The 50177-nt window shown below is 65.9% G+C and carries 46 protein-coding genes and 5 tRNA genes; 18 read left to right on the top strand and 33 right to left on the bottom strand.

Features of this window, described 5'->3' with window-relative positions; genetic code table 11:
• Positions 1-313: 313 nt before the first annotated feature.
• Positions 314-390: transfer RNA gene (locus QMX82_RS14370), tRNA-Asp, on the bottom strand.
• Between the two features lie 13 nt (positions 391-403).
• Positions 404-479: transfer RNA gene (locus QMX82_RS14375), tRNA-Val, on the bottom strand.
• Between the two features lie 211 nt (positions 480-690).
• Here QMX82_RS14375 and rdgC point away from each other — a divergent pair.
• A complete protein-coding gene (rdgC, locus tag QMX82_RS14380; protein WP_158893974.1) occupies positions 691-1611 on the top strand; it encodes a recombination-associated protein RdgC in 921 nt (306 codons plus the stop codon).
• 60 nt (positions 1612-1671) lie between these two features.
• A complete protein-coding gene (locus QMX82_RS14385; RefSeq protein WP_282284689.1) occupies positions 1672-2613 on the top strand; it encodes a bile acid:sodium symporter family protein in 942 nt (313 codons plus the stop codon).
• Here the strand turns inward: QMX82_RS14385 and QMX82_RS14390 are convergent.
• Positions 2563-5019, bottom strand: coding sequence for a putative bifunctional diguanylate cyclase/phosphodiesterase (locus tag QMX82_RS14390; RefSeq protein WP_282284691.1), 2457 nt, complete (start codon positions 5017-5019; stop codon positions 2563-2565). The two genes, QMX82_RS14385 and QMX82_RS14390, sit on opposite strands and share 51 nt — an antisense overlap.
• A gap of 185 nt (positions 5020-5204) precedes the next feature.
• Complete coding sequence (locus QMX82_RS14395) at positions 5205-5771, bottom strand: GNAT family N-acetyltransferase (RefSeq protein WP_027596845.1); 567 nt, start codon at positions 5769-5771, stop codon at positions 5205-5207.
• Between the two features lie 157 nt (positions 5772-5928).
• On the opposite strand from QMX82_RS14395, the gene QMX82_RS14400 reads away from it, so the two are divergent.
• The 4 genes from QMX82_RS14400 (at position 5929) to QMX82_RS14415 (ending at position 11674) form a co-directional block, all read left to right on the top strand.
• Entirely contained in the window at positions 5929-9399 is a 3471-nt protein-coding gene (locus tag QMX82_RS14400; RefSeq protein ID WP_282284728.1) for a hybrid sensor histidine kinase/response regulator, read from the top strand.
• A gap of 567 nt (positions 9400-9966) precedes the next feature.
• Positions 9967-10845, top strand: a complete 879-nt coding sequence (rfbD, locus tag QMX82_RS14405; RefSeq protein WP_208694675.1) for a dTDP-4-dehydrorhamnose reductase — start codon at positions 9967-9969, stop codon at positions 10843-10845.
• A 97-nt stretch (positions 10846-10942) separates the two neighbouring features.
• Positions 10943-11224, top strand: a complete 282-nt coding sequence (locus QMX82_RS14410) for a DUF3509 domain-containing protein (RefSeq protein WP_064306571.1) — start codon at positions 10943-10945, stop codon at positions 11222-11224.
• Between the two features lie 15 nt (positions 11225-11239).
• The gene (locus QMX82_RS14415; RefSeq protein ID WP_282284732.1) at positions 11240-11674 is read left to right on the top strand and encodes a hypothetical protein; all 435 of its coding nucleotides are present in this window, start codon (positions 11240-11242) and stop codon (positions 11672-11674) included.
• 143 nt (positions 11675-11817) lie between these two features.
• Here QMX82_RS14415 and QMX82_RS14420 read toward each other — a convergent pair whose 3' ends face one another.
• Positions 11818-12105 (bottom strand): DUF3509 domain-containing protein, encoded by a 288-nt coding sequence (locus QMX82_RS14420; RefSeq protein WP_007159080.1) that lies wholly within the window; start codon positions 12103-12105, stop codon positions 11818-11820.
• Positions 12106-12455: 350 nt separating this feature from the next.
• Here QMX82_RS14420 and QMX82_RS14425 point away from each other — a divergent pair, with 350 nt between their 5' ends.
• The 6 genes from QMX82_RS14425 (at position 12456) to QMX82_RS14450 (ending at position 18934) form a co-directional block, all read left to right on the top strand.
• Entirely contained in the window at positions 12456-12851 is a 396-nt protein-coding gene (locus QMX82_RS14425) for a DUF883 family protein (protein ID WP_282284733.1), read from the top strand.
• A 15-nt stretch (positions 12852-12866) separates the two neighbouring features.
• Positions 12867-13259, top strand: coding sequence for a phage holin family protein (locus QMX82_RS14430; RefSeq protein WP_133859534.1), 393 nt, complete (start codon positions 12867-12869; stop codon positions 13257-13259).
• Positions 13256-13597 carry a hypothetical protein gene (locus tag QMX82_RS14435; protein ID WP_282284734.1) on the top strand — a complete coding sequence of 114 codons (342 nt, stop codon included), beginning with the start codon at positions 13256-13258 and terminating at the stop codon, positions 13595-13597. Before QMX82_RS14430 ends, QMX82_RS14435 begins: the two co-directional genes overlap by 4 nt.
• A gap of 99 nt (positions 13598-13696) precedes the next feature.
• Positions 13697-14875: an EAL domain-containing protein gene (locus tag QMX82_RS14440; protein ID WP_282284735.1), complete on the top strand. Its 1179-nt coding sequence runs from the start codon at positions 13697-13699 to the stop codon at positions 14873-14875.
• Between the two features lie 94 nt (positions 14876-14969).
• Positions 14970-16301 (top strand): deoxyguanosinetriphosphate triphosphohydrolase, encoded by a 1332-nt coding sequence (locus tag QMX82_RS14445; RefSeq protein ID WP_282284737.1) that lies wholly within the window; start codon positions 14970-14972, stop codon positions 16299-16301.
• 11 nt (positions 16302-16312) lie between these two features.
• Complete coding sequence (locus QMX82_RS14450) at positions 16313-18934, top strand: ligase-associated DNA damage response DEXH box helicase (protein WP_282284738.1); 2622 nt, start codon at positions 16313-16315, stop codon at positions 18932-18934.
• Here QMX82_RS14450 and QMX82_RS14455 read toward each other — a convergent pair.
• Together QMX82_RS14455 and QMX82_RS14460 are read right to left on the bottom strand one after the other, a co-directional pair.
• A complete protein-coding gene (locus QMX82_RS14455; protein ID WP_133859538.1) occupies positions 18888-19739 on the bottom strand; it encodes a CvfB family protein in 852 nt (283 codons plus the stop codon). The genes QMX82_RS14450 and QMX82_RS14455 overlap by 47 nt on opposite strands.
• A gap of 340 nt (positions 19740-20079) precedes the next feature.
• Positions 20080-20349, bottom strand: coding sequence for a hypothetical protein (locus tag QMX82_RS14460; protein ID WP_261793991.1), 270 nt, complete (start codon positions 20347-20349; stop codon positions 20080-20082).
• A 699-nt stretch (positions 20350-21048) separates the two neighbouring features.
• On the opposite strand from QMX82_RS14460, the gene QMX82_RS14465 reads away from it, so the two are divergent.
• The 4 genes from QMX82_RS14465 to dacB all read left to right on the top strand — a co-directional run bounded on the left by QMX82_RS14465 (position 21049) and on the right by dacB (position 23829).
• A complete protein-coding gene (locus QMX82_RS14465; protein WP_007159089.1) occupies positions 21049-21258 on the top strand; it encodes a cold-shock protein in 210 nt (69 codons plus the stop codon).
• A 106-nt stretch (positions 21259-21364) separates the two neighbouring features.
• The gene (locus tag QMX82_RS14470) at positions 21365-22021 is read left to right on the top strand and encodes a hypothetical protein (RefSeq protein ID WP_282284756.1); all 657 of its coding nucleotides are present in this window, start codon (positions 21365-21367) and stop codon (positions 22019-22021) included.
• Positions 22022-22047: 26 nt separating this feature from the next.
• On the top strand, positions 22048-22197 hold the full coding sequence (locus QMX82_RS14475; RefSeq protein WP_017639713.1) for a hypothetical protein: 150 nt from the start codon (positions 22048-22050) through the stop codon (positions 22195-22197).
• Between the two features lie 168 nt (positions 22198-22365).
• Positions 22366-23829 (top strand): D-alanyl-D-alanine carboxypeptidase/D-alanyl-D-alanine endopeptidase, encoded by a 1464-nt coding sequence (gene dacB, locus QMX82_RS14480; protein WP_007159092.1) that lies wholly within the window; start codon positions 22366-22368, stop codon positions 23827-23829.
• Positions 23830-23986: 157 nt separating this feature from the next.
• Here dacB and QMX82_RS14485 read toward each other — a convergent pair whose 3' ends face one another.
• The 25 genes from QMX82_RS14485 to QMX82_RS14605 all read right to left on the bottom strand — a co-directional run bounded on the left by QMX82_RS14485 (position 23987) and on the right by QMX82_RS14605 (position 47413).
• Entirely contained in the window at positions 23987-24145 is a 159-nt protein-coding gene (locus QMX82_RS14485) for a DUF3309 family protein (RefSeq protein WP_007159093.1), read from the bottom strand.
• A 205-nt stretch (positions 24146-24350) separates the two neighbouring features.
• Entirely contained in the window at positions 24351-26006 is a 1656-nt protein-coding gene (locus QMX82_RS14490; RefSeq protein ID WP_208694667.1) for a cation acetate symporter, read from the bottom strand.
• Complete coding sequence (locus QMX82_RS14495) at positions 26003-26314, bottom strand: DUF485 domain-containing protein (protein ID WP_208694666.1); 312 nt, start codon at positions 26312-26314, stop codon at positions 26003-26005. The genes QMX82_RS14490 and QMX82_RS14495 overlap by 4 nt, the downstream gene beginning before the upstream one ends.
• Positions 26315-26410: 96 nt before the next feature.
• The gene (locus QMX82_RS14500) at positions 26411-27313 is read right to left on the bottom strand and encodes an efflux RND transporter periplasmic adaptor subunit (RefSeq protein WP_282284765.1); all 903 of its coding nucleotides are present in this window, start codon (positions 27311-27313) and stop codon (positions 26411-26413) included.
• A gap of 28 nt (positions 27314-27341) precedes the next feature.
• Positions 27342-27545, bottom strand: coding sequence for a DUF1656 domain-containing protein (locus QMX82_RS14505; protein ID WP_208694664.1), 204 nt, complete (start codon positions 27543-27545; stop codon positions 27342-27344).
• A complete protein-coding gene (locus QMX82_RS14510) occupies positions 27532-29535 on the bottom strand; it encodes an FUSC family protein (protein WP_282284768.1) in 2004 nt (667 codons plus the stop codon). The genes QMX82_RS14505 and QMX82_RS14510 overlap by 14 nt, the downstream gene beginning before the upstream one ends.
• Before the next feature lie 153 nt (positions 29536-29688).
• The gene (locus QMX82_RS14515) at positions 29689-30687 is read right to left on the bottom strand and encodes a tRNA dihydrouridine synthase (protein WP_187978883.1); all 999 of its coding nucleotides are present in this window, start codon (positions 30685-30687) and stop codon (positions 29689-29691) included.
• A gap of 2 nt (positions 30688-30689) precedes the next feature.
• Positions 30690-31130: an acyl-CoA thioesterase gene (locus QMX82_RS14520; RefSeq protein WP_208694661.1), complete on the bottom strand. Its 441-nt coding sequence runs from the start codon at positions 31128-31130 to the stop codon at positions 30690-30692.
• Between the two features lie 142 nt (positions 31131-31272).
• Positions 31273-31349 (bottom strand) — tRNA-Arg (locus QMX82_RS14525).
• Between the two features lie 60 nt (positions 31350-31409).
• Positions 31410-31486 (bottom strand) — tRNA-Arg (locus QMX82_RS14530).
• Positions 31487-31592: 106 nt separating this feature from the next.
• Positions 31593-31683: transfer RNA gene (locus QMX82_RS14535), tRNA-Ser, on the bottom strand.
• 61 nt (positions 31684-31744) lie between these two features.
• A complete protein-coding gene (csrA, locus tag QMX82_RS14540) occupies positions 31745-31930 on the bottom strand; it encodes a carbon storage regulator CsrA (protein WP_007159101.1) in 186 nt (61 codons plus the stop codon).
• Between the two features lie 156 nt (positions 31931-32086).
• Positions 32087-33322 (bottom strand): aspartate kinase, encoded by a 1236-nt coding sequence (locus QMX82_RS14545; protein ID WP_208694660.1) that lies wholly within the window; start codon positions 33320-33322, stop codon positions 32087-32089.
• Positions 33323-33548: 226 nt separating this feature from the next.
• Complete coding sequence (gene alaS / locus QMX82_RS14550; protein ID WP_282284781.1) at positions 33549-36173, bottom strand: alanine--tRNA ligase; 2625 nt, start codon at positions 36171-36173, stop codon at positions 33549-33551.
• Positions 36174-36358: 185 nt separating this feature from the next.
• Complete coding sequence (ltaE, locus tag QMX82_RS14555) at positions 36359-37357, bottom strand: low-specificity L-threonine aldolase (RefSeq protein WP_282284782.1); 999 nt, start codon at positions 37355-37357, stop codon at positions 36359-36361.
• 11 nt (positions 37358-37368) lie between these two features.
• On the bottom strand, positions 37369-38376 hold the full coding sequence (gene astE / locus QMX82_RS14560; protein ID WP_208694657.1) for a succinylglutamate desuccinylase: 1008 nt from the start codon (positions 38374-38376) through the stop codon (positions 37369-37371).
• Between the two features lie 200 nt (positions 38377-38576).
• Positions 38577-38873: a GTPase gene (locus tag QMX82_RS14565; protein ID WP_133859552.1), complete on the bottom strand. Its 297-nt coding sequence runs from the start codon at positions 38871-38873 to the stop codon at positions 38577-38579.
• A gap of 14 nt (positions 38874-38887) precedes the next feature.
• Positions 38888-40249 carry an N-succinylarginine dihydrolase gene (astB, locus tag QMX82_RS14570; protein ID WP_282284788.1) on the bottom strand — a complete coding sequence of 454 codons (1362 nt, stop codon included), beginning with the start codon at positions 40247-40249 and terminating at the stop codon, positions 38888-38890.
• Positions 40246-41709: a succinylglutamate-semialdehyde dehydrogenase gene (gene astD, locus QMX82_RS14575; protein WP_282284790.1), complete on the bottom strand. Its 1464-nt coding sequence runs from the start codon at positions 41707-41709 to the stop codon at positions 40246-40248. Before astD ends, astB begins: the two co-directional genes overlap by 4 nt.
• A gap of 9 nt (positions 41710-41718) precedes the next feature.
• Positions 41719-42726 (bottom strand): arginine N-succinyltransferase, encoded by a 1008-nt coding sequence (gene astA / locus QMX82_RS14580; protein WP_187978876.1) that lies wholly within the window; start codon positions 42724-42726, stop codon positions 41719-41721.
• 26 nt (positions 42727-42752) lie between these two features.
• A complete protein-coding gene (gene aruF, locus QMX82_RS14585; RefSeq protein ID WP_187978875.1) occupies positions 42753-43772 on the bottom strand; it encodes an arginine/ornithine succinyltransferase subunit alpha in 1020 nt (339 codons plus the stop codon).
• A gap of 62 nt (positions 43773-43834) precedes the next feature.
• Positions 43835-45055: an aspartate aminotransferase family protein gene (locus tag QMX82_RS14590; RefSeq protein WP_187978874.1), complete on the bottom strand. Its 1221-nt coding sequence runs from the start codon at positions 45053-45055 to the stop codon at positions 43835-43837.
• A 186-nt stretch (positions 45056-45241) separates the two neighbouring features.
• Positions 45242-45706: a hypothetical protein gene (locus QMX82_RS14595; protein ID WP_133859558.1), complete on the bottom strand. Its 465-nt coding sequence runs from the start codon at positions 45704-45706 to the stop codon at positions 45242-45244.
• Between the two features lie 133 nt (positions 45707-45839).
• Positions 45840-46487 (bottom strand): pyridoxamine 5'-phosphate oxidase, encoded by a 648-nt coding sequence (gene pdxH, locus QMX82_RS14600; RefSeq protein ID WP_282284796.1) that lies wholly within the window; start codon positions 46485-46487, stop codon positions 45840-45842.
• Between the two features lie 80 nt (positions 46488-46567).
• On the bottom strand, positions 46568-47413 hold the full coding sequence (locus tag QMX82_RS14605; RefSeq protein WP_282284798.1) for an OmpA family protein: 846 nt from the start codon (positions 47411-47413) through the stop codon (positions 46568-46570).
• 279 nt (positions 47414-47692) lie between these two features.
• Here QMX82_RS14605 and QMX82_RS14610 point away from each other — a divergent pair, with 279 nt between their 5' ends.
• Both QMX82_RS14610 and QMX82_RS14615 read left to right on the top strand, forming a co-directional pair.
• The gene (locus QMX82_RS14610; RefSeq protein WP_282284800.1) at positions 47693-48112 is read left to right on the top strand and encodes a hypothetical protein; all 420 of its coding nucleotides are present in this window, start codon (positions 47693-47695) and stop codon (positions 48110-48112) included.
• 224 nt (positions 48113-48336) lie between these two features.
• Positions 48337-48930, top strand: coding sequence for an NYN domain-containing protein (locus QMX82_RS14615; protein WP_133859562.1), 594 nt, complete (start codon positions 48337-48339; stop codon positions 48928-48930).
• A gap of 9 nt (positions 48931-48939) precedes the next feature.
• On the opposite strand, the gene QMX82_RS14620 is transcribed toward QMX82_RS14615, so the two are convergent.
• Complete coding sequence (locus QMX82_RS14620; RefSeq protein ID WP_282284806.1) at positions 48940-50085, bottom strand: serine hydrolase domain-containing protein; 1146 nt, start codon at positions 50083-50085, stop codon at positions 48940-48942.
• Positions 50086-50177: the final 92 nt, after the last annotated feature.

Raw genomic sequence — 50177 nt, forward strand, 5'->3', positions numbered from 1 at the left:
GGCCGCTCCTACGGAGGTCTCCGTGCCTGTAGGAGCGGCCCATGGCCGCGATCAGAGCTCTATCATGGGAGCGTCCGCATCGGCGGACCGCCGCGACCACGAGCAACACGTAGCCAGGTAGCGTGGAAAACCGCGCAGCGTCTTCCACACGCGGCTGCTCAAGCCGAGGTACAAACACCCTCGCCCTGGCAATTTACCTAAAGAGGGAAAACCCTGAGAAAGCCCGACCAGAAAAATCTCGCCCAAACGAAAAAGCGGCCACTAGGGCCGCTCTTCGATGGCTGCTGGTGTTCAGAACCAGACAACCTTTAAATGGCGCAGCGGACGGGACTCGAACCCGCGACCCCCGGCGTGACAGGCCGGTATTCTAACCGACTGAACTACCGCTGCGCATTACCTCGAGTGGTGGGTGATGACGGGATCGAACCGCCGACCCTCTGCTTGTAAGGCAGATGCTCTCCCAGCTGAGCTAATCACCCGTTTGCTCTCGAAGTGGGGCGCATTCTACGGAGGGGTTCCCGACCTGGCAACCCCTTTTTGAAAAAAAATTTCCCAGCACTTCCAAAGGCTTAGCGCCGCCCTCCGGCGCAACCGGAGAAAGCACGCATTCCCGACGACCACCGCGATCCGGGGTTGGCCTCCGGGGCGGGCGACGCGGATAATGCGCGCTTCGTTTTTGGGAGTGACACCATGTGGTTCCGTAATCTGCTCGTCTACCGTCTCACCCAGGAAGTCGCCTTCGAGACCGAAGCCCTCGAAGCCGCCCTCGCCGCCAAGCCCGCCCGCCCCTGTGCCAGCCAGGAGTTGTCCACCTACGGATTCGTCGCGCCCTTCGGCAAGGGCCCGGACCTGCCGCTGGTCCACGAAAGCCAGGGCTTCTTCCTGATCGCCGCGCGCAAGGAAGAGCGCATCCTGCCCAGCAGCGTGGTCAAGGAGGCCGTGCAGGAGAAGGTCGACGAGATCGAAAGCCAGCAGATGCGCAAGGTCTACAAGAAGGAGAAGGAGCAGATCAAGGACGAGATCGTCCAGGCCTTCCTGCCGCGCGCCTTCATCCGTCGCCAGACCACCTATGCCGCCATCGATCCCAAGCAGGGCTGGATCCTGGTCGATGCCTCCAGCGCCAAGCGCGCCGAGGACCTGCTCTCCACCCTGCGCGATGCCCTGGGCTCGCTGCCGGTCCGGCCGCTGGGCGTCAAGCAGGCGCCGATGGCCACCTTCACCGACTGGGTCAAGGCCGGTGACGCCACCCATGGCCTCTACATCCTCGACGAGTGCGAATTGCGGGATGCCGGCGAAGACGGCGGCGTGGTGCGCTGCAAGGGTCAGGACCTGACCAGCGAAGAGATCCAGAATCACCTGGGCGCCGGCAAGCTGGTCACCAAGCTGGCGCTGGCCTGGCAGGACAAGCTCGCCCTGCTGCTGGACGACAAGGTCACCATCAAGCGGCTGAAGTTCGAGGACCTGCTGCAGGACCAGGCCGAACAGGATGGCGGCGAAGACGCCCTCGGCCAGCAGGACGCCAGCTTCGTGCTGATGATGATGACCCTGGCGGAATTCCTGCCTCAGCTGATCGAGGCCCTGGGGGGTGAAGAATTGCCCCAGGGGCTCTAAGCTCATCTCAAGGCCGGCGCAGACCGGCCTTTTTTCTGCCCTCTTGAAAAGGAGTTTGCCATGCGTGCCCTGGCCGTCTTCAGCCGCTTCGTCGGCAATACCTTCGCCTTCTGGGTGCTGCTCGCCGCCCTGCTGGCGTTCTTCGCCCCCGCGGTGTTCAAGCCGCTGAGCGTGGCCATCGTGCCGCTGCTGGGGGTGATCATGTTCGGCATGGGCCTGACGCTCAAGGTCGAGGACTTCGCCGCGGTCGGCCGTCATCCCTGGCGGGTGCTGCTGGGCGTGGTAGCCCACTTCGTCATCATGCCGGGGGTGGCCTGGACGCTCTGCCAGCTGTTCCACCTGCCGCCGGAAATCGCCGTCGGCGTCATCCTGGTCGGCTGCTGCCCCAGCGGCACGGCGTCCAACGTCATGACCTGGCTGGCCAAGGGCGACCTGGCCCTGTCGGTGGCGATCGCCGCGGTGACCACCCTGCTCGCGCCCTTGCTGACCCCGGCGCTGATCTGGCTGCTGGCTTCCACCTGGCTGCCGATCTCCTTTGGCGGCCTGTTCTGGTCGATCCTGCAGGTGGTGCTGCTGCCCATCGCCCTGGGTCTGGTCGCCCAGCGCCTGCTCGGCCAGCGCGTCGGCGCCCTGGTCGAGGTGCTGCCGCTGGCCTCGGTGGTGAGCATCGTGGTGATCGTCGCCGCGGTGGTGGCCGCCAGCCAGGCACGCATCGCCGAATCCGGGCTGCTGATCATGGCGGTGGTGATCCTGCACAACGGCTTCGGCTTCCTGCTCGGCTATCTCACCGGCAAGTTCTGCAAGCTGCCGGTGGCCCAGCGCAAGTCCCTGGCACTGGAAGTCGGCATGCAGAATTCCGGGCTCGGCGCCGCCCTGGCCACGGCGCATTTCTCGCCGCTGGCCGCGGTCCCCAGCGCCCTGTTCAGCGTCTGGCACAACATCTCCGGGGCGCTACTGGCGACCCTCTTCCGCCGTTTCAAGGACGACGACGCACGCCCCTGAGGCTTCGCACCACACCTGCCGGACCAGCGCCTGGCAGGTGGCTTCGGTAAAGGGCTGCGGCCGGGCGATGCCGTAGCCCTGGGCATAGTCGACCCCCAGGGCGGCCAGCGCCGCCACCACCGCCTGATTCTCGGCGAATTCGGCGATGGTCTTCTTGCCGGTGAGATGGCCGAGCCGGTTGATCGCCTCGACCATGGCGCTGTCCACGGCGTCCTCCAGGAGGTGGCGGACAAAGCTGCCGTCGATCTTCAGGTAGTCCACCGGCAGGTGCTTGAGATAGGTGAAGGACGACATCCCGGCGCCGAAGTCGTCCAGGGAGAATCTCACCCCCAGGCCGCGCAACTCGTCCATGAACAGCCGCGCCGCATCCAGATTGGCCACGGCGCTGGTCTCGGTGATCTCGAAGCAGATCCGCGCCGGCGCGATCCGCCAGCGCTGCAGTTGCTGCCTGACGAAATCCGCCAGACCCGCCTCGCCCAGGGAATGCCCGGACAGGTTGATGGCCAGGGTGTCGAGCAACCCGCCGGGCAGCTCGGCGAAACGGGCCAGGGCCGCGGCGATCACCCAGCGGTCCAGGTCCGGCATCAGCCCATAGCGCTCGGCGGCCGGAATGAAGGCGCCCGGCGCGATCAGCCGCTCGCCTTCTTCCAGCCGCATCAGCACCTCCACGTGGCGATCCGTGGCGGTCTCCTGGCCCAGCCCCAGGATCGGCTGGACGTACAGGCGGAAGCTGTCCTCGGCCAGCGCCCGGTGCAGGCGCTGCACCCAGGCCATCTCGCCATGGCGCTGGTCCAGCTCCACGTCGCCCGGAGCGAAGACCTGGATACGATTGCGGCCCTTGTCCTTGGCCGCGTAGCAGGCCAGGTCCGCCAGGCGCAGCGCCTCCTCGGGCGCCAGGGCCTGGCCACCCAGGTGCACCACGCCGATGCTCAGACCGACCCGAAAGCCCTGCCCGGCCGCTTCGAACTGCAGGGTACCCACGCAGCAGCGCAGCCGCTCGGCGACCGCCTCGGCCTGGGCGGTCGTACGGTTTTCCAGCAGCACGCCGAATTCGTCGCCACCCAGGCGCGCCAGGCAGTCGTCCTCGCCCAGCTGCTGGCCGAGCAACTCGCACAGCTGGCGCAGCAGGCGATCGCCATGGAAATGGCCGGAGGTGTCGTTGACGATCTTGAACTGATCCAGATCGATGAACAGCAGCGAGGCACAGGCCAGGTCCGCGCGGGCCAGCAGGCGCTCCAGACGGGTCTCGAATTCGCGGCGATTGAGCAGCCCGGTGAGGGCATCGTGACTGGCCTGCCAGGCCAGATCATGCAGGAAGGCGCGCTCGCGGGTCTGGTCGTGCATCACCAGCACCACCCCGGTGCCGGATTCGTCCCGCGGCAACGTGGTCACCGTCAGGGCCACCGGCACCCGGGTGCCGTCGACACGCGCCAGCTGGTGTGCCAGGGGCTCGTCGCCCGCCAGCCAGTCCTGGCTGCGCAGGCGCTCGGTCAGCGGTCGGGTCGACGCCGGCTGCCCCTCGGTCTGGATGTCGAACAGGTGGGTGACGGGCGTACCCGCGGCCAGCCCCGGCCGCGCCAGCAGCCGCTCCGCCGCCGGGTTGTGATAGAGCAGCTGCCCCTGAGCATTCAGCGCCAGTACCGCATCGCCGAGGGAAGCCAGGATGACCTGGATATGTTCCTTCTCGGCCTGCAGCGCCTGCTCGGAGCGCCAGCGCTGCTGCACCAGGCTGTGCATGCGCCAGAGTGCCAGGAGCACCAGTAGGGCGCCGACCAGGACGTTGGCGATGAACAGCGCCTCGACCAACTGGCGCGAAGCCATACCCAGGCGCTCGGAGAAGGCCACCGTTTCCGGAATCATCCGGTCGTGCAGATCCAGCAGCTGGCGTTTCAGCGGAATCAGCGCCGGCCCCGGCCCCTGCAGCCTGATCAACTCGAAGCCGGTGCGCGCCAGGGCCTGGAATTCGTCCATGTAGGGATCGGTGATCTGCCAGCGGGCGATCACGCCTTCGAAGGGCTCTATATGCCGCGCCAGGCGAAACAGCGTGATGAGGCCCGCGATGTCGTCGGCGTCGTTGCCCGCCAGGCGCAGCAGCCGCGCCGCCTCGGCAGGATTGCCATCGGTATCCAGCTCCTGCCGCGCCGCCCGATCGAGATCGTTGACGCTGATGGACGCCAGATAATCCCGGTAGGACTCCGGTCGCCCCTCATCCAGATAGGCGCCGAGCGACAGCATGGCGTTGCCGAGACTCTTGCTCCACAGGCTTTCCGCGGACACGTAGGCACGCACCGTCGACAGCAGTTGCAGGCTGACGATGGCGACCAGGGCCTGGCAGGACAGGATGATGACGAAGGGCCAGACGACCCGCAGCGTACGCAGCGCAGAGGAAGGCGACAGTGAAGACATACAGCGATCCGCAAAAGGAGACAGGCGAATTCTTGCCATTGAGCAGGCATGTCGGCCGTTTCGCGGAAAACTGTTGGCATGGAAAACTGCTACGCTGGATTACCGGCGCCAAACAAGCGACATAGACAGGCTCCGGCCGCACCGCTGCCGGAACCTGCCGACGAACGGTAACCCGGCGGCCGTGACTAGTTGAAGGACGCCTCCAGCCGCGCCTTCACCTCGGGCCATTCGCGATCGGTGATGCTGTACATCACGGTGTCGTCGAGCCGGCCATCCGCCAGCCGCCGGTGATGACGCAGCAGCCCTTCGCGAACCGCGCCCAGCTTCTCGATAGCGGCCTGGGATCTGAGATTGGTCGCGGCGGTCTTGAGCTGCACGCGCACCAGCTGCCAGTGCTCGAAGGCATGGCGCAGCATCAGGTACTTGATATTGCCGTTGAGCCCGCTGCCATGCTGCTCGCTGTCGAGCCAGGTCCAGCCGATCTCGGCGGCGGGGAGCGCCGGCAGGAAGTCGGCGAAGCGGGTGGTGCCCACCAGCCGGTCGGCGATGCGCACGGCGAAGGGCAAGGCGCGCCCCTCGCGCTGCTCGGCCAGCGCCTGGCGATACCAGTCCGGGCGCAGGGGGCCGCTCAGGTAGTGCAGCGCTTCGCGATTGCGCTCGGCCAGGCTGACCAGCTCCAGCACGTCACCTTCCGCCAGGGGGTCCAGGCGCAGCGCACCACGTTGCAGGGAAATGGGCTGCGCTTGGAACATGACGGTCTCTCTCGCTTGAATCAGCCCGCAAACCTAACAGGGCCAGCCGTCCGGCTCAACCCACGGCGTCCCTCCACGTGCCGGAACTGACGTCTGGCGGCCCAAGGTGCGACACTTTGTCCGGGCGCGATGGGCGCCTGGAATGTCTGGAGTCGCCATGTCCCTGCCCAGCGGGCTGATCATCACCGTTACCCTTGGCTATCTGGCCCTGCTGTTCGCCATCGCCTTCTATGGCGATCGCCGGCCACCGCTCAGGCCGCGCCTGCGGGCCTGGGTCTACAGCCTGTCGCTGGCCGTCTACTGCACCAGCTGGACCTTCTTCGGCGCGGTCGGCCAGGCCGCCGATCAGCTTTGGTCCTTTCTGCCCATCTACCTGGGTCCCATCCTTTTCCTGCTGCTGGCGCCGCAGCTGGTGAAGAAGATGGTGCTGATCAGCAAGAAGGAAAACATCACCTCCATCGCCGACTTCATCGCCTCCCGCTACGGCAAGTCCCAGACCCTGGCCATCGTCGTCGCGCTGATCTGCCTGGTCGGCGTCCTGCCTTACCTGGCGCTGCAGCTCAAGGGCATCGTCATCGGCGTCAACCTGCTGACCGGCATCAATGCCGAGTCCCTGAGCACCCGCGCCCAGGACACCGCGCTGTTCGTCTCCCTGGTGCTGGCGGTCTTCGCCATTCTCTTCGGCACCCGCAACCTGGACGTCACCGAGCACCATCGCGGCATGATGCTGGCGATCGCCTTCGAATCCCTGGTCAAGCTCGCCGCCTTCATCGCCGTCGGCCTCTGGGTCACCTATGACCTGCACGACGGCTTCGCCGACCTGCTCGCCCGTTCGCAGCAGGCGCCGCAACTGCAGGACTACTGGCGCGAGACGCTGGACTGGCCAGGCCTGCTGATCCAGACCGGCGTGGCCTTCATCGCCGTGATGTGCCTGCCACGCCAGTTCCATGTCACGGTGGTGGAAAACACCGATACCCGGGACGTCAACCTGGCGCGCTGGGTATTTCCGCTCTATCTGGCGCTGGCCGCCCTGTTCGTCATCCCCATCGCCCTGGCCGGTCAGCTGCACCTGCCCGGCGGCGTACTGCCCGACTCCTTCGTCATCAGCCTGCCGCTGGCCCAGGAGCGTCCCTGGCTGGCCTTGCTGGCCTTCCTGGGCGGCGCCTCGGCCGCCACCGGCATGGTGATCGTCGCCTGCGTGGCCCTCTCCACCATGATCTCCAACGACATCGTCCTGCCCTGGCTGCTCAAGCGCCGTGGCCAGGTCGAGAGTCCCCATGCGGTGTTCAGCCACTGGATGCTCACGGTGCGCCGCGCCAGCATCGTGGTCATCCTGGTCCTGGCCTATTGCAGCTATCGGCTGCTGGGCTCGAATGCCAGCCTGGCCACCATCGGCCAGATCGCCTTCGCCGCCATCGCCCAGCTCGGACCGGCCATGGTCGGGGCGCTGTTCTGGAAGGCCGCCAATCGGCGGGGTGTCTTTGCCGGCCTCACCGCCGGGGCACTGCTCTGGGGCTACCTGATGGTGCTGCCGGTGGTGGCCACCAGTCTGCAGTGGCCGTTGCACGCCTTTCCCGGCCTCGCCTGGTTCGAACAGCCCGCGGGGGAGCGGACGCTGCAACCGACCACTGTCGGCGCCCTGGTCTCCCTGGCCGGCAACTTTCTACTATTCGCCCTGGTGTCGCTGCTTTCGCGCACCCGGGTGTCGGAGTACTGGCAAGCCGGGCGCTTCATCGCCCAGTACGCCCTGCCCCGACCGCGCAATCGCGCCCTGCTGGCGGTCAAGCTGGAGGACCTGCGGCTGCTCGCCGCCCGCTTCGTCGGCGACGAGCGCGCCCGCCTGAGCTTCAGCCGCTTCGCCGAGCAGAGCGGCCTGACCTATCACCCCGCGATGAATGCCAACAGCGAATGGATCGCCCAGACCGAACGGCTGCTGGCCGGGGTGATCGGCGCCTCCTCGGCACGCGCCGTGGTCAAGGCCGCCATCGAAGGCCGCGACATGCAGGTCGACGACGTGGTGCGCATCGCCGACGAGGCCTCGGAGGTACTGGAATTCAATCGGGCGCTCTTGCAGGGCGCCATCGAGAACATCTCCCAGGGCCTCAGCGTGGTCGACCAGTCGCTGCGCCTGGTGGCCTGGAACCAGCGCTATCTGGAGTTGTTCGACTATCCCGACGGCATGATCCAGGTCGGCCGGCCCATTGCCGAGATCATCCGCTACAACGCCCTGCGCGGCCTCTGCGGACCGGGCGATCCCGACGAGCACGTGGCCCGGCGGGTGGAGCGGATGCGCCAGGGCATCCCCCACACCTCGGAACGGACCTTTCCCAATGGCCGGGTGATCGAGCTGATCGGCAGCCCCATGCCCGGGCGCGGCTTCGTGATGAGCTTTACCGACATCACCGCCTTCCGCGAGGCCGAGCGCGCCCTGCGTGAAGCCAACGAAGGCCTGGAGCAGCGCGTCGAGGAACGTACCCGCGAACTGTCCCAGCTCAACCAGGCGCTGGAGGAAGCCAAGGCTCATGCGGAAGCGGCCAACCAGTCGAAGAGCCGCTTTCTCACCGCGGTCAGCCACGACCTCATGCAGCCGCTGAGCGCCGCCCGCCTGTTCACCGCCGCCCTCGCCCACCAGGACGGCCTGGCCCAGGAGGCCCAGGAACTGGTGCGCAACATGGACAGCGCCCTGAGATCCAGCGAAGACCTCATCGCCGATCTGCTGGACATCTCGCGACTGGAGAACGGCCGCATCCTGGCCACGCCGGCGCCCTTCTCCCTGGCCACCCTGTTCGAGGCCCTGGGCGTCGAATTCAGGGCCCTGGCGCAGAATCAGGGCACCAGCCTGCGCATCCGCAGCAGTCGCCTGGCGGTCAACAGCGACAGCAAGTTGCTGCGGCGGGTGCTGCAGAATTTCCTCACCAATGCCCTGAGATACGCCCATGGCCGGGTGCTGCTCGGGGTACGCCGCCAGGGCCAGAGCGTGAGCCTGGAGGTCTGGGACAGTGGCCCCGGCATCCCGGCGGACAAGCTGGAACTGATCTTCGAGGAATTCAAGCGCCTGGACAGCCATCAGACCCGCGCGGAAAAGGGCCTGGGCCTGGGCCTGGCGATCGCCGACCGCCTGTGCCGGGTACTGGGTCACGAACTCTCGGTACGTTCCTGGCCGGGTCATGGCAGTGTCTTCAGCGTCAAGGTGCCCCTGGCACCCGCCCTCGCCCTCCAGGCTGCGGCCGCCAGCGAAGCCGCCCAGCCGCTGGCCGGCGATCCGGTGCTGTGCATCGACAACGAGGACAGCATCCTGCTCGGGTTGCGCAGCCTGCTGGGCCGCTGGGGCTGCCAGGTCTGGACCGCACGCAGTCGCGAGGAATGTGCCGCCCTGCTCGCCCAGGGCGTGGTGCCGCGACTGCTCATCGTCGACTATCACCTGAGCGATGCCGACACCGGCCCGGATGTCGCCGAATGGATTCGCCAGGCCTTGGGACAGGACATCCCCGGTATCGTCATCAGTGCCGATGGCCGTCCGGAATGTCTGGAGCGGGTGCGTCAGGCGCGGCTGAATTTCCTGCCCAAACCGGTCAAACCAGCCTCGCTCCGCGCCTTGCTGAGTCGGCAACTGGCCCTCTCCGGTTGAGCGAATGCATAGGAGGCAGGTCGCAACGCCGAGCGGCCTTTCGTTCAGCGTCGATTAAGGTTGCCGCAGGCCGGAGAGACGGAACAATCCACAGCTTCTGTTGATAACTTTGTTGAAAACATGGTGGAAAAGAACCCAGAGCCTTGCTCTGCGGGCCCCCCAAACAAGTTGGTCATTTTTTAATCACTTTAATAAGTTCAACAGAATCAACAACTTAGTTCAAAAGCAGGATTTTCGGCAGGGAAAACCACGGTCCAGACAGGGCTTGACAAGCGCTAGCACAGCTTGTGCACAACTTTGGATAAAAATGACCAACGGATAACCGCGAGCTTTCGCACAATTGTCAAGTATTCGTGAAACAAATTTTTTCGAGGCGTCCGGGTGGGCGGCCCTGGAGGCGGGCCGCAGGCTAGAGCCGACAGCTGCGGCTGTAGGCAGGCTAAAGGCTAGCCTTGTCCTCTGCCGGTCATCGGGTAGACTGCCTGCTTTTGCTCAGGGCTGTCGTGGCGACGCCCAACCTGTCAATCAGGCATGGACGCGCCAGCCCTTCTGGAATAGCTCAGTCACATGAACGTCTTCATCGCGGGCCAACACGGCCAACTTTCTCAGGCGCTGCAACAACTGCTGGCCGCCAAGGCCCGGGTAACCGTCATCGGCCGGGCCCAGGTGGATTTCACCCAGCTGGAGGCGCTTCATGAACGCGTCCTGGCCGCGAAGCCCGACGTCATCATCAATGCCGCCGCCTACACCGCCGTGGATGCCGCCGAGAGCGATCCTCAGACCGCCACCCTGATCAACGAGCGGGTGCCCGAGGTCTTCGCCCGGGCCGCCCAGCAGCTGGGCGTCCCCCTGGTCCACTACTCCACCGACTACGTCTTCGACGGCAGCAAGGACGGTCGTTACCGGGAAGAGGATCCGACCTGCCCGCTCAATGTCTATGGCCGGACCAAGCTGGCCGGCGAGAACGCCGTGCGTGAACACGCCGAGCGCCACCTCATCCTGCGCACCAGCTGGGTTTATTCCTGGCAGGGCAACAACTTCCTGCGCACCATGGTGCGGCTGCTCAGCGAGCGCGACGAATTGAACATCGTCGACGACCAGATCGGCGCGCCCACCTGGACCCGCACCATCGCCGCCGCCACCGATCGCCTGCTCGCCCACAGCGACCGGGACGAACTCTGGGGCACCTATCACCTGACGGCCAACGGCACCACCTCCTGGTTCGGATTCGCCGAGCAGATCGCCCAGCGCCTGCGCGCGACCGGCCAGCTGAAGGCCCGCCTCAATCCAATCCCCAGCAGCTCCTATCCCACTCCGGCCCATCGCCCCATCAATTCCCGGCTGGCCACCGAAAAGCTGGCAGCGGTGCTGGGCGAGCCGCTACCCGACTGGCAAGCGGCTTTCGCCCAGTGCTGGAGCGAGCGCGAACTTCAGGTGAGCGGCTGAAACGGGCCGTCGGTCATACTTCTGGGATCTGCTCCAGAACTACCCCAGCCCCTTGAAGTCAATGGCACTGACCCCGCTCATGCCAGTCAGGTACGTCATGGACAACCCTTTCCAACTCATCGCCGCGGCTTTCGAGCATGACTTCCGGGTCAATTTTCGCATCGAGCGCCTCGACGGCAGCGTCAGCCTGACGCTGTCCGACGACAGTGGCGTCAAGGTCAAGCGGTTGATCAGCAAGCAGCAATTGCATGACCATACCCGCCTCGCGCGACTGATCGACAGCATCCGGCTGGGTATCGCCATCGACGAAGGTCATGGCGTCACGGCCTTGCTGGCCGGCGGCAGTGGCACCGTGAATCGTCTGACCGTCGCGAACTGAGCAGGAAGCAGCACTATGCACACCATGGAAGGCATCAGCAGCGGCCTGGCACAGGGCCCGAGCCCGGTCACCTTGCTCGACGGCCTGGAGACGGCGGAACCGCTGCATACCCCGCCCGTCTCGCTGTACCAGCTCACCTGCGCCCGTCTCGACGAGCAGCTGGCGCCGCTCAAGGTCTGGCCAACGCTGCCGGATCGTACCGGGCGCTTTTCCTTTACCTTGCTGGACCGCTGCGGACGCATCCTCTACCGCTCGCCGACCTTGCGTCAGGCGCTGTATCGGGAAGATGAACTGCTCAATGGTGTGATCGCCAGTGCGCGGCTGGCTGCCGTGCAGGTCGGACAGGGCTTTCCGTCCTGGGGTGTAGTGGACGTCGCCTGCCCCATGTATGAGCTGCCTGCCACTCAGCTGCCCTGTGCGGGATGCCGGCTGCTGAAATGCAAGAGCTGAGAGAAGCGTTGCGGCTAAAACTCCAACGCTAACTGCTTGTTTAGTATCTTTTTTAGCATCTTTGAATCTTCAACGTCCGAGACCAACGAATGCCAGGGCATCCGTACTGCAAGTCTCGCGCTGAAGCTTTCTGAGCCGAGTCGTTACTCGGAATATCTCAGCATATTGGCGCCCGTGGCCCGCAGCACCGCCATGGATTGCGGCGCCAGTGCGCCGGCCCGCAGCGATACGTCCTTGCGAACCTCGTCGATTACCGTCTTCAGCAGCTGGCTCTCGCCCAGTTGCCGGGCGCTGACCACCCGGTTCACCCGCGCATCGTCACACTGCTGATCCTGCACCGTCAGCACAATACTGCCATCAGGGCGAGGCGCCGTGACCGAGCATTTATAAGTACTGAAAGCGGCAGTCAGTCTATCTATGGCGTTTTCCATTCTTCCCCCTCTTATTTGTCTAGAAGTGCATGGACGATCAAATACGACGCAACTGACAGTGATAGAAACAGCAAAGTTCTTGCGCTCTACTTGAATAAGACCCGCAATGGCGCTAGTGCCCGATTTTGTGAGCCAGCTCTTCTAATTGGGTTTTGCTGCGGAACTTTCAGCGCAGCAAAATCGATAAGGTATGACCATTCGTCCGCCTTGCCGATCGTTGGGCTTCTTGCCTCCCGAACTTATAAAGGCGCCGGCAGAGCGCCATGGCGGCCCGGACCGGTGGAACCTTTGCTTCCGGCGCTCACTCGAAAGGGCTGAAACGGATACCCATCGCCTACCAGGAGCGCCCCATGAACGACAAAACCTCTCCCGTGATCAAAGACGAGCTTGCCGCTGACATCGATGAGCAGGCACACAAGCAGAACGCTGACCGGGTCCGTCGTCATCTGGGCGAAGCCGAGCAGGCACTGACCGACGAATTCCACACCCTGCTGGCAGACGCCGAGCAGCTGCTCAAGCACACCGCCAGCATGGCTGGTGAGCAGGCAGACGAATTGCGCGCCAAGCTGAGCTCCAGCCTGGAGCGCTCCCGTGATGTGCTCAAGACCAAGCAGGACGATCTCTATCGCCAGGGCGTCGCGGCCAAGGAAACCACCGAGGAATACGTGGTCGACAATCCCTTCAAGGCCCTCGGCATCGCTGCTGGCGTCGGTTTCCTGATCGGCCTGCTGGCCTCGCGCCGCTAAGCCTGGGGGACTGCCATGGACACCTCCTCTCCTCCACGGGAGCTGCCTGACGAGGCGCCCAAGCCATCGGTCAAGCGCCTCGCCGGCGCAGTGGTCGGCCTGCTGCAGAGTCACCTGGAACTGCTGGGCATCGAGGTTCAGGAAGAGAAGGTCCGCACCTTCCAGCTGTTTCTCTTTACCGGCCTGAGCCTGATCTTCGGCTTGCTGGTACTGGTCGGCGTCTCGGCAGCGGTCATCATCGCCTTCTGGGATACCTACCGCATGGCCGCAACGCTGGGCCTGTGCGCCTTCTATGCCGTGGCCCTGGTGATCTGCATCCTGCGGGCCCTGAGCCTGGTCAAGGGCGCGGCGCCCTTCCATGCCACCCTGGAAGAACTCAACCGCAACCGGGAGCGCCTACTGCCATGAACCAGCCGCTTACCTCTGCCACCAGCCAGGCGAAGCGCAAGGAACTGGTCCGGCTGCGCATGGAGATGTATCGCCAGCAGCTGATCTACAACGCCCAGCCGCTGCACAACCCCATCAGTCTCATCGGTGACCTGGTGCGGCCGAATCGGGACAGGGTGGCCAGCTCGGCGAAGAAGCCGCTGATGTTGGGCGCCACGGTGTTCCTGTCGCTGTTCGGCAAACGCCTGGGCGCGGTGGGTCGGCTGGCCCGTATTGGCCTGGCGCTCTACCCGATCGTCAACCGCCTGCAGAATCGCCATCGCGAGCAGACTGAGCAGCCGCTGCCACCCCCTCACTAGCGGTGCAACGAAGAACGGCTCCCTCGGGAGCCGTTCTGTCATCTGGCACCCTTATCGCATGGCTAAGCCGAACACTCTGCCCACGATAAGGATAGCCCCGTGTTTTCTGGCCAGCCCACTGCCTTCTTCCAACCCTTCATCGACACCGCGACCGGGTGCATCGCCGGCGTCGAAGCCCTGGGCCGTCTGCGTCAGGCCGATGGCCGCAACGCCTCCGTCGGGCCCCTGTTCGCCGATCCGGAGACCCCAACCGCGGAACTGCTGCAGCTCGACCGCACCCTCAGGGACGAGGCGCTGCGGCGCTTCGCCGGCGCGCCGGCTGACTGGTTTCTCAGCCTCAACCTCTCGCCACGCTGGATCAGCCAACTGGACGAAGGCGTCGAACTGCCCAGTCTGGCGCAGCTGCAGCGCTCCGGTATCGACCCGGCGCGGATCGTCTACGAGATCACCGAGGCGGCCGGCGATCTGCCAAGCCTGACCCAGGCCGTCGCCCGCTACCGCGAACTCGGCATTCGCATCGCCATCGACGATTTCGGTTCCGGCTATTCGCAACTGGATCGGGTGCTGGATCTGCAGCCGGATATCCTCAAGCTGGACATGCGGCTGTTCCAGGCCGCCGCGCGAGGTGGCCCCCGGGGCGACGCGGTCAAGGCGCTGGCGCAGATGGCCGAAAAGACCGGGTGCTGGCTGATCGCCGAGGGCGTCGAAACCGAGACCGAACTCGACTTCGCCCTGGAATGCGGCGCTCGCTACGTGCAGGGCTTTCTCTTCGCCGAAGCCACCGCCGAACTGGGCGCGAGCGACAGCCATCAGCAACGCTTCGCTGCCCTGCGCAGCCGCTTCGTCGATGGCAAGCTGGCCCAGCAGACCCGATTGCTGGAACTGCGCCAGCAACTGGCCGAGTTCGTCACCCGGCTCAGGCCCTGGGCGGAACATGGCGGCCCCCTGAGTGCCCTGCCCGATCCCCAGGCCTTTCCCGGGCTGCTGCGTATCTACCAGTGCGATCGTAGCGGTACCCAGATCACCCCGAACCTGGAATGGAACGGCATGTTCTGGCGCGAGAATCGTCGCTACCTCAATCACAACTGGTCCTGGCGACCCTATTTCTATGCCCTGCTGGCCGAAGGCTGGAATGAGCGCCGCCTGGCGCTTTCGACGGTCTATCGCGATGCCACCACCAACCAGTATTGCCTGACCGCCAGCCAGTTCCTGGAAAGCGGTCAGCGCCTGCTGCTGATCGACCTGGACGCCAGTCAATTGCCGGGCTTTGCCAAGTAAGCGGTGATGATCGTATGTTGCCGAGGTCAGAACGCAGAAGCGCCGCACGGCAACCGTCGGCGCTCCCCTTATCGATGATAGCTCGAGGACGGCCTTGGACTGGCAGACACTTCTTATCCGCGAACGGCTGGGCAAACCCCTGCACAGCCCGGATGAATTGGGGCGCAGCCCCTTTCACAAGGACCACGATCGCATCATCTTTTCCGGCGCCTTCCGCCGGCTGGGGCGCAAGACCCAGGTTCACTCCGTCACCAGCAACGATCACATCCACACCCGCCTGACCCACAGCCTGGAAGTCAGCTGCGTCGGGCGCTCGCTGGGCATGCGCGTGGGCGAGAGCTTGAGGGGGGCACTGCCCGACTGGTGCGATCCGAGCGATCTCGGCATGGTGGTGCAATCGGCCTGCCTCGCCCACGACATCGGCAATCCCCCCTTCGGCCATTCCGGCGAAGACGCCATCCGCTACTGGTTCACCCAGGCCGCCGGCCGCGGCTGGCTGGACGACATGAGCGAGGCGGAGCGCCAGGACTTCCTGCATTTCGAAGGCAACGCCCAAGGCTTCCGGGTGCTGACCCAGCTCGAATACCACCAGTTCGACGGCGGCACCCGCCTGACCTACGCCACCCTCGGCACCTACCTCAAGTATCCCTGGACCTCGCGCTATGCCGCGGCGCCCGGGTACAAGAAGCACAAGTTCGGCTGCTACCAGAGCGAACTGCCGCTGCTGGAGCAGATCGCCGAGAAACTCGAACTGCCGCTGCTGGGCCCGGAGCGTTGGGCACGGCATCCCCTGGTCTACCTCATGGAAGCCGCCGACGACATCTGCTACGGGCTGATCGATCTGGAAGACGGCCTGGAGATGGAGCTGCTGGACTATGCCGAGGTCGAGGCGCTGCTGCTGGGCCTGGTTGGCGACGACCTGCCGGAAACCTATCGGCAACTCGGCCCCAAGGATTCGCGGCGGCGCAAGCTGGCCATTCTGCGCGGCAAGGCCATCGAACACCTGACCAACGCCACCGCCCGCGCCTTCGTCGACCAGCAGGACGCCCTGCTCGCCGGCACCCTGGGCGATGACCTGGTCGAGCACATGGCCGGCCCGGCCAAGCTCTGCGTGCAGCGCGCCAAGGCGCTGGCGCGGGAGAAGATCTTCCACGACAAGCGCAAGACCCTGCACGAGATCGGCGCCTACACCACCTTGGAGATCCTGCTCAACGCCTTCTGTGGCGCCGCCCTGGAGCAGCACCGAGGGCGCGAGCCGTCATTCAAGAGCCGCCGCATCCTCGACCTGCTGGGCAACAGCGCGCCCGATCCTTCCTGGACCCTGCACCAGGCCTTCATGCGGGTGATCGACTTCATCGCCGGCATGACCGACAGCTACGCCACCGCCATGGCGGCCGAGATGACCGGGCGTTCCAACCCGGTCTAAGGAGCGCCGCGATGGCCACCGCACCCCGCACGCGCAAGGGCCCTGGCAGTCGCTGGCTGGCCGCCCAGGGCTGGAAGGCCTTTCCCTTCCAGCGCGAGGTGGCCAAGGCCATCGCCGCCGGCGAATCCGGCCTGCTGCACGCCACCACCGGCTCCGGCAAGACCTATGCGGTCTGGCTGGCCGCCCTGGATGCCTTCGTCGCGCCCAGGCCGATCACCGCCAAGGGCCTGCCCAGCAAGCGCAAACAGGCACCACCGCCGCTCACCGTGCTCTGGCTGACGCCCATGCGCGCCCTGGCGGCGGATACTCTGCGCGCCTTGGAGCGGCCGTTGCTCGACGAAGAACTGGAATGGACCCTGGGCCTGCGCACCGGTGATACCGGCAGCAGCGAGCGCGCCCGGCAGAATCGCCGCCTGCCGACAGCCCTGGTCACCACCCCCGAAAGTCTGTCGCTGCTGCTGTCCCGCGAGGACGCCGGGGAAGCCCTGGGCCAGGTTCGCCTGGTGGTCATCGATGAATGGCACGAATTGCTCGGCAACAAGCGCGGCACCCAGACGCAACTCGCCCTGGCCCGCCTGCGGCGCTGGAATCCCGGGCTGCAGACCTGGGGCCTGTCGGCCACCCTCGGCAATCAGGCCCATGCTCTGGATGTGCTGCTGGCCGGCGCCCCGGGCCAGCTCGTCCAGGGTCGTCAGGACAAGCGCCTGCAGGTGGACACCCTGCTGCCCGAAGGCGGCGTCGAGCGCTTCGCCTGGGCCGGGCACCTGGGCATGCGGCTGCTGCAGCAGGTGATCCGCGAACTGGAAGACAGCCCCACCACCCTGGTCTTCACCAACACCCGCGCCCAGACCGAACTCTGGTATCAGGCGCTGCTGCAGGCGCGCCCGGACTGGGCCGGCCTGATCGCCCTGCACCATGGCTCCATCGAGAAGCAGGCCCGCGAGTGGGTGGAGGCCGGTCTCAAGAATGGTCAGCTCAAGGCGGTGATCTGCACCTCCAGCCTCGATCTCGGCGTGGACTTCCTGCCGGTGGAGCGGGTGCTGCAGATCGGCTCGCCCAAGAGCATCGCCCGCCTGCTGCAACGCGCCGGCCGCAGTGGTCACGCACCGGGCCGCGCCTCGCGGGCGACCCTGGTGCCCACCTACAGCCTCGACCTGCTGGATGCGGCGGCCACCCGTCGTGCCATCACCGCGGGCGAGATCGAGGCACGCACCGCCCCGGTCAAGCCCCTGGACGTTTTGGTGCAGCATCTGGTGACCGTCGCCCTGGGCGGCGGCTTCGAACCGGACGACCTGCTACCGGAGATCCGCAGCGCCTGGGCCTATCGCCAGCTCAGCGAAGGCGAATGGATCTGGGCGCTGGCCTTCGTTCGCAACGGGGGCGCCTCGCTGTCGGCCTATCCGGACTATCGCCGTGCCGAGCCCGATGCCGAAGGCATCTGGCGGGTGCCCGACAAGCAGCTGGCCAAGCGGCATCGGCTGGGCATCGGCACCATCGTCAGCGAGACCAGCCTCAATGTGCAATTCTGGTCGAAGGGCGGCGGCGGCAATCGCCTGGGCAATATCGAGGAAGGCTTCATCGCCCGGCTGCGACCTGGCGACCACTTTCTCTTCGCCGGTCGCACCCTGGAACTGGTGCGGGTGGAAAACATGACGGTGTACGTGCGCCGTGCCAGCGGGCGCAAGGCCGCCATCCCGCGCTGGAGCGGCAGTCGCATGCCGCTCTCGGATACCCTCGCCCAGCACGTGCTGGCTTTGCTCGAAGACGCCGAGGTCCAGCGTTACGAAAGCCCGGAAATGCGCCTGCTGCAACCGCTGCTGGATATACAGCGGCAGTGGTCGGCGCTGCCCAGCGCCCATTACCTGCTCGCCGAGACCCTGGAATCCCGCGAAGGCTCGCACCTGTTCCTCTATCCCTTCGCCGGCCGCCATGCCCATCTGGGGCTGGCCAGCCTGCTGGCCTGGCGCCTGGCGCAGCGGCGCCCCTGCACCTTTTCCATCGCCGTCAACGACTATGGCCTGGAACTGGTCTCGCCGGTCAGCCTGGACTGGCAGGACCTGCTCGATGCCAGCCTTTTCACCACCGACAATCTGGTCAGCGACACCCTCGCCAGTCTCAACGCCGCCGAGCTCGCCCAGCGTCGCTTTCGCGAGATCGCCCGCATTTCGGGGCTGATCTTTTCCGGCTATCCGGGGGCGCACAAGAGCAACCGCCAGCTGCAGGCCAGCAGCAGCCTCTTCTATCAGGTCTTTCGCCAGTACGACCCGGACAACCTGCTGCTCGGCCAGGCCCAGACCGAAGTCCTGCGCCAGGAACTCGATGCCGATCGCCTGCAGCAGACCCTGACCCGGACTGGCGCCCTGCCCCTGCGCCTGGTGAACCTGGACCATCCCTCGCCCTTCGCGCTGCCCCTCATGGTCGAGCGGTTGCGCGAGAGTCTGAGTTCGGAAAAGCTGGCCGACCGCATCACCCGCCTGGTCGGCGATCTGGAACGCGAGGCCGGGCCCGACGAGCGAGCACGCGCCTTCGATCCCGAATCCCTGGTGCAACCCAGTCATGACAGCGATCTGACGCCGCGCCGTGGCGCTACTGCGCGGCGTCCTCGCGTACAGAAATCCGGTCGTCCTCGATAACGATCCGGCCCTGGCGATAGAGATGGCCGATGGCCTTCTTGAAGTTGCCCTTGCTGACGCCGAACAGCTGGTGGATCAGGGCTGGCGGACTGCTGTCGCTGAGCTCCAGCACCCCGCCGCGCGCCTTGGCCAGGGCGATGATCTGCTCGGCGAGATCGGCGCCCGCGGCGGCTCCCTGAGCCTGCAGGGTCAGGCTGATCTTGCCGTCGGCCCGTATCTCGCGAATGAAGCCGCGCTCGCGCTGACCCAGGCGCAACGGCTTGAAGGCCTCGTTGCGATGCACCAGGCCCCAGTGCTTGTTGTCGACGATCACCTTGTAGCCGAGGTCGGTCTGCTCGACCACCAGCAGCGGCACCGGCTGGCCGACCTTGTAGCGCGGCGGGTCGCGGTCCAGATAGCGATCCAGGCGTGCGGTGGCGACGATCCGCCGGGTGCGGGCGTCCAGATGCACGTGCACCACGCAATGGTCGCCCACCTGCAGCGGACGCTTCTCTTCCGAGTGCGGCAGCAGCAGGTCCTTGGGCAGGCCCCAGTCGAGGAAGATTCCCACCCGACCGACCTCCACCACCCGCAGACTGGCGAAGCCGCCGACCTGCACCTTCGGCTTCTCGGTGGTGGCGATCAGGCGGTCTTCGCTGTCCAGATAGAGGAAGACATTGAGCCAGTCGCCTTCGGCGCAGGGTTCGTCCCGCGGCGCATAGCGACGTGGCAGCAGCACCTCGCCATCGTTGCCGGCATCCAGGAACAGACCAATGGGGGTGTTGCGCAAAATCTGCAAGCTGTTGAAGCGACCCAGCAAGGCCATGAACGGAGACTCCTGTAGAAAGCGGTCCATTTTACCGCGATCAGCAAAGCCACGGCTCGACCGCTGGCCCACATCATCGAAAAGGTCGCTCGGCGTCACGCGCAGCGCTGAGGGCGGCACGGCAGTGCTGGGTGACGAATCTCGGCCCGACCTGGCTCGATCCCTGCACCGCGCGGCGCTATGAGGTGCCGAAGACACGCTTGCAGGGCCGCAGCATCCTGTCATAGCGGATGGCGGCCGCTGACGGCGTGGAACCATCGCCTGAAGGGAAGCGGCCCACATTCATTCGGGCGTGAGGTGTGCGCCTACCGCTTCGGATCGAACCCCGTGACCGCCTGACTCAGGCGGTCAGGCAGTCAGCTGCGAGTGGAATCTCTATGAAGAGACCGACCGTATCTGCCTCGACGCGCATCGCCGCGACGACCGTATTCAACAGGAACGGATTGGTAGCCTGCTCGTTGGTCACTATGCGCTGGGTCAGCTTGATCGCCTGCTGCGCGTGGTAAACCGCTATCAGTATCTCATCGAGGTTCAGGCGACGAAGCTCGACGCGGTATCCGGCGAGGCCATGGCCCAGTGCGCGTCCTGCGCTTTCCAGTCCGTTCTTCACAGTAGATCCTTGGACCCTTGCGGTCCGGGGTAATGATTCGAACGAAATAATAGCACCTAGCCAGCATCCGAATTGAGCAGGTCATCACCGTTTCGACACCACTGGCCTACGAGTCCCGCCACGCCAGGCTAAGCCCTCGCCCGCAACGGCTGGGCATGGCTCAGGCCGGCCACGGAATAGCTCTGCCTGGACGCCAACTGGCGACATCTCGCCGCGCAGGACCAGGGTGCCGACCTGCAACGACGTTCAAAGGAGCCTGCAGGGGGCGCATAGGCTCCTGAAAAACCTGCAGAACCATCAGGTGCGCAATACGGCTTGCCGAACTCGACGTACTGCCCAGCGTCTCGCTCCCCGGTACCCTCCGTTCAGGAAACGATTCAGCACGGATCGCTGCTCGCAGTCGATGGGTCAAGGCCCAGGATCGTGCTCGACGTCCCCTCCTCCAACGGCCGTTTGCCCGCTCCAGCTACCGCTTCGATCATGGTCGGTAAAGTCAACATCGGGCAGCTCAAAGGTCTTGTTTTGCGCAAGCCAGTCTGAGACCATCCATCGCTGTCAGGTGAGGCTGTCTCTACAAAGCGGCTCATCTGTCGAGAACCTGGAGTACATCAGGGCCAGCTTTCGCGGCATGGGTTTCTCCTCGTTTCAAAACTGTCGTCCTTCGTGGACAACAACGTCATCTTATTCAAGGAGAAATCCATGTCTACTCGCCAAACTGGCACCGTCAAGTGGTTCAACGACGAGAAAGGCTTCGGCTTCATCACCCCCCAGAGCGGCCCGGACGTGTTCGTTCACTACCGTTCCATTCAGGGTAACGGCTTCAAGAGCCTGCAAGAAGGCCAGGCCGTTTCCTTCCTGGTCGTGCAAGGCCAGAAAGGCCTGCAGGCCGATGAGGTGCAGGTGATCTAATCACCCGCCCTCTCGAAAAAGCCCAACCCCCGGTTGGGCTTTTTTTTGCGCGGACGTTGGCCCCTGCCAGTTTTCGCTATCACCACTTGGGGATGAGGTGCGTCTCGTGAAAACCTTCGCTGCCCTGCTCTGCCTGCTCCTGCTCGCCGGTTGCGCCGCCTTTCCCGGTGACGAACTCTCTTCCCAGCCATTCCGCGCGTCCCTGAGCGAGCAACCGCAACGCCCCAATGTGCTGGTGGAATTCAATTTCTATCGCGGCACTGTCGAGGACGCCAAGGACGCGACGTCGATCGCCGTCGCCCGCGAAGGCCTGAAGCCCCGGCTGCGCGAGATCCTGGCAGGCTCCCAACTGTTCGACCGCATCACCCTGGTGCCGGAACCCGGCAGACCCGACGACGCCCTGCTGCGCCTCAAGCTCTACAACAGCACCTCCTACGCCGCCGCCATCGCCAGCGGCCTGATCACCGGCGCCACCTTCTTTCTCGTCCCGGGTACCGCCAAGGACGACTATGTGCTGACCGCCGAATGGATCGCGCCGGGAAGCGGACCGTCCACCCGCGTGCGCAACGCCAGCTCGGTGCGCACCTGGATGGGTGTCTGGTTCCTGCCCCTGGCCGCCAGCCATCAGGCCGGGACCGCCATCGAGGAATCCTTCGCCCGCCAGGTCAGCGACGCCCTGCGCCAGCTGCAGAGCGCCGACGCGTTCGCCGACCACTCCTCGCCCCAGGGGAACGGCGAAACGTCTGCGCCAGTCACACCTTGACCAGCAATCACGTAGACGAGGATCCCATGGCCGAAGAAAAGCGCAAAGCCGACGAACGCGAACTGCCCAAGGACGAAAAGCCCCTGCGCACCGAGCACGCCAAGACCGACGACGGGCGCGATCCGCCTTCGCCCAACAGTCCTGACCGTACCAAGGACGCCACCGGCTACAACTGATCCCGCCCTTTCCGGAAACGACCGCTGCGGCGGTCGTTTCTTTATCCGCGCCCTGCCCCTTGGGGTTGGCTCGCCCCTCCCTCCTTACTGCATAATGCCCACACTCCGACGTCTATCGGCCCCTTTTCTCTTCAACTAGGCCGGTACCCTGCCAAGGTGTGTGTCCCGATGCGAAAGACCTTCCGATCTCTGGGCCTGCTGCTGAGCTGCTGCGCCCTGGGCTTTTCCCTGCCCGTCAGTGCCGATACCTCCTACCTGCCGCCGCGAATCGAAAAGGCGATGCAGACCAACAAGATTCCCGGCAGCGACCTGTCGCTGGTAATGCTGCCCCTCGATGGCCCGGGCGAGAACGACTACTACAATGCCGACGTCTCGGTGAATCCGGCTTCGACCATGAAGCTGATCACCACCTTTGCCGCCCTGGAACTGCTGGGTCCCACCTACCAGTGGAAGACCGAGTTCTATACCGACGGCACGCTCAAGGACGGCATCCTCAACGGCAACCTCTATCTCAAGGGCGGCGGCGATCCCAAGCTGAACATGGAGCGGCTGTGGCTGCTCATGCGTGACCTGCGCGCCAATGGCGTGCTGGAAGTCACCGGTGACCTGGTGCTGGATCGCGGTCGCTTCGTGAAGCCCAACCTGCCGGCCTTCAACGACGACGGCGAAGACGAGAACAAGACCTTCCTGGTCGGTCCGGACTCGCTGCTGGTCAATCTCAAGTCGGTGCGCATGGTAGTCCGCTCGGCCGATGGCCGGGTCAGTGTCTCCATGGATCCGCCGCTGACCAACGTCAACATCGACAACCAGATGCGCGCCACCGGCAAGAGCGGTTGCCCGGCCTGGCCGGAAGTGCGCTTCAATCCGGTACCCCAGGCCGATGGCAGTACCAGCCTGGTGGTCAGTGGCCAGTTGCCGGACGGCTGCAACGCCCAGAGCTATCTGTCGCTGCTCGACCACCCGGCCTATACCGCCGGTGCGGTGCGGGCCATCTGGCAGGAACTGGGCGGCAGCATCAAGGGCCGTACCCGCGAGGGCAGCGTACCGCGCAATGCCGAGGTGCTCGCCCGGGCCTTCTCGCCCGATGTGGTGGAGATCATTCGCGACATCAACAAGTACAGCAACAACACCATGGCCCAGCAGCTGTTCCTGTCCATAGGTGCGCAATTCCGCACCTCGGCGGACGCCGACGACAGCAAGGCGGCGCTGCGGGTCATCCGCTCGTGGCTGGCGCGCAAGGGCATCAATGCCAGTCACCTGATCATGGAGAACGGCTCCGGGCTGTCCCGGACCGAGCGGGTCAGTGCCCGGGAGATGGCGGAGATCCTGCGCGCCGCCTGGCAGAGTCCCTACGGGCCGGAGTTCATCTCTTCGCTGCCGCTGGCCGGCATGGACGGCACCCTGCGCAAGCGCATGAAGAATTCGCCGCTGACCGGCCAGGCCCACATGAAGACCGGCACCCTGAACAACGTACGGGCCCTGGCGGGCTTTGTCCGGGACGCCAACGCGCGCAACTGGGTGGTGGTCGCCATCCTCAACAGCAGCCGCCCCTGGGGGGCTTCGTCGATCCTGGACGAGGTGGTGCTGGACCTCTATCTGCGCAGCCGCCAGGACGGCGCGGTCGCCAACTGACGTGCAAAACAAAACCGGCGTCTGCTCGCGCAGACGCCGGTTTTGTTTACCACACTCGGCAAGGCAGGCCGGAAAGCCGACGTTACCGCGCTGCACCGCATTGGGCAAGAACTTTGTCCAATACACCCTTGTGGGGCATTTTCAGGCCTTTGGCAGGCTAGATCATGCCGAGCAAGAGCAGCACCAGCAGGACGACCAGAATGGCGCCCACGATACCGGACGGGCCATAGCCCCAGCTGCGCGAATGCGGGAATACCGGAAGTCCACCGATGAGCAGGACCAGCAGCACCAGAACCAGGATGGTCGAGAGAGTCATCTGCCATTCTCCATGAAGGCCAAGGGTCGACCGTCGCCGTAACAGCTTGATACGGAGCGAACGGGCTTATTCCATGGACCCGCGCCAGCGACGGAAAATCCCGACGTCGTCAGGTAACCCTGCCTTTCACCGCCAAGTCGGCGTTTTCGTCCCCAAAAAGAAAGCCCGGATCAGGGATCCGGGCTTGGTCTTGTGCCGGTGTCCGTCAGTGCGAGACGGCACCGCTGGCGCCCAGACCAGTCTGGGATCTGACGAACTGCGGATAGAAGCGCGCGCGCTCTTCTTCGGCAGCCGCCGACTTGTCGGTGATCGAGAAGAACCAGATACCGATGAAGGCCACGGCGATGGAGAACAGCGCCGGGTATTCATAGGGGTAGATCGGCTTGGCATGACCGAGGATGGTCACCCAGATGGTCGGGCCAAGCACCATCAGGGCAACGGCGGTGATCAGGCCGAGCCAGCCACCGATCATGGCGCCCCGGGTGGTCAGCCGCTTCCAGTACATCGAGAGCAGCAGGATGGGGAAGTTGCAGCTGGCGGCGATGGAGAACGCCAGGCCCACCATGAAGGCGATGTTCTGCTTCTCGAAGAGGATGCCCAGGGCGATGGCGACCACGCCCAGCGCCACGGTGGTCATCTTGGAGACGCGGATTTCGTCCTTCTCGTTGGCCTTGCCCTGCTTGATCACGCTGGCGTAGAGGTCATGGGAGACCGCCGAGGCACCGGCCAGGGTCAGACCGGCGACCACCGCGAGGATGGTGGCGAAGGCTACCGCCGAGATGAAGCCCAGGAAGATGCTGCCGCCCACGGCGTTGGCCAGGTGCACCGCCGCCATGTTGTTGCCACCCAGCAGGGCGCCGGCGGCGTCCTTGAAGGCCGGGTTGGTGCTGACCAGCAGGATGGCGCCAAAGCCGATGATGAAGGTCAGGATGTAGAAGTAGCCGATGAAGCCGGTGGCGTAGAACACGCTCTTGCGGGCTTCCTTGGCGTCACTCACGGTGAAGAAGCGCATCAGGATGTGCGGCAGACCGGCGGTGCCGAACATCAGCGCCAGACCCAGGGAGAAGGCCGAGATCGGATCCTTCACCAGACCGCCGGGACTCATGATGGCCTCGCCTTTCGGGTGCACGGCGATGGCTTCGGCGAACAGGCGGTTGAAGTCGAAGCCGACGTGCTTCATCACCATGAAGGCCATGAAGGTGGCACCGGACAGCAGCAGCACTGCCTTGATGATCTGTACCCAGGTGGTGGCCAGCATGCCGCCGAAGAGCACATAGAGCACCATCAGGATACCCACCAGCACCACGGCGATGCTGTAGTCCAGGCCGAACAGCAGCTGGATCAGCTTGCCGGCACCGACCATCTGGGCGATCAGGTAGAGGGCGACCACCACCAGCGAACCGCAGGCGGACAGGGTACGGATGTCCTTCTGCTTGAGGCGATAGGAGGCCACGTCGGCGAAGGTGTACTTGCCCAGGTTGCGCAGGCGCTCGGCGATCAGGAACAAGATGATCGGCCAGCCCACCAGGAAGCCGATGGAATAGATCAGGCCGTCATAGCCGGAGGTGAACACCAAGGCGGAAATGCCCAGGAAGGAGGCGGCCGACATGTAGTCACCGGCGATCGCCAGGCCGTTCTGGAAACCGGTGATGCGTCCACCGGCGGCGTAGTAGTCGGCGGCGGAGCGATTGCGCTTGGAAGCCCAGTAGGTGATGCCCAGGGTGGCGCCGACGAAGGCCACGAACATCAGGATGGCGGAGACGTTCAGGGGTTGCCGCTGGACCGCGCCGCTGATGGCATCGGCGGCCCACAACGAAGGTGAGAGGGCCAGCAGCACGGCGGCCAGGGAAAGACGTCTCATGACTGCACCTCCCGGAGGATTTCCGCGTTGAGCCGATCGAATTCGCCATTGGCCCGGCGCACATAGATGCCGGTCAGGACGAACGCCGAAAGGATCAGACCGACGCCCAGAGGAATGCCCCAGGTCATGGCGGTCTCCGCATGGATACGGGTGCCGAGGACCTTGGGGGCGAAGGCGATCAGGAGGATGAAGGCGGAATAGAGTCCGAGCATGATGGCCGAAAGCGTCCAGGCGAATCGCCCGCGCTTCGCCACCAGTTCCTGGAAACGCGGACTGGCTTCAATCCGCCGGTAGGTGCTGTCATTCATTATTGTTGTTCCTTACAGCATGACGGGAGCGTCGAGCTCTACTCTAGGCCCGCCCGGTAAGGCTTCCAGACGACTTTAGTCGTACCCCTCCAGACCTCAGTAATCCCAGAGCCGACGCCAGCCCTGCAGCGGGTGGTGCCCCTCGCCATCGAGGACGGAAACGCTCGCCGTCATCCCCGCGCTGAGGTGGATATCCGCCGGTACGTCGAGCAGTTCGATGCGCACCGGAATGCGCTGCGCCAGGCGCACCCAGTTGAAGGTCGGCTCGACGTTGGCCAGCAACTGGGCATCGTTGGCCGCATTGCGATCGGTGATGCCGCTGCTGATGCTCGCCACCCGTCCCTGCAGCGGCGCTGCCTGGCTCATCAGGCGCACCCGTACCGCGGCGCCGGGATGGATATGGGGGATCTTGGTCTCCTCGAAATAGGCCATGACGTAGAAGGAACGGGTATCCACCAGCGCCATCACCGCCTGGCCGGTCTGCACATAGTTGCCCTCGGCGAATCTGAGGTTGGTGATCCGCCCTTCCCGCGGCGCCAGCACCCGGCTGCGATCCAGGTTGATCTGGGCCAGGTTCACGTCGCTCAGGGCTTCCTGGTACTGGCTGCGGGCGACGGCGACATTGACCTGCGCGGTCTCGCGGTCCTCGGCGCTGATGGCACTGGTACCCAGGCGTTGGCGCCGGGCCGCCTCGCTTTCGCGCAGACGCAGTTGCTGCTGACGCGTCTCGGCCACCGCCTTGGCGTGGTCGAGATTGGCCTGATAGCGCTGCTGGTCGATCTGCAGGAGCAGGTCGCCGCGCTTCACCAGCTGGTTGTCCACCACTGCCAGGCGGGTCACCCAGCCCGACACGTCGGGCGCCACCACCACCACGTCGGCCCGTACCCGCGCATCGCGGGTCCAGGGGGTGTAGAGATAGAAATGCCACAGCCAGGTGCCGGCCAGGATGGCGAGCAGTACCACGCTCAGGGTTATCGCCACACGCAGGGTCTTGTGCATCGCCTTGGGGATCCTCTTGTCAGGGGGCTCAGGTGGCCAGGACGGCGACGAGGCCGGCCAGCCAGAGCACGAACAGCGCACAGCCGAACAGGGCGCTGTGCCACAGATGGCGGCCGAGGCCGCTGCGCTGCAGCAGCCACAGCGACAGCGCCGTCAGCAGCAGCGCCAGGACGCCATAGACGAACAGCGGCCCCAGATAGACCCCGCCGACGGCCCATTCATGCAGATTCATCCGCGCCCTCCTCCGCTACCGCCTTCAGACAACAGCCACGCCAGGTCTGCTGGAGCTGCCCGATGGCGCCGCGCGCCAGGCGCTGCGGCTCGTCGTCGGGGGCCTGGTCCAGCGCCACGCGCAGGCGCTGGGCTGCCGGGTCCAGCGCGTCCGGCTGCAGGTCATCGAAACCGACCGCCAGTTGCTCGGCGAAGCGCCCGAGAAAGGCATCCCGCGCCCGCGCCACTTCGCCCTGGGCACCTGCCAGGCAGGCGCGCAGGTGCAGCAGCTCGTTGCCCAGATCAAGCGCCAGCAGGCCCTGCTCCCAGCGGCCGCGTTCACTGGCGGACAACTGCTCGATATGCCGCGCCAGCAGCAGCAGGCGATCCGCCATCCGCCCGCCGAACCAGGTCTCGGCATTGGCCAGGGGGACCGTGGTCAGCCGCTGCAGGTCGTAGGTGGTGGCTGCCAAGATGCGGCGACTGGTGCGCCGCGGCGTGCGCAGACTGATCAGCCGGAACATGAGCACGGCCGACCCGACGCCGATCAGCAGACTCTGCAGCTGGTTGAGCAAGGCGCCCATCTCCACCTGGCCGTGGTTGCTGGGCGAGACCAGCACCAGCAGATGGATGGCGAAGGCCGTCGCGGTTCCCACCACGCTGGGAGGCCCGGCCATCCCCAGGGCGGCAAAGAACAGCGGCACCCCCAGCACCAGGCACAGCAGCGGATAGCCGCTGATCTGCGGCAGCAGCACCTGGCTGATCAGGATGGCGACCGGCGCCGCATAGAGAATACCCCGCAGGAAACCGAGGCCGATGGCGGCGGCGTTGTCGCGATTGGCGAACAGGCTGCAGATGACGCCGGCCATCAGCATGGCGCCTGGCGCGGACGGCCAGGCACTGGCCAGCCAGAACACCCCCACGACCAGCAACGCACAGGCACTGCGCAGGCCATAGAGCAGCGCCGTCTGGACATCGCGATGGCGGGCCAGCGCCGAGGGCGCCACGGCGCTGAGCCGGGCCGTATGGACACTGTCCAGGGCGCGACCGGCAAGCAGGATCTTGTCCAGCAGGATGGCGAAACGGGCCAGCAGGTAGCGCTGGTCGTTGTCGAGTTGCGGCGAGGTGCCGGCAGCCTCTCTCAGACGCCGCAGGAGGGCTTCCAGGGCCGGAGTCTGGGGGTCGGCCAGGGTCATGAGCAGTTCGTCGCGCCAGGGCTGCAGGACGGCCCTCCGCGACTCGTCCAGGCCACGCCACTGGCGCATGGCGCCGCGAGCGGTCCGCAACAGGCTGAGAAGGTCCCGTGACAGCAGCCGCAGTGCCCTGGCGCGCTGCCGGCCGCGCTGGCCCTCGAACCAGGCGTGATCGCGCTGGGCATCCACCGCCACCACCTGACCGAGCATGGCCAGCAGTCCCTGGGTGGCATCCTGGGCCTCGGCCAGCTCCGCGCGGGCGGCAGCCACGCCCTGCTCCCAGGTGCGACGTGCCTGGACGGCCAGATTCTGCTCCACCCGCTGCGGCCAGAACAGCGCACTCACTGCCGAAGCCACGACGATACCCAGGCAAATCTCGGTACAGCGGGCCACCGCCTGGTCGAACACCGTCAGCGGATGGGCGATGGCGGGCAGGCCGATGATGGCGACCGTATAGCCGGCCAGCACGAAGCCATAGGCGACGTGATTGCGCAGCAGGGTCGAGGCCGCCGTGCACAGCGCCATCCAGCCGGCCAGCGCGAGCAGGAACAGCCAGGGCGTCTGGGCGAAGAAGCCCATGAGCACCACTGCCATGCAGGTGCCGACGAGGGTCCCGAGCAGGCGGAACAATCCCTTGGCCAGCACCATGCCGGACAGCGGCTGGGAGACGATCATCACCGTCATGCAGGCCCAGACCGGTTGTTCGAGACTGAAGCGAAAGGCCAGCCAGAGCGCCAGGCCGGCGGCGAACAGGGTCTTGCCGGCAAAGAGGAGCGCCGTCGGCGTGGGAGCGAGAAAGACCGTCCAGGGTAGACGCACGTCGGCTCTTGGATTGCTGGGGATCCAGCATAGGCCGCGCGGCCCAGGCGAAGTTCCGGCGGTTGTCCCGGACGAAAAAAAGGCGACCCGGGGTCGCCTGAAGTGCCTTGCGTGCTCGAGCGACGACGCTCCGTCGTCACCACTGCCTGCAGACTAGCCGAGTTGCAGCCGCCGCTCTTGATCGAGATCAAGGTTTGCCGGGTTTTGTCCGGTCATGCCGAGCAAGCGATCGATCAGCGCGCAATCGGATTCGCGCCGCACCTGGGCGAACAGGGCCGCAGCCTCGGGATAGCTGCGCGTCAGCATGCCGAGCCACTGCTTGAGGCGTCCCGGGGCATAGCGCGGTGCCAGCTTGCGTTGCGCCATGCTCCAGAAGCGCTGCACCCGCGGCAGAATTTCGGCCCAGCTCTGCGGGACGGCCTCTTCTCCGCGTACGGCAGCGGCGATCTGCAGCGCCAGGTCCGGGCGCGAGACCAGACCGCGTCCCAGCATCACCGAGGCCTGGCCGCTGACGCTGCGACAGCGCCAGTAGTCGTCCAGGGTCCAGATCTCGCCATTGGCCAGCACCGGCACGGACACCCGGTCAGCCACCCGCGCCACCCACTCCCAGTGCGCCGGCGGCCGATAACCTTCGACCTTGGTCCGCGCATGGACCACCAGTTGCGCCGCGCCACCCTCCGCCAGCGCCTCGGCACAGGCCAGGGCGCCGTTCGGGCTGTCGTAGCCGAGGCGCATCTTGGCGGTGACCGGAATGTGCGCCGGAACGGCCTGGCGCACGCTCTCGACGATCCGGTTGAGCAGCTCCGGCTCCTTGAGCAGCACTGCCCCGCCGCGGGACTTGTTGACGGTCTTGGCCGGGCAGCCGAAGTTGAGATCGATCACCGGCGCGCCCAGGGTGCAGGCGAAGGCCGCGTTGTCGGCCAGACAGGCCGGATCCGAGCCCAGCAGTTGTACCCGCATGGGCGTACCCGACGGCGTGCGCGCGCCCTCCTCCAGTTCCGGTGCCAGCTTGGCGAAGGCCGCCGCCGGCAGCAGGCGATCGCAGACGCGGATGAATTCGCTCACGCACCAGTCGAGTCCACCCACCTCGGTCAGCAGCTCGCGCAGGATGTCGTCGACGAGGCCCTCCATGGGCGCCAGGGCGATCTCCATGCTCAGAGGTCCTCGCCGGGGAGCGCCTGGCCGTAACCGGCCAGGAATTCGGGTGGCATGCGCCTGGGCTTGCCGGAAGACAGCTCGATGCAGACGAAGGTCGTCCGGGCGCGCAGCAGGGTCACGCCATCGGCGGGCCGTTGCAACTGGAATTGCCGGGTCATGCGCAGACGGCGATCCCAGTCCACCAGCCAGGTGCCCAGCACCAGCTCATCATCCTGGTAGCCACTGCTGAGGTAGTCGATCTCGTGGCGCACCACGGCCATGGCGCGATCCAGGCGCTGGAAGGTGGCCAGATCCAGACCCAGGGCCGCCGAGTGCTGCCAGGCGCACTGTTCGAGCCAGCTGACGTAGACGGCGTTGTTGGCATGGCCCAGGCCGTCGATGTGCTCGGCGCCGATGCGCAGCGGCAGGAGATGGGGCGTCGGTCTGTCCCACTGCATGAAGAGACCCTCTCGCGGGCAAGGTCGGAAGACGGGAAGCCGGACCGGATACGAACCTGGCCAGGTCATCGGTCGCGGATACTGGCACGAATCCACGGACAATAAAAAAGGGCCTGCATCGCTGCAGGCCCTTCTTCATGTTTGGCGCACTCGGGAGGATTCGAACCTCCGACCGCTCGGTTCGTAGCCGAGTACTCTATCCAGCTGAGCTACGAGTGCGTTTCGGTGAGTTTAACCAGAACACCGCTGGTACTGCTGAAGCCAGAGGCTTCGTCGATTTGGCGCACTCGGGAGGATTCGAACCTCCGACCGCTCGGTTCGTAGCCGAGTACTCTATCCAGCTGAGCTACGAGTGCGTTGAAGCTGCGTATTCTAGCTTCCGTTTCTGACGTGTCAAGCAAATTTGCTTGTTTATCAGGTACTTACCAATCGGTCAGTACAGCGGAGCCAGTTTAAAGCAAATGGCGGTGAGGGAGGGATTCGAACCCTCGACACCCTTTTGAGGTGTACTCCCTTAGCAGGGGAGCGCCTTCGGCCACTCGGCCACCTCACCGCAACGGGGCGAAACTATATCGAAGGTTTGCCCGTTTGCAAAGAGAAAAATTCAAAAAAAATCAGTGGTTTGGTTCTTGGTCCTTTTCCTTCTGGATGCGCTGATAGATTTCCTCGCGATGAACCGCGACTTCCTTGGGTGCATTGACGCCGATACGGACCTGGTTGCCCTTGACTCCCAGTACCGTCACGGTGACTTCATCACCCACCATCAGGGTCTCACCAACCCGACGAGTCAAAATAAGCATTCCATTCTCCTTAAGCTTTTAACTCAGTCTGCACGTATGAACCGAAACGATCCCTGAATGGACGTTCTAGTCGCTATTGACCTCTGTCCATGCAAGTAAAGTTCCGTAGAACCCGCGTCAGATGAGGTCCCTGTGGCAGGGACCTCATCTGACCGGTCACTCGGCGCCGCGTGCGGGGGCGTCGAGCTCGAAAGCGGTATGCAGGGCACGGACGGCCAGTTCGAGATATTTCTCCTCGATGACCACCGACACTTTGATCTCGGAGGTGGAGATCATCTGGATGTTGATGCTCTCCTTGGCCAGGGCTTCGAACATCTGGCTGGCCACACCGGCATGGGATCTCATGCCTACGCCAACGATGGAGACCTTGGCGATCTTGCTGTCGCCGACGGACTCCCGGGCACCGATCTCGACGCCGGTGCGCTTGAGGATCTCCAGGGCCGCCTGGTAGTCGTTGCGGTGCACGGTGAAGGTGAAGTCGGTGGTGTTATCGTGCGCGACGTTCTGCACGATCATGTCGACTTCGATGTTGGCCGCGCTGATCGGGCCGAGGATCTTGAAGGCCACGCCGGGGGTATCCGGCACACCGCGAATGGTCAGCTTGGCTTCGTCACGGTTGAAGGCGATGCCGGAGATGATCGGCTGTTCCATGGATTCCTCTTCATCAAGGGTAATGAGGGTGCCCGGACCCTCCTGAAAGCTGTGCAGCACGCGCAGCGGCACGTTGTACTTGCCAGCGAATTCCACCGAGCGGATCTGCAGCACCTTGGAGCCGAGGCTGGCCATTTCCAGCATTTCCTCGAAGGTGATCTTGTCCAGCCGCTGGGCCTGGGGCACCACGCGGGGATCGGTGGTGTAGACGCCGTCGACGTCGGTATAGATCTGGCACTCGTCGGCCTTCAGCGCGGCCGCCAGGGCCACGCCGGTGGTGTCGGAGCCACCACGGCCCAGGGTGGTGATGTTGCCCTGCTCGTCGACGCCCTGGAAGCCGGCCACGACCACCACCTTGCGCGCCTTGAGGTCGGCGCGGATGCGAGCATCGTCGATCTGCTGGATGCGTGCCTTGGTGTGCGCGCTGTCGGTGAGGATGCGCACCTGGCTGCCCGTGTAGGAGACCGCCTGGACGCCGCGCTTGAGCAGCGCCATGGTCAGCAGGCCGATGGTGACCTGCTCGCCGGTGGAGACCATGACATCCAGCTCGCGCGGATCGGGTAGTTCCATGATCTGCTTGGCGAGACCGATGAGGCGATTGGTCTCGCCACTCATGGCCGACACCACCACCACGATCTGGTCACCCGCCTCGTGGAAGCGTTTCACCTTGTCGGCGACCTGCTCGATACGCTCCACCGTACCCACTGAGGTACCGCCGAATTTCTGTACGATCAATGCCATTGCTTGCTGCCCGTCCGCAGAAAAATCTGATTCAAGTTGTTGAGGGAGGAAGCGGGCCGCCCTCCCCGGCGACCCGCGCCCGTTCATAATCTGCTGCGCGTCGGCCAAACGGCGCTGGAATTGCTTTCGGAATGCTCATTTACCAATCGTAAACTCGAACGCGAGTCCGATCCGCTTCCTCAGGCACTTCCGCCTTGTTTGGCTCTAGCTCGCGAGATTATGGCTCCTATAGGCTTTCCTCGGCGTACTGGCCGGCACAGGCCAGGGCCGCTGCGAGCTGGCTGGCATCGGTGCCGCCGCCCTGGGCCATGTCCGGACGACCGCCGCCCTTGCCACCGACCACGGCCGCGGCGCGCTTCATCAGCTCGCCGGCCTTGAGCCTGGCGGTCAGGTCGGCGGTGACGCCGGCCACCAGCACCACCTTGCCGTCGGCTTCGCCACCCAGCAGGATCATGCCGCTGCCGAGCTTGTTCTTGAGCTGGTCGACCAGCGCCAGCAGCGCCTTGCCGTCGAGACCGTCGAGGCGCGCGGTGAGCACCTTGGCGCCCTTGATGTCCTGCGCCTGGTCCACCAGGTCACCGGCCGAGGCACTGGCGGCCTTGGCCTTGAGCTGCTCGATTTCCTTTTCCAGCTGGCGATTGCGCTCGACCAGCGCGGCCAGCTTGTCCAGCACGTTGTCGCGACTGCCCTTGAGCAGGCTGGCGGCTTCGCGCAGCTGCTCCTCGGCGCCGTTGAGGTAGGCCAGGGCCGCGGTGCCGGTAATGGCTTCCACGCGCCGCACGCCGGAGGCCACGCCGCCTTCGCTGACCAGCTTGAGCAGGCCGATGTCGCCGGTCTGGGCCACGTGGGTGCCACCGCACAGCTCGACGGAGAACTCACCGCCCATGCCGACCACGCGCACCACGTCGCCGTACTTCTCGCCGAACAGCGCCATGGCGCCGCGGGCCTTGGCTTCGTCGATGGCCATGACCTCGGTAGTCACCGCGCTGTTCTTGCGGATCTCTTCGTTGACGATGGTCTCGATGCGCTTGAGCTCCTCGGGCTTGATGGCCTCGAAGTGGCTGAAGTCGAATCTCAGGCGCTGGTCGTTGACCAGGGAGCCCTTCTGATGGACATGATCGCCCAGCACCTGGCGCAGCGCGGCGTGCAGCAGGTGGGTACCGGAGTGGTTCAGGGCGATGCCCTGGCGGCGGCTGGCGTCGACCTGGGCCATGAGCGCGGTGCCGACGTTGAGGCTGCCCCTGGTCACCACGCCATGGTGCAGGAAGGCGCCCTGGGTCTTGGTGGTGTCGCGCACGGCAAAGCCGACGCCGGCGCTTTCCAGGGTACCGGTATCACCGACCTGGCCACCGGATTCACCGTAGAACGGCGTCTGGTCGAGGATGACCACGCCCTCCTCGCCTTCGGCCAGGCTGTCCACCGGCTGACCGGCACGGTACAGGGCAACGATGGTGCCCGAGGCGCTGGTAGTATCGTAGCCAAGGAAGCGGGTTTCGCCCTCGACCTTGACCAGGCTGTTGTAATCCACGCCAAAGGCGCTGGCGGAGCGGGCGCGCTCGCGCTGGGCCTCCATCTCGCGCTCGAAACCGGCCTCGTCGAGGTTGAGGTTGCGCTCGCGGGCGATGTCATTGGTCAGGTCGACCGGGAAGCCATAGGTGTCATAGAGCTTGAACACCACGTCACCGGGGATGGTGTCGCCCTGCAGTTGCGCCAGATCCTGCTCGAGGATCTTCAGGCCCTGCTCCAGGGTCTTGGCGAACTGCTCTTCCTCGGTGCGCAGCACGCGCTCGAGATGCGCCTGCTGCTGGACCAGCTCGGGATAGGCCTGGCCCATCTCGGCGACCAGGGCGGCGACGATCTTGTGGAAGAAGGTGCCCTTGGCGCCCAGCTTGTTGCCATGACGGCAGGCGCGGCGAATGATGCGCCGCAGCACGTAGCCGCGGCCTTCATTGGACGGCAGCACGCCGTCGGCGATCAGGAAGCTGCAGGAGCGGATGTGGTCGGCCACCACCTTGAGCGACGGGGCGTCGTCATTGGCGCAGCCGATGGCCTCGGCCGAGGCCGCCAGCAGTTGCTGGAACAGATCGATCTCGTAGTTCGAATGCACGTGCTGCAGCACCGCGCTGACCCGCTCCAGGCCCATGCCGGTGTCGACGCTGGGCGCCGGCAGCGGATGCAGGACGCCATCGGCGGTGCGGTTGAACTGCATGAAGACGTTGTTCCAGATCTCGATGTAGCGATCGCCGTCTTCTTCCGGCGAGCCGGGCGGGCCACCCCAGATCTCGGCGCCATGGTCGAAGAAGATCTCGGTGCAGGGACCGCAGGGACCGGTGTCGCCCATGGTCCAGAAGTTGTCCGAGGCATAGGGCGCGCCCTTGTTGTCGCCGATGCGCACCATCTGCGCCTCGGGCACCCCGACTTCCTTGGTCCAGATGTCGTAGGCCTCGTCATCGGTGGCATAGACGGTGACCCAGAGCTTTTCTCGGGGCAGACCCAGCCAATGGGGCGAGGTGAGGAATTCCCAGGCGAAGGTGATGGCGTCGCGCTTGAAATAGTCGCCGAAGCTGAAGTTGCCCAGCATCTCGAAGAAGGTGTGGTGACGCGCCGTGTAGCCGACGTTCTCCAGGTCGTTGTGCTTGCCGCCCGCGCGCACGCACTTCTGGCTGGTGGCGGCACGGGTGTAGCTGCGCTTTTCCATGCCGAGGAAGCAGTCCTTGAACTGGTTCATCCCGGCGTTGGTGAACAGCAGGGTCGGATCGTTCGCGGGGATCAGCGAACTGGAGGCGACCCGGGTGTGCCCCTTCTCTTCGAAGAAGCGGAGGAAGGCTTCACGGATTTCGGCGCTTTTCATATTCATTCCAGACAATGGGCTTTTCGACGCGCGTGACGGGCATCCGACTGGATCGCAGACGAGACGAACGGAGCGGGCGCCGCAGACGCGGCACGTGCGGAAAACGGACACGCATGTCTGGGAGTATATCGACGCCCGCGCCCCGGTGTCGCCCCGGTTGCGCAGGAAAAACGTCGTCGGAAGACTTAGCGGCGGCGGTAGGCGGAGAAAGCGGCGATGACCGCCTCGATATCGGCGGCGCTGACGTCCAGATGGGTGACCAGCCGCAGGCGTGCTGCCGGACTGATGCGGATGCCACGCTCGGCAAGGAAGGCCTGCAGGGCGGGCGCCTCCTCGCCCAGGGCGAGATAGACCATGTTGGTCTGCACCGGCTCCACCTGATAGCCGAGCTCGGCCAGGGCGGTGCCGAGTTGCGCCGCGTGGGCGTGGTCCTCGGCCAGCCGCTCGACCTGGTGATCGAGGACATGCAGGCCGGCGGCCGCGAGGATGCCGGCCTGGCGCATGCCACCGCCCACCACCTTGCGCCAGCGCCGCGCCTTGGCGATGAACGCGGCCTCGCCGCAGAGCACCGAACCCACCGGCGCGCCGAGACCCTTGGACAGGCAGACCGATACCGAATCGAAATGCTGGCTGATCTCGCGCACCGGTACGCCGAGCTTGACAGCGGCGTTGTACAGCCGCGCGCCATCCAGGTGCAGCGCCAGGTCGTGCTCCCGGGTGAAGGCTCGCGCCGCCGTCAGATAGGCCAGCGGCAGGACCTTGCCGTGCATGGTGTTTTCCAGCGCCAGCAGCCGGGTGCGGGCGAAATGGAAGTCATCGGCCTTGATGTAGCTGCGCACCAGGTCGAGGTCGAGACTGCCGTCGGCGGCCATCTCGATGGGCTGCGGCTGGATGGAGCCGAGCACCGCGGCGCCGCCGCCCTCGTACTTGTAGGTGTGGGCCTGCTGGCCGACCAGGTATTCGTCGCCCCGCTCGCAGTGCGCCAGCAGGCCGAGCAGGTTGCTCATGGTGCCGCTGGGCACGAAGAGTCCGGCTTCCAGACCGAGATCGCCTGCCAGACGTTGCTCCAGGCGGGTGACCGTGGGGTCTTCGCCGTAGACGTCATCGCCGAGTTCGGCGGCCAGCATGGCCTGGCGCATGGCCGGCGTGGGCTGGGTGACGGTGTCGCTGCGCAGATCGATCAAGCGTTAGCTCCTTATGCCGGGACCACGATGAGTCCGGCCCGCAGGCCGACGGCGACCTTGGGATTGGGGAAGATGATGCGCGCCTCGGCTTCGTCGACGATCCAGCGCTCGCTGCCGTCTTCGGCCAGCAGCGAACCCTGGCGCAGCGGCGCGAAGTTGGCCACGTCGTCGGCCAGATGCAACTGGAAACGCGGACTGGACTTGTACACCTGACGCGCCACGCGGAATCTCAGCAACGCGGAATCCGGTGGCGGCAACTCGGCTTCGCGGCCCTCGACCAGGGCTTCCAGCAGCAGGCGCAGGCGACTCAGGTCGAGTTCGCTGTTCTCGCCGAAGGGCCGTGCCTGGCCCAGTTCCAGGGTCAGGGCCTCGGCCTGGCATTCGGCGTAGGTGTAGGCGCTGAAGGTGATGCCCGGCTTGTCGTAGAGCAGCACGGCCTCGATGCCGGCGGCTTCGAGGCGCTGCAGCTCGGCTTCCGAATGCTCGCGCCCGGCGCTCCAGGGATAGAGGGCGAAGCGCGGCAGCGCCGAGGCGCGCAGTGCGGTGTGCAGGTCGTAATGCAGGCGCGCCCGATCGGGCTTGCTGAAGAACTGCGCGGACAGGCGTTCCAGGTCGTTGGCGCGTTGCGCCTCGGAGCCCTCGGCCTGGGCGTGGCGGCCATTGAAGAGGCGATTCAGATCCTGCTCGACATAGCGGGTGCCCCGACGCATGGCGTCGGGATTGCCGTACATGAACAGCAGACGGCAGGCGGGGCGCAGGGCGCCGCTGGCGATGCCACTGAGCAACGCGTCGAGCAGCTCCATGGGCGCCGTCTCGTTGCCATGGATACCCGCGGAGAGCAGCAGGTCCATGCGGTTGTCGCGCGCCACCGGCGGGGTGACTTCCAGCACGCCTTCGGTCAGCCAGTGAAGACGGGTGCCGTCGGCAGTCAGTTGAATCTTCTCGGTCGGCTCGCGGCCGGCCAGGGTCAGGTCCAGCAGGCGGCCAAGCGCCAACCGATAACGTTCAGATGCAGCCATGCTCTACTCCGCTGAGCGACGTGTCGGGGCTAGTGTGGCGCTTCAGAAGTTGTCTACACAATTTTGGCGGCGCTTTTTGTCCCCAAGCGACGTTGCCCCTCCTCGCCATAGCCCTGCTATGACGCGTCGCGGCGCCTTGGCCGGAGACAAAAATCACTCGCCAATTCTTGCGCGAACTTCCGAAACACCACACTAGATACTCAATGATCGTGGCCGCAACCGCAATCGGCGTCATGCACGTGATTCTCATCGCCTTCGTCGGCGAAGGTCTCCAGGGCGATGGACAGGCCCAGGGCATTGAGGGCCTGGGGGCGCAGCACCAGGACCGGGGTCTGCTCCTCATCATCCTGGGAGTCGGCGAAGATGTTGAGACCGCCGCTGCCATCGGCTTCCAGCCAGAGGTCGCGACCGGCCAGGCGGATGGCCAGGCGCTGGACCTGCAGCGTCTGCTGCTCGTCCGCGGTGGGTTCGAGGATGAGATCGAGAAGGTGGCTCATGGGGGCTCCGGAGGTCAGGGCAATTGAAAGGGATAGACCGAGCCGAGGCCCAGCAACTGGGTCAACTCGTCGAGGGCGGTGCGGACTTCGCCCAGCAACTGGGGATCGGCGAGATCCGCAGGTGTCAGGCGGTCGCGGTAGTGGCGATCCACCCAGCCGAGCAGTTGGGCGTGCAGCGCCGGGGTGAAGCGCACCCCCGGATTAACCGCGGCCAGCTCGTCGGCGGTGAGCGCCACGCGCAGGCGCAGGCAGGCGGGGCCACCGCCGTTCTGCATGCTCTGCTTGAGATCGAAGACCTTGACCTCATCAAGCGGGCCTGCGCCGCCGACCTGGGCCTGCAGATAGTCCCAGACCAACGGATTCTGTCGACACTCGTCGGGCACCACCAGCAATGCGCCCTGCCCCGGTCGATCCAGCAGCTGGCTGTTGAACAGATAGGAGCGCACGGCGTCACCGACGCTGATCTCGCTGCGTCGCACGCAGAGGCGTTGCAAGCTGGCACCGCGTCGGGCGAGCTTGGTTTGCAATTCGCCGAGCACGCGATCGCTGTCGAGGAAGGCATCCTCATGGTGGAACAGCACCTGGGCGTTGCCCACCGAGATGACGTCGTTGTGGAAAACGCCCTGGTCCACCACCGCCGGATTCTGCTGGGCGAACACCACGCCCTCCTCGCTCAGGCCATGCAGACGGGCGATGGCCTGAGAGGCTTCCAGGGTCTGCCGCGCCGGATAGCGATGGGGCTCGGGATAACGCGGATCGAAGGCGCTGCGACCGAAGACGAAGAGTTCCACGCCCGGGGCGCCGTGGTCGCGACTGAAGCGGGTGTGGTTGGCCGCGCCCTCGTCACCGAACTGGGCCACCGAGGGCAGCGGCGCATGGTGCTGGAAACGCGCGGGATCGCGAAACATCGCCTGGAGGATGCGCGCCGTGGTGCTAGGTTCGAGGCTGCGGTGAAACTTGCAGGCCAGGTTGGCCGGGGTGAAATGCACGCGGCCGTCGCGGGTGTCGGCGCTGGGGCTGACGGTGGCGGCGTTGGCCGTCCACATGGCCGAGGCGGAACTGGCGGACAGCAGCAGCGGCAAGGCTTCGCGCGCCGCACCCTCCAGCACCTGGGCATCGCTGCCGGCGAACCCCAGGCGGCGCAGCGAGGCGATGTCGGGTCTTTCGTGGGGGGCCAGCACACCCTGCTCGAAACCCAGCTCCATCAGCGCCTGCATCTTGGCCAGGCCCTGGCGCGCGGCCTCGCGCGGATTCGAGCATTGCTGCTTGCTGGCCTGGGACGCCACGTTGCCGTAGGACAGGCCGGCATAGTTGTGGGTCGGACCGACCAGGCCGTCGAAATTGACCTCCCGCGCGGCAGGGGCGAGTTGACTCATAGCTGTAGTCCTGGAGGCAGTTGGCTAGGCAGGGTCAGGGCGTCGCTTTCCAGCGAGGCGACCGGGAAGGCGCAGTAGTCCGCGGCGTAATAGGCGCTGGGTCGATGATTGCCCGAGGCACCGACGCCGCCGAAGGGGGCGGCACTGGCCGCCCCGGTCAGGGGCCGGTTCCAGTTGACGATGCCGGCGCGCACCCCCTGCCAGAAGCGTTCGTAGAGGGCCGGATCGTCGGCCAGCAGGCCGGCCGCCAGGCCAAAGCGAGTGGCGTTGGCGAGCGCCAGCGCCTCGTCGAAGTCGCCATAGCGCTGGACCTGCAACAGCGGCCCGAAGACTTCTTCATCGGGCAGGTCGGCGATCCCCGACACCTCGATGATCCCCGGCGTGAGCAGCGCTCGCTGGGGCTCCGGCTGCCGCAACTCCAGCAGTACCCGGCCACCCTGGGCCAGGCGCTGGGCCTGGGTCTGCAGCAGGGCCTGGGCAGCGGCAAGGGAGATGACGGTGCCCATGAAGGGCGCCGGATCGGCGTCGAAACGACCGGTGCTGAGCCCGGCGCTGACACTCACCAGGCGCGCCAGCAGGGCATCGCCCCAGGCCCCTTCGGGTACGAGCAGGCGGCGGGCACAGGTGCAGCGCTGCCCGGCAGAGAGGAAGGCCGACTGGACGATGGTCACCACGGCGGCGTCCAGATCGGCCACCGGCGCCACCACCAGGGGATTGTTGCCGCCCATCTCCAGCGCCAGCAGTCGCTGCGGACGGTCCGCGTTGAGACGATGCAGCGCCGCGCCGGTGGCGCTGGAGCCGGTGAAGAGGATGCCGTCCAGACCCGGATGCGCGGCCAGGGCCTCGCCGGTGGTCCGGCCGCCCTGCACGAGATTGAGCACCCCGGCCGGCAACCCGGCGGCGATCCAGCATTCCAGGGTCAGGGCGGCGAAACGCGGCGTCAGCTCGCTGGGCTTGAACACCACCGTGTTGCCAGCCAGCAGCGCCGGGACGATATGGCCATTGGGCAGATGGCCGGGAAAATTGTAGGGACCGAAGACCGCCAGGACACCATGCGGTCGATGACGCGTGACGCTGCGGGCGTCCGCCACGCTGGCCGCGCGCTCGCCACCGCGGGCCGCTTCGGCCTGGGCCGAGATGGCCACCTTGGCGATCATGCTGCCGAGCTCGGTATCGGCCTCCCACAGCGGCTTGCCGGTTTCCTCGGCCAAGGCCCGGGTCAGCGCGGGACGACGTTGCTGCAGCGCCTGGGCGAACGCCTGCAGAATTTCCAGGCGCGCGGCCTGGCCGCGTCTTTCCCAGGCAGGAAAGGCCTGGCGAGCCGCGGCGATCGCCTGATCGACGTCCGCTGCATCCGCGGCGGCGCCCTGCCAGAGCGCGGTACCGGCGTAGGGATCGAGCGAGGTGAAGGTCTCGCCACGTCCGGGGCACCACTGACCAGCGATATAGAGGCTATCCATGGGGTCTCCTCAGGGCATCAGCCGCACGGCGCGCACCTGAGCGCCGGCCATCAGCCGCAGTTCGCGGGCAGTGGCCAGATCGACCACCAGGGTGCCGGAAGCCAGGCGCGCGCGGGCGCTGGTGATGCGGCAGTCCTGGCATTTGCGGTTGTGGATCAGATAGACCTCGGCATCGTCGCCCGGCGTGCCGACCGCGAGGACCAGGCGCTGGCTGTCGCGGATCGCGCGCACCTTGGCGGTCTCGGCCTCGACGGTCGGACCCGCGTCGAAGATGTCGACATAGCCCTGGTAGTTGAAGCCCTCGGCCTCCAGCAGGCGGCGCGCGGCCTCGGTATCCGGGTGCACCCGACCGATCACCTGGCGCGCTTCCGGCGACAGGAAGCAGGTGTACAGCGGAAAGCGCGGCATCAGCTCGGCGATGAAACCGCGATTGCCGATGCCGGTGAGGTAGTCCGCCTGGGAAAATTCCATCTTGAAGAAATGCCGGCCCAGGGCTTCCCAGAAGGGTGACTGGCCCTGGTCATCGGACATGCCGCGCAATTCGGCGATGATGCGCTCGGCGAACAGCTCGCGGAATTCGGCGATGAACAGGAAGCGTGACTTGGACAGCAGGCGCCCGGCCGCGCCACCGCGCCGATCGGCGCGCAGGAACAGCGAGCAGAGTTCGGAGCTGCCGGTCATGTCATTGGCCAGAAACAGCGTGGGGATCTGCCGGTGGATGTCCAGTTCGCGCGAGGCGCTCACCGTCAGGCCGACCCGGTAGTTGTACCAGGGCTCACGCAGCCCCAGGGCCGCGGCGATCCCCGCGATGCCGATGACCTCGCCGTCCTCTTCCAGGACGAACAGATAGTCCGCGTCGGCGGATTCGACCTGGCGCAGAAAGCTGCGCTCGGCATTTTCCACCCGCTGCGCCAGGCGTTCCTCGCTGGCTGGCAGGGTGGTGAGACCGGCGCCGGCCGCCTGCGCCAGTTGCAGCAGCGCGGGCACATCGGCACGGGTGACGGGACGGACGATCATCGGACCTCCAAAGACGCTAGGGTCGGCTACAGCGCTACCAGACGAACCCGGTCGCCTTCGGCGATCTCCAGGGTGGCGATCTGCTCGGGGGAAAGGACGACGGCTTCGCCAGGCGTCCAGCGCAGCGGCGTGGCCAGCGCCCGAAAATTTTCCAGGCCATCGTTGGCGACCAGGAACCAGGGTGCCTCGTCGCCGGCCGGACTACCTTCGCTCACCGGCGCCAGGCGGCTCTCGGCGATGGAGCGGATGGCCGTGGTGCGGGCGTGCAGGGTCGGACCGCCATCGAAGATGTCGATGTAGTTGTCGGTTTCGAAGCCTTCCCGGCTGAGGATGTCGAAGGTGATCTGAGCCCGGGGATGCACCTGCCCCATGGCTTCCTGGGCGCTGTCGGGCAGCAGGGGCACATAGAGCGGATAGGTCGGCATCAGTTCGGCGAGAAAGGTGCGACTCTTCTGCCCGGACAGGCGCTCGGCGGCGGCGTAGTCCATGTCGAAGAAGTTGCGCCCTACCCCGTTCCAGAACGGCGATTCGCCGTCATCGTCCGCCAGCCCGACGATCTCCACCACCACCGTATCGGCGAAACGCGCCGGGTGGGCGGCCATGAACAGCAGACGGGCGCGGGAATTGAGTTCGGCGTGAGGGGTGTCGAGCAGCGGGCGCTGGACGTAGAAGCTGCTCAGCACGCTGTTGCCGGTCAGGTCGTGACAGAGCGACAGCACATGGACCTTGTTGTGGATCTTCAGCTCGCGCGAGGCGTGGATGAAGGTCTCGTTGCGAAAGCTGTAGAAGGGCTCGGAGAAACCGGCCGAGGCGACGATGGCCGAACAGCCCAGCAGCTCGCCGCTGCGGGTGTCTTCGAGCACGAAGAAATAGCTCTCCTCGCCATGGAAGCCCACCTCGGCCGCCAGCGACGACTCCGAGGTGCGGATCTTGTCGCGCAACCGTTCGGGGTTGTCGGGCAGCGAGGTGACGCCAACCGGGCTATCCGCGGCGAGCCGCTGGACCAGGGGCAGATCCGCCGCGCGCGCAGGGCGCATTACCAGCATGAGAACTCCTTGTGTACGGATCCATCCTTGGATGCCAGCGGTACGCGTCCCGCGTCCGGAGATTAGCCTTGGGTAAGACGCGCCAGGGCGCGATCCAGGCGGGCCAGGCCTTCGTCGATATCGGTCTCGGCGATGATCAGGCTCGGCGCCATGCGCAGCACGTCCGGGCCGGCCTGCAGGATCATCAGGCCTTCCTCGTTGGCGGCGGTGACGATGTCCTTGGCGCGCCCCTTCCAGCTGTCGTTGAGCACCGCGCCGATCAGCAGGCCCAGGCCGCGGATCTGCTGGAACAGGTGGTAACGGGCGTTGAGCTGCTCCAGACCGGCGACAAAGCGCTGATGGCGCGCGGCGACGCCGGCCAGGGTTTCCGGGGTGGCGACGATGTCCAGCAGCGCGGCGCCCACGGCGCAGCCCAGCGGATTGCCGCCATAGGTGCTGCCGTGCACGCCGGCGCTGAAGTGCTGGGCGACCTGCTCGGTGGTCAGCATGGCTGCCAGCGGGAAACCGCCGCCGATGCTCTTGGCGGTGGTGAGGATGTCCGGCACCACGCCATAGTGCTGGTAGGCGTAGAGATGACCGCTGCGACCGACCCCGCTCTGCACCTCGTCGAAGATCAGCAGGGCGCCATGGGTGTCGCACAGGCGACGCGCGCCTTCCAGGTAGGCCTGGTCGGCCGGCAGCACGCCGCCCTCGCCCTGGATGGGTTCGAGGATGACCGCGCAGGTCTTGTCCGAAACCACGGCTTCGAGGGCGGCCAGGTCGTTGTAGGGCACGTGGCGGATGCCTTCGATCTTGGGACCGAAGCCATCGGAATACTTGGGCTGCCCCCCAACGCTGACGGTGAACAGGGTCCGACCGTGGAAGCTGTTGGTGGCGGCGACGATCTCGTAGCGACTGCCGCCACTGACGTCATGACCATAGCGACGGGCCAGCTTGCAGGCCGCCTCGTTGGCTTCGGCACCGGAGTTGGCGAAGAACACCCGGTCGGCGAAGGTATGGTCCACCAGCTTGCGCGCCAGGCGCAGGGCAGGCTCGTTGGTGTAGATGTTGGACACGTGCCAGAGCTTGCCGGCCTGCTCGGTCAGGGCCTTGATCAGCGCGGGATGGCCATGGCCCAGGGCACTGACGGCAATGCCGCCAGCGAAGTCGACGTATTCGCGATCGGCCTGATCCCAGACGCGGGAACCCTCTCCTCGCACCGGAATGAACGCGGCGGGGGCGTAGGTCGGGACCATCACCTCATCGAAGGCGGCGCGTTGCACATTGGGTTGAGAAGCGGACATCGGGATTTCTCCTGCCGATCACGGCGGTGACTGAGGGGGATTGTAGGACGACCTCCAGGCGCGGCATTGCGCCCAGGCGACAACTATTTACGGGCGAAAACGCAAACGGGCGTCCGACTCGCAGTCTAGCGATTCGGACACCCGCTCTGGAAGGGCGAGGACGTACCTTCGGGTACGTCCGGAAGATCAGTTGGGCGCGACGCGGCTGGTGCCGTTGACGGTCATGATGCGCACCCGCTCGCCGACGCGGAACATCTCGCCCTTGTTGACCGCCTGCACATAGGCGCGGGAGCCGCCGTCGTCTTCCTTCACGGTGATCTCGACACCGCTGGCCTTGGTGAAGCCCTCTTCGGTGGCCGCACCCAGCAGGCCGCCGGCTACCGCACCGATGATGGCGGTGACGAAGCTGCCACGCCCGCCGCCAATGGCGCTACCGCCAATGCCACCGACCACGGCACCGGCCCCGGCGCCAACGGGCGACTTGGTGCCCTCGATGGTGACCGGACGCAGGGCGGTGATGGTACCGGTACGGACCGTCTGCACCTGCCGGGCCTCATCGCGCGAATAGACGTCGCCGGACTGATCGGAGGCGCAGCCGGCCAGCAGGGCGACGGCGGTCAGGGAAGCGGCGAGTTGAAGGACTCTGTTCATGGGGCAACTCCAGGGGCAGTTGAAAGACACTGGCCGTACCGGGCAGCGGTACGGGCGCAGATCGCTATTATCCTTGACCCAGGGCGTCCGGGGAGGTTTCCGGCGACTGTAACCTCGGCACCTTGCGAACGCCTTAAGGTGCCAGGCGCTGGCGCTGCCAGCCACCCTCTACGCGCTGGTAATCCAGCCGATCGTGGAGGCGGCTGGAACGCCCCTGCCAGAACTCGATGCGCTGGGGCCTCAGGCGATAGCCACCCCAGAACGGCGGCCGGCTGGGATCACCGTCGGCGAAGCGCCGCTGCACCTCGGCCAGACGCTGCTCCAGCTCGTGACGATCGGCGATGGCCTGGCTCTGCGGCGAGGCCCAGGCACCCAGGCGACTGCCCAGTGGACGGACCCGGTAGTAGGCATCGGATTCCTCGGCGGACACCTGTTCCACCCGCCCCTCGATGCGCACCTGGCGCTCCAGCGCCGGCCAGAAGAAGGTCATGGCCGCACGCGGCTGCGCGGCCATCTGCTGCCCCTTGGCGCTGTCGTAATTGGTATAGAAGACGAAGCCCTGGGCATCGACGCCCTTGAGCAGCAGCACGCGGCAATGGGGCTGGCCTTCGTCGTCGACGGTGGCCAGCCAGCAGGCATTGGCTTCGACCGGAGGTTGCTCGGTACGCACCGCCTCTTCGAACCACTGCCCGAACAGGGCATAAGGATCGGCGGGCGCCTGGGCTTCGGTCAGGCCGTCGCGGGTGTAGTCGCGACGCATATCGGCGAGGGACGGTGACATGGAAGTCTCCTGCTAGGTCGGTATCGACCTAGCTTAACCAAGTCCCGCCCGGCTCGCCTGCTTCAGGACAAGCTTTGTAGCTAGCGCGCCGCCAGCGACTGCAGGCTGGCCAGCACGGTGGCGCGCGGCTGGATCAGTACCTCGACGCGGCGGTTGACGGCACGACCGGCGGCGGTGGTGTTGTCGGCACGCGGATGGGCGGCGGCCAGACCGCGCACGATCAGGCGATTGCCGCTGTAGCCGCTGAGACGGAAGATCGCCGCCACGGCCTGGGCGCGTTGCAGGCTGATCTTGTCGTTGAGCGCGGCGGCGCCGGTGCTGTCGCTGAAGCCCAGCACGATGACGGCGCTGTCTTCATCCACGCTCACCGACTTGGCCGAGCGGGACAGCGGGCCGAGCATCACCGGCAGCAGCATCTCGGCGCGATCCGGGTTGAAGGAGCTGTCCACCGGCGTGATCAGTACCAGGGCGTCGTCGCGACGCTCGACCTTGACATTGCTGCCGGCCACGGCGACGCGCAGCTTCTGCTCGTGTTCATCCAGCCAGGCCTTGCTGACCTTGACCGGTACCGGCTTGAGGACTTCCGCCTTGGCCAGGGGCTTCACGTCTTCGCTGCCGAAGGGCCACCACCAGCGGCTGCCCTTCTCGCCTGCCGTAGCGGCCTGTTCGGACTTGGCGGCGGGCGCCTTCGCCGTGACCTTGGCTTCGGCCTTGGGCTCGGCCGCCTTGGCGACCGGCTTGGCCGGCGCGGCCGCCTGGTCGCCACCACCGAACGGCCACCACCAGTGGCTGCCGCTGGCGGCGGTGCTGGCCTGGGCATTGCCCGGCGTGGCAGGCGCGGCGGCCTGGTCGCCAGTGCCCTGGAAGGAGCTGCAGGCGGATACGCCCATGCAGAGAATGAGGGTGGTGGATTTGATCAGCTTCATGCAAAGTTTCCCATCGGCGAGCCGGAGGACAGAGTGAATCAATGCCCCGGCCAGAGCCGGCGGCATGAGTGAACTTAAAGTAGTTTCGAGATTGTGGCCGCAAACCTACGCCGGGCAAAGCGGTCGAGTCACGAAATTTGCGTCTGTGCCGACCAGTGGCAGTGCCCCTGGCAGCGAGCGAAGGAAGATCCAGGCGAATCGCCGCCAGGGCGCTGCTGATGGGTTGGCGGCGAGCGAAGGTTCTGTTGAAGGCATGGCTACCCGCCCGGAGGCGAGAGCATGGAAGGACTCATCGATGTCGCGACCCTGGAGCGCCTGGCCGCCAGGGCCGCAGCCATTACCCGCGACTGTCGCTGTCTGCGGCGGGACCTGGCGGGATGGACGGCCTGGCCGGTGGGCTACCGGGAAACGGAGTTCGCGCAGATCGGCACCCTGGCACGTCACGCCCCCGAAGACGCCATCATCGCGGAGTACCACCCGGCGGGCACTCACTACTGGTCAGCTGACGCCCCCATCGCGCCCCGCTTCTATCCCTACAACCAGAGCACGGTATGGCTGTGCCTGGGCTGCGAACGTCTTTACCTGCGGCATGATGACGATGGCGCCTACCATGTGGCGCCGCGCATTCGCCTGCTGCAGAGCGCCCTGATCATCGATGCCCCCCACGCCAATGACGGGCGCGAAGCCACAACGACCTGACCTCCGGCCTCCAGCGCCAGCGATCTGACAAAGGGCGATCAAGCGCTCGTCTTTCGGTATCCAGGGCCACTTTCGCGCCCGGGCGGACGCTCTAGGTCGCGGCGTTTGCAATCCCTTCTCGTTACCTGAGGCGCAAACCGGGAATTAAGCCCACAATAGGCGCCGCGTATCCCGCGTGCGGGTGTGCGCCCATCAACGGTAAAAAACCTGGTCCCAGCAATACGATGGCAACTACAACTCGAACGGGCGTCGCCTGGTTTGTCGACGGTGCCTATGCCCTGAGCGCCTGGAATGGTTCGGTCTATGGCGCGAAATTCGACTATCTCAAGCTACGGCTTTTCATTGAAGAGGATGCGGGCGAACCCATAGGCGACGCCTACTACTTCAACTGCGATAGCGACCCACCCACCATCGCCCAGACCGGCTTCAACAAGTTCTTGAGCTCGGCCCCACCCAAGGGCGCCGGCCTGAGGGTCAAGCTGTACTGGCTGCAGAGCAAGGCCCACGAATGGCCTGCCTCCGTGGGTGGCGGGCCGATCCTGCATCCGGTGACCGGCGAGCAGTACACCACCAAGAGCCAGAAAGGCGTGGATGTCGGCCTGGCGTTCAATCTGATGCGCTCCCATGCCAAGCGCGGCTGGAAGAAGCTCTACCTGGTGGCGGGCGACGGCGATTTCCACGAGGTGGTGCAGTACCTGGTGGAAAACGAAGGGGTCGAGGTCACGGTGATCGGCGCGCACTTCTCCATCAGCGGCGAGATCGCGCCCTATGTCCGGGTGATCGAATTCAAGGACATCGAGGCGGCCATCGCCCGCTAGCCGACCGCCCTAGAGGCACTCCCCTACCGCCCGCGCCAGGGCCTGGGCGCGTGGGTCCATCAGCACGTAGGGCCCCAGGGTATTGGTGACGAAGCCGAAGGCCACCTCGCGCTCTGGATCGGCGAAGCCGGTCGAGCCACCCGCCCCCGGATGACCGAAGGCCTGGGGGCCGAGGCCGTAGGTGGCATTGGCCTGGTCCCGCTGGTCGAGCATGAAACCCAGCCCGAAGCGGGTTGGCGTGAGCAGGGTACGGTCCTCGCCCTGGCTGTGCTCTACCAGGGCCTCGCTCAAGGTCTCCCATTCCAGCAGGTCCCCGGCCAGCAGACCGGCATAGAAGCCCGCCAGACTGCGCGCATGGCCGTGGCCGTTGGCCGCCGGCTGCTGGAAGCGCCGCCATTCGGCCTTGTTGGTGCTGGTGAGCACCCCGGATGGATTGCCAAAGGCCAGGGTCGGCAGCGCCACGGGGTCGCTCAGGGTGGTCTTGAGCAGGCGCTGCGCAGCGGCATCGCCCAGCACGCCCTTGCCCCGCACGATATGGGCGACGCGCTCGTCTTCGCTGGCCGGCAGGCCGATGTGAAAATCCAGGCCCAGGCGCCCGGCGGTCCGGGCCACGATGGCCTCGCCCGGGCCACGGCCGTCGGCACGACGGATCAGTTCGCCCAGCAGCCAGCCAAAGGTGATGGGGGCATAGCCATGGGCGGTGCCGGGCGTCCACCAGGGTGCCTCGGCGGCGACCGCGGCGGTCATGGTGTCCCAGTCGTAGAGGGCGTCACCCGCCAGGCGTTCGCGCAAGGCGGAGACGCCGGATCTGTGGCTGAGCAGCTGTCGCAGCGTAACGTCGGCCTTGCCGGCGGCGGCGAATTCCGGCCAGCGTTCGGCGACCGGGGCATCGAGGGCCAGCTTGCCCTCCTCCACCAGCTGCAGCGCCGCCACCGCGGTGAAGGCCTTGGTGCAGGAGAACAGATTGAGCAGGGTATCGGTGTGCCAGGGCGTCTGACCGTCCTTGTCGGCCAGGCCGCCCCAGAGATCCAGCACCGTTTCACCGCCGACCTGGACGCCCAGCGCCGCACCGCGAGTCTGGCCGGCGGCCAACAACTCGGCGAAGGCCTCGCGGACGGATTCGAATCTCAGGTCGTGATAGCCGTGGACGGTCATGGGGATTTCCTTGCTGTGGTTCTTCGGTATCGCGGCCATGGCGGTCCGCCGATGCGGCCGCTCCTACAAGGTCCGATGTGTCTGTAGGAGCG

The sequence above is a fragment of the Pseudomonas sp. PS02302 genome, assembly GCF_029959585.1.
Taxonomy (GTDB): domain Bacteria; phylum Pseudomonadota; class Gammaproteobacteria; order Pseudomonadales; family Pseudomonadaceae; genus Chryseomonas; species Chryseomonas aestiva.

Excerpts from the sequence above, each read along its gene's own strand:
- QMX82_RS14430 (WP_133859534.1), top strand. The coding sequence starts at position 12,867 with ATGGACACCTCCTCTCCTCCACGGGAGCTGCCTGACGAGGCGCCCAAG.
- QMX82_RS14425 (WP_282284733.1), top strand. The coding sequence starts at position 12,456 with ATGAACGACAAAACCTCTCCCGTGATCAAAGACGAGCTTGCCGCTGAC.
- QMX82_RS14465 (WP_007159089.1), top strand. The coding sequence starts at position 21,049 with ATGTCTACTCGCCAAACTGGCACCGTCAAGTGGTTCAACGACGAGAAA.
- QMX82_RS14595 (WP_133859558.1), bottom strand. The coding sequence starts at position 45,706 with ATGAACAGAGTCCTTCAACTCGCCGCTTCCCTGACCGCCGTCGCCCTG.
- QMX82_RS14475 (WP_017639713.1), top strand. The coding sequence starts at position 22,048 with ATGGCCGAAGAAAAGCGCAAAGCCGACGAACGCGAACTGCCCAAGGAC.
- astE (WP_208694657.1), bottom strand. The coding sequence starts at position 38,376 with ATGGCTGCATCTGAACGTTATCGGTTGGCGCTTGGCCGCCTGCTGGAC.
- QMX82_RS14455 (WP_133859538.1), bottom strand. The coding sequence starts at position 19,739 with ATGGCCTTGCTGGGTCGCTTCAACAGCTTGCAGATTTTGCGCAACACC.
- QMX82_RS14490 (WP_208694667.1), bottom strand. The coding sequence starts at position 26,006 with ATGAGACGTCTTTCCCTGGCCGCCGTGCTGCTGGCCCTCTCACCTTCG.
- pdxH (WP_282284796.1), bottom strand. The coding sequence starts at position 46,487 with ATGTCACCGTCCCTCGCCGATATGCGTCGCGACTACACCCGCGACGGC.
- QMX82_RS14410 (WP_064306571.1), top strand. The coding sequence starts at position 10,943 with ATGGACAACCCTTTCCAACTCATCGCCGCGGCTTTCGAGCATGACTTC.
- QMX82_RS14395 (WP_027596845.1), bottom strand. The coding sequence starts at position 5,771 with ATGTTCCAAGCGCAGCCCATTTCCCTGCAACGTGGTGCGCTGCGCCTG.
- QMX82_RS14565 (WP_133859552.1), bottom strand. The coding sequence starts at position 38,873 with ATGAGCCACCTTCTCGATCTCATCCTCGAACCCACCGCGGACGAGCAG.
- rfbD (WP_208694675.1), top strand. The coding sequence starts at position 9,967 with ATGAACGTCTTCATCGCGGGCCAACACGGCCAACTTTCTCAGGCGCTG.
- QMX82_RS14515 (WP_187978883.1), bottom strand. The coding sequence starts at position 30,687 with ATGGAGATCGCCCTGGCGCCCATGGAGGGCCTCGTCGACGACATCCTG.
- QMX82_RS14590 (WP_187978874.1), bottom strand. The coding sequence starts at position 45,055 with ATGTCCGCTTCTCAACCCAATGTGCAACGCGCCGCCTTCGATGAGGTG.
- QMX82_RS14495 (WP_208694666.1), bottom strand. The coding sequence starts at position 26,314 with ATGAATGACAGCACCTACCGGCGGATTGAAGCCAGTCCGCGTTTCCAG.
- QMX82_RS14415 (WP_282284732.1), top strand. The coding sequence starts at position 11,240 with ATGCACACCATGGAAGGCATCAGCAGCGGCCTGGCACAGGGCCCGAGC.
- QMX82_RS14450 (WP_282284738.1), top strand. The coding sequence starts at position 16,313 with ATGGCCACCGCACCCCGCACGCGCAAGGGCCCTGGCAGTCGCTGGCTG.
- QMX82_RS14385 (WP_282284689.1), top strand. The coding sequence starts at position 1,672 with ATGCGTGCCCTGGCCGTCTTCAGCCGCTTCGTCGGCAATACCTTCGCC.
- QMX82_RS14420 (WP_007159080.1), bottom strand. The coding sequence starts at position 12,105 with ATGGAAAACGCCATAGATAGACTGACTGCCGCTTTCAGTACTTATAAA.
- QMX82_RS14485 (WP_007159093.1), bottom strand. The coding sequence starts at position 24,145 with ATGACTCTCTCGACCATCCTGGTTCTGGTGCTGCTGGTCCTGCTCATC.
- QMX82_RS14615 (WP_133859562.1), top strand. The coding sequence starts at position 48,337 with ATGGCAACTACAACTCGAACGGGCGTCGCCTGGTTTGTCGACGGTGCC.
- astA (WP_187978876.1), bottom strand. The coding sequence starts at position 42,726 with ATGATCGTCCGTCCCGTCACCCGTGCCGATGTGCCCGCGCTGCTGCAA.
- QMX82_RS14500 (WP_282284765.1), bottom strand. The coding sequence starts at position 27,313 with ATGCACAAGACCCTGCGTGTGGCGATAACCCTGAGCGTGGTACTGCTC.
- QMX82_RS14505 (WP_208694664.1), bottom strand. The coding sequence starts at position 27,545 with ATGAATCTGCATGAATGGGCCGTCGGCGGGGTCTATCTGGGGCCGCTG.
- aruF (WP_187978875.1), bottom strand. The coding sequence starts at position 43,772 with ATGCTGGTAATGCGCCCTGCGCGCGCGGCGGATCTGCCCCTGGTCCAG.
- QMX82_RS14610 (WP_282284800.1), top strand. The coding sequence starts at position 47,693 with ATGGAAGGACTCATCGATGTCGCGACCCTGGAGCGCCTGGCCGCCAGG.
- QMX82_RS14390 (WP_282284691.1), bottom strand. The coding sequence starts at position 5,019 with ATGTCTTCACTGTCGCCTTCCTCTGCGCTGCGTACGCTGCGGGTCGTC.
- QMX82_RS14605 (WP_282284798.1), bottom strand. The coding sequence starts at position 47,413 with ATGAAGCTGATCAAATCCACCACCCTCATTCTCTGCATGGGCGTATCC.
- QMX82_RS14435 (WP_282284734.1), top strand. The coding sequence starts at position 13,256 with ATGAACCAGCCGCTTACCTCTGCCACCAGCCAGGCGAAGCGCAAGGAA.
- rdgC (WP_158893974.1), top strand. The coding sequence starts at position 691 with ATGTGGTTCCGTAATCTGCTCGTCTACCGTCTCACCCAGGAAGTCGCC.
- QMX82_RS14545 (WP_208694660.1), bottom strand. The coding sequence starts at position 33,322 with ATGGCATTGATCGTACAGAAATTCGGCGGTACCTCAGTGGGTACGGTG.
- astD (WP_282284790.1), bottom strand. The coding sequence starts at position 41,709 with ATGGATAGCCTCTATATCGCTGGTCAGTGGTGCCCCGGACGTGGCGAG.
- astB (WP_282284788.1), bottom strand. The coding sequence starts at position 40,249 with ATGAGTCAACTCGCCCCTGCCGCGCGGGAGGTCAATTTCGACGGCCTG.
- csrA (WP_007159101.1), bottom strand. The coding sequence starts at position 31,930 with ATGCTTATTTTGACTCGTCGGGTTGGTGAGACCCTGATGGTGGGTGAT.
- QMX82_RS14400 (WP_282284728.1), top strand. The coding sequence starts at position 5,929 with ATGTCCCTGCCCAGCGGGCTGATCATCACCGTTACCCTTGGCTATCTG.
- dacB (WP_007159092.1), top strand. The coding sequence starts at position 22,366 with ATGCGAAAGACCTTCCGATCTCTGGGCCTGCTGCTGAGCTGCTGCGCC.
- QMX82_RS14520 (WP_208694661.1), bottom strand. The coding sequence starts at position 31,130 with ATGCAGTGGGACAGACCGACGCCCCATCTCCTGCCGCTGCGCATCGGC.
- QMX82_RS14620 (WP_282284806.1), bottom strand. The coding sequence starts at position 50,085 with ATGACCGTCCACGGCTATCACGACCTGAGATTCGAATCCGTCCGCGAG.
- alaS (WP_282284781.1), bottom strand. The coding sequence starts at position 36,173 with ATGAAAAGCGCCGAAATCCGTGAAGCCTTCCTCCGCTTCTTCGAAGAG.